Annotated in this window: 50 protein-coding genes; 17 read left to right on the forward strand and 33 right to left on the reverse strand. The window is 68.9% G+C overall.

Going from position 1 to position 55,848, the window contains the following annotated elements; genetic code table 11:
- Positions 1-415: 415 nt before the first annotated feature.
- The 3 genes from P7A99_RS00005 to P7A99_RS00015 form a co-directional block, all read right to left on the reverse strand.
- On the reverse strand, positions 416-1,651 hold the full coding sequence (locus P7A99_RS00005; protein WP_277791909.1) for an FAD-dependent oxidoreductase: 1,236 nt from the start codon (positions 1,649-1,651) through the stop codon (positions 416-418).
- Between the two features lie 120 nt (positions 1,652-1,771).
- The gene (locus P7A99_RS00010; protein WP_277791910.1) at positions 1,772-3,937 is read right to left on the reverse strand and encodes a xanthine dehydrogenase family protein molybdopterin-binding subunit; all 2,166 of its coding nucleotides are present in this window, start codon (positions 3,935-3,937) and stop codon (positions 1,772-1,774) included.
- A 5-nt stretch (positions 3,938-3,942) separates the two neighbouring features.
- On the reverse strand, positions 3,943-4,407 hold the full coding sequence (locus P7A99_RS00015) for a (2Fe-2S)-binding protein (RefSeq protein WP_277791911.1): 465 nt from the start codon (positions 4,405-4,407) through the stop codon (positions 3,943-3,945).
- Between the two features lie 210 nt (positions 4,408-4,617).
- Here P7A99_RS00015 and P7A99_RS00020 point away from each other — a divergent pair, with 210 nt between their 5' ends.
- From P7A99_RS00020 to P7A99_RS00040, 5 genes are all read left to right on the forward strand, one after another.
- On the forward strand, positions 4,618-5,262 hold the full coding sequence (locus tag P7A99_RS00020) for a DUF47 domain-containing protein (protein WP_277791912.1): 645 nt from the start codon (positions 4,618-4,620) through the stop codon (positions 5,260-5,262).
- Positions 5,263-5,274: 12 nt separating this feature from the next.
- A complete protein-coding gene (locus P7A99_RS00025) occupies positions 5,275-6,276 on the forward strand; it encodes an inorganic phosphate transporter (protein ID WP_277791913.1) in 1,002 nt (333 codons plus the stop codon).
- Positions 6,273-6,842, forward strand: coding sequence for an NUDIX hydrolase (locus P7A99_RS00030; RefSeq protein WP_277791914.1), 570 nt, complete (start codon positions 6,273-6,275; stop codon positions 6,840-6,842). The genes P7A99_RS00025 and P7A99_RS00030 overlap by 4 nt, the downstream gene beginning before the upstream one ends.
- A gap of 63 nt (positions 6,843-6,905) precedes the next feature.
- Positions 6,906-7,628 carry an endonuclease III domain-containing protein gene (locus P7A99_RS00035; RefSeq protein WP_277791915.1) on the forward strand — a complete coding sequence of 241 codons (723 nt, stop codon included), beginning with the start codon at positions 6,906-6,908 and terminating at the stop codon, positions 7,626-7,628.
- A gap of 17 nt (positions 7,629-7,645) precedes the next feature.
- On the forward strand, positions 7,646-8,077 hold the full coding sequence (locus P7A99_RS00040; RefSeq protein ID WP_277791916.1) for a hypothetical protein: 432 nt from the start codon (positions 7,646-7,648) through the stop codon (positions 8,075-8,077).
- Between the two features lie 6 nt (positions 8,078-8,083).
- Here P7A99_RS00040 and P7A99_RS00045 read toward each other — a convergent pair whose 3' ends face one another.
- From P7A99_RS00045 to P7A99_RS00065, 5 genes are all read right to left on the reverse strand, one after another.
- A complete protein-coding gene (locus tag P7A99_RS00045) occupies positions 8,084-9,046 on the reverse strand; it encodes a M15 family metallopeptidase (RefSeq protein WP_277791917.1) in 963 nt (320 codons plus the stop codon).
- 16 nt (positions 9,047-9,062) lie between these two features.
- Positions 9,063-10,559, reverse strand: coding sequence for a CoA-acylating methylmalonate-semialdehyde dehydrogenase (locus P7A99_RS00050; protein WP_277791918.1), 1,497 nt, complete (start codon positions 10,557-10,559; stop codon positions 9,063-9,065).
- Between the two features lie 89 nt (positions 10,560-10,648).
- Positions 10,649-11,173: a flavin reductase family protein gene (locus P7A99_RS00055; RefSeq protein WP_277791919.1), complete on the reverse strand. Its 525-nt coding sequence runs from the start codon at positions 11,171-11,173 to the stop codon at positions 10,649-10,651.
- A gap of 127 nt (positions 11,174-11,300) precedes the next feature.
- Positions 11,301-12,014 (reverse strand): DUF2786 domain-containing protein, encoded by a 714-nt coding sequence (locus P7A99_RS00060; RefSeq protein ID WP_277791920.1) that lies wholly within the window; start codon positions 12,012-12,014, stop codon positions 11,301-11,303.
- A gap of 176 nt (positions 12,015-12,190) precedes the next feature.
- Complete coding sequence (locus P7A99_RS00065) at positions 12,191-12,946, reverse strand: SDR family oxidoreductase (RefSeq protein ID WP_277791921.1); 756 nt, start codon at positions 12,944-12,946, stop codon at positions 12,191-12,193.
- A 119-nt stretch (positions 12,947-13,065) separates the two neighbouring features.
- On the opposite strand from P7A99_RS00065, the gene P7A99_RS00070 reads away from it, so the two are divergent.
- Positions 13,066-13,968, forward strand: coding sequence for a LysR family transcriptional regulator (locus tag P7A99_RS00070; protein ID WP_277791922.1), 903 nt, complete (start codon positions 13,066-13,068; stop codon positions 13,966-13,968).
- An 11-nt stretch (positions 13,969-13,979) separates the two neighbouring features.
- On the opposite strand, the gene P7A99_RS00075 is transcribed toward P7A99_RS00070, so the two are convergent.
- The 7 genes from P7A99_RS00075 to P7A99_RS00105 all read right to left on the reverse strand — a co-directional run bounded on the left by P7A99_RS00075 (position 13,980) and on the right by P7A99_RS00105 (position 24,112).
- Positions 13,980-14,897, reverse strand: a complete 918-nt coding sequence (locus tag P7A99_RS00075) for a hypothetical protein (protein WP_277791923.1) — start codon at positions 14,895-14,897, stop codon at positions 13,980-13,982.
- Between the two features lie 10 nt (positions 14,898-14,907).
- Positions 14,908-15,828, reverse strand: a complete 921-nt coding sequence (locus P7A99_RS00080; RefSeq protein ID WP_277791924.1) for a glycosyltransferase family 2 protein — start codon at positions 15,826-15,828, stop codon at positions 14,908-14,910.
- Positions 15,828-16,967: a GNAT family N-acetyltransferase gene (locus P7A99_RS00085; RefSeq protein WP_277791925.1), complete on the reverse strand. Its 1,140-nt coding sequence runs from the start codon at positions 16,965-16,967 to the stop codon at positions 15,828-15,830. Before P7A99_RS00085 ends, P7A99_RS00080 begins: the two co-directional genes overlap by 1 nt.
- A gap of 69 nt (positions 16,968-17,036) precedes the next feature.
- A complete protein-coding gene (locus tag P7A99_RS00090; protein WP_277791926.1) occupies positions 17,037-17,534 on the reverse strand; it encodes a GAF domain-containing protein in 498 nt (165 codons plus the stop codon).
- 53 nt (positions 17,535-17,587) lie between these two features.
- Entirely contained in the window at positions 17,588-19,915 is a 2,328-nt protein-coding gene (locus P7A99_RS00095; protein WP_277791927.1) for a methyl-accepting chemotaxis protein, read from the reverse strand.
- A gap of 282 nt (positions 19,916-20,197) precedes the next feature.
- Positions 20,198-23,662, reverse strand: a complete 3,465-nt coding sequence (gene mfd, locus P7A99_RS00100) for a transcription-repair coupling factor (RefSeq protein ID WP_277791928.1) — start codon at positions 23,660-23,662, stop codon at positions 20,198-20,200.
- 156 nt (positions 23,663-23,818) lie between these two features.
- Positions 23,819-24,112: a succinate dehydrogenase assembly factor 2 gene (locus tag P7A99_RS00105; protein WP_116491251.1), complete on the reverse strand. Its 294-nt coding sequence runs from the start codon at positions 24,110-24,112 to the stop codon at positions 23,819-23,821.
- An 89-nt stretch (positions 24,113-24,201) separates the two neighbouring features.
- On the opposite strand from P7A99_RS00105, the gene P7A99_RS00110 reads away from it, so the two are divergent.
- From P7A99_RS00110 to mazG, 5 genes are all read left to right on the forward strand, one after another.
- Entirely contained in the window at positions 24,202-25,662 is a 1,461-nt protein-coding gene (locus P7A99_RS00110; protein ID WP_277791929.1) for a cobyric acid synthase, read from the forward strand.
- Between the two features lie 71 nt (positions 25,663-25,733).
- On the forward strand, positions 25,734-26,909 hold the full coding sequence (gene nhaA / locus P7A99_RS00115; protein ID WP_277791930.1) for a Na+/H+ antiporter NhaA: 1,176 nt from the start codon (positions 25,734-25,736) through the stop codon (positions 26,907-26,909).
- 29 nt (positions 26,910-26,938) lie between these two features.
- Positions 26,939-27,439 (forward strand): hypothetical protein, encoded by a 501-nt coding sequence (locus P7A99_RS00120; RefSeq protein WP_277791931.1) that lies wholly within the window; start codon positions 26,939-26,941, stop codon positions 27,437-27,439.
- Between the two features lie 87 nt (positions 27,440-27,526).
- Entirely contained in the window at positions 27,527-28,924 is a 1,398-nt protein-coding gene (locus tag P7A99_RS00125) for an MFS transporter (protein ID WP_277791932.1), read from the forward strand.
- Complete coding sequence (gene mazG, locus P7A99_RS00130; protein WP_277791933.1) at positions 28,878-29,708, forward strand: nucleoside triphosphate pyrophosphohydrolase; 831 nt, start codon at positions 28,878-28,880, stop codon at positions 29,706-29,708. The genes P7A99_RS00125 and mazG overlap by 47 nt, the downstream gene beginning before the upstream one ends.
- Positions 29,709-29,711: 3 nt before the next feature.
- Here mazG and P7A99_RS00135 read toward each other — a convergent pair whose 3' ends face one another.
- The 9 genes from P7A99_RS00135 to dusB all read right to left on the reverse strand — a co-directional run bounded on the left by P7A99_RS00135 (position 29,712) and on the right by dusB (position 40,205).
- Complete coding sequence (locus P7A99_RS00135) at positions 29,712-30,263, reverse strand: lysozyme (RefSeq protein WP_277791934.1); 552 nt, start codon at positions 30,261-30,263, stop codon at positions 29,712-29,714.
- Between the two features lie 71 nt (positions 30,264-30,334).
- Positions 30,335-31,687: a GTPase HflX gene (hflX, locus tag P7A99_RS00140; protein WP_277791935.1), complete on the reverse strand. Its 1,353-nt coding sequence runs from the start codon at positions 31,685-31,687 to the stop codon at positions 30,335-30,337.
- 13 nt (positions 31,688-31,700) lie between these two features.
- Positions 31,701-31,949, reverse strand: a complete 249-nt coding sequence (gene hfq, locus P7A99_RS00145; RefSeq protein ID WP_058348899.1) for an RNA chaperone Hfq — start codon at positions 31,947-31,949, stop codon at positions 31,701-31,703.
- 128 nt (positions 31,950-32,077) lie between these two features.
- Positions 32,078-32,941: a D-amino-acid transaminase gene (locus tag P7A99_RS00150; RefSeq protein ID WP_277791936.1), complete on the reverse strand. Its 864-nt coding sequence runs from the start codon at positions 32,939-32,941 to the stop codon at positions 32,078-32,080.
- A gap of 7 nt (positions 32,942-32,948) precedes the next feature.
- The gene (locus P7A99_RS00155) at positions 32,949-34,337 is read right to left on the reverse strand and encodes a sigma-54-dependent transcriptional regulator (protein WP_277791937.1); all 1,389 of its coding nucleotides are present in this window, start codon (positions 34,335-34,337) and stop codon (positions 32,949-32,951) included.
- A complete protein-coding gene (locus P7A99_RS00160) occupies positions 34,334-36,577 on the reverse strand; it encodes a sensor histidine kinase NtrY-like (protein WP_277791938.1) in 2,244 nt (747 codons plus the stop codon). Before P7A99_RS00160 ends, P7A99_RS00155 begins: the two co-directional genes overlap by 4 nt.
- A gap of 82 nt (positions 36,578-36,659) precedes the next feature.
- Complete coding sequence (locus tag P7A99_RS00165) at positions 36,660-38,081, reverse strand: sigma 54-interacting transcriptional regulator (RefSeq protein WP_277791939.1); 1,422 nt, start codon at positions 38,079-38,081, stop codon at positions 36,660-36,662.
- A gap of 4 nt (positions 38,082-38,085) precedes the next feature.
- Entirely contained in the window at positions 38,086-39,201 is a 1,116-nt protein-coding gene (locus P7A99_RS00170; protein ID WP_116565992.1) for a two-component system sensor histidine kinase NtrB, read from the reverse strand.
- A complete protein-coding gene (gene dusB, locus P7A99_RS00175; protein WP_277791940.1) occupies positions 39,198-40,205 on the reverse strand; it encodes a tRNA dihydrouridine synthase DusB in 1,008 nt (335 codons plus the stop codon). The genes P7A99_RS00170 and dusB overlap by 4 nt, the downstream gene beginning before the upstream one ends.
- A gap of 100 nt (positions 40,206-40,305) precedes the next feature.
- Here dusB and P7A99_RS00180 point away from each other — a divergent pair, with 100 nt between their 5' ends.
- Positions 40,306-41,454 (forward strand): bifunctional 2-C-methyl-D-erythritol 4-phosphate cytidylyltransferase/2-C-methyl-D-erythritol 2,4-cyclodiphosphate synthase, encoded by a 1,149-nt coding sequence (locus P7A99_RS00180; RefSeq protein WP_277791941.1) that lies wholly within the window; start codon positions 40,306-40,308, stop codon positions 41,452-41,454.
- Here P7A99_RS00180 and P7A99_RS00185 read toward each other — a convergent pair.
- Positions 41,451-41,810 carry a hypothetical protein gene (locus P7A99_RS00185; RefSeq protein WP_277791942.1) on the reverse strand — a complete coding sequence of 120 codons (360 nt, stop codon included), beginning with the start codon at positions 41,808-41,810 and terminating at the stop codon, positions 41,451-41,453. The genes P7A99_RS00180 and P7A99_RS00185 overlap by 4 nt on opposite strands.
- A gap of 68 nt (positions 41,811-41,878) precedes the next feature.
- Between P7A99_RS00185 and P7A99_RS00190 the strand changes: the two genes are divergently transcribed.
- Complete coding sequence (locus P7A99_RS00190) at positions 41,879-42,373, forward strand: CinA family protein (RefSeq protein WP_277791943.1); 495 nt, start codon at positions 41,879-41,881, stop codon at positions 42,371-42,373.
- Complete coding sequence (locus P7A99_RS00195; RefSeq protein ID WP_277791944.1) at positions 42,373-43,488, forward strand: FUSC family protein; 1,116 nt, start codon at positions 42,373-42,375, stop codon at positions 43,486-43,488. The genes P7A99_RS00190 and P7A99_RS00195 overlap by 1 nt, the downstream gene beginning before the upstream one ends.
- Here P7A99_RS00195 and P7A99_RS00200 read toward each other — a convergent pair.
- Both P7A99_RS00200 and lipA read right to left on the reverse strand, forming a co-directional pair.
- The gene (locus tag P7A99_RS00200) at positions 43,485-43,937 is read right to left on the reverse strand and encodes a type II toxin-antitoxin system RatA family toxin (RefSeq protein WP_277791945.1); all 453 of its coding nucleotides are present in this window, start codon (positions 43,935-43,937) and stop codon (positions 43,485-43,487) included. The two genes, P7A99_RS00195 and P7A99_RS00200, sit on opposite strands and share 4 nt — an antisense overlap.
- Before the next feature lie 4 nt (positions 43,938-43,941).
- Complete coding sequence (lipA, locus tag P7A99_RS00205; protein ID WP_101717885.1) at positions 43,942-44,919, reverse strand: lipoyl synthase; 978 nt, start codon at positions 44,917-44,919, stop codon at positions 43,942-43,944.
- A gap of 83 nt (positions 44,920-45,002) precedes the next feature.
- Between lipA and P7A99_RS00210 the strand changes: the two genes are divergently transcribed.
- The 3 genes from P7A99_RS00210 (at position 45,003) to P7A99_RS00220 (ending at position 48,225) form a co-directional block, all read left to right on the forward strand.
- Positions 45,003-46,046: an alpha/beta fold hydrolase gene (locus P7A99_RS00210; RefSeq protein ID WP_277791946.1), complete on the forward strand. Its 1,044-nt coding sequence runs from the start codon at positions 45,003-45,005 to the stop codon at positions 46,044-46,046.
- A 143-nt stretch (positions 46,047-46,189) separates the two neighbouring features.
- Entirely contained in the window at positions 46,190-47,734 is a 1,545-nt protein-coding gene (locus P7A99_RS00215) for an AMP-binding protein (protein ID WP_277791947.1), read from the forward strand.
- A 95-nt stretch (positions 47,735-47,829) separates the two neighbouring features.
- On the forward strand, positions 47,830-48,225 hold the full coding sequence (locus P7A99_RS00220) for a DoxX family protein (protein WP_277791948.1): 396 nt from the start codon (positions 47,830-47,832) through the stop codon (positions 48,223-48,225).
- Positions 48,226-48,373: 148 nt separating this feature from the next.
- Here the strand turns inward: P7A99_RS00220 and P7A99_RS00225 are convergent, their stop codons facing one another.
- The 6 genes from P7A99_RS00225 to pdhA form a co-directional block, all read right to left on the reverse strand.
- The gene (locus P7A99_RS00225; RefSeq protein WP_347276672.1) at positions 48,374-49,786 is read right to left on the reverse strand and encodes an OprO/OprP family phosphate-selective porin; all 1,413 of its coding nucleotides are present in this window, start codon (positions 49,784-49,786) and stop codon (positions 48,374-48,376) included.
- 116 nt (positions 49,787-49,902) lie between these two features.
- Positions 49,903-51,303, reverse strand: coding sequence for a dihydrolipoyl dehydrogenase (gene lpdA / locus P7A99_RS00230; RefSeq protein ID WP_277791949.1), 1,401 nt, complete (start codon positions 51,301-51,303; stop codon positions 49,903-49,905).
- Between the two features lie 79 nt (positions 51,304-51,382).
- Positions 51,383-51,859 (reverse strand): glutathione peroxidase, encoded by a 477-nt coding sequence (locus P7A99_RS00235; RefSeq protein WP_277791950.1) that lies wholly within the window; start codon positions 51,857-51,859, stop codon positions 51,383-51,385.
- A 117-nt stretch (positions 51,860-51,976) separates the two neighbouring features.
- On the reverse strand, positions 51,977-53,284 hold the full coding sequence (locus P7A99_RS00240) for a pyruvate dehydrogenase complex dihydrolipoamide acetyltransferase (protein ID WP_277791951.1): 1,308 nt from the start codon (positions 53,282-53,284) through the stop codon (positions 51,977-51,979).
- A gap of 138 nt (positions 53,285-53,422) precedes the next feature.
- Positions 53,423-54,778, reverse strand: a complete 1,356-nt coding sequence (locus P7A99_RS00245; RefSeq protein ID WP_277791952.1) for a pyruvate dehydrogenase complex E1 component subunit beta — start codon at positions 54,776-54,778, stop codon at positions 53,423-53,425.
- Complete coding sequence (gene pdhA / locus P7A99_RS00250) at positions 54,775-55,806, reverse strand: pyruvate dehydrogenase (acetyl-transferring) E1 component subunit alpha (RefSeq protein WP_277791953.1); 1,032 nt, start codon at positions 55,804-55,806, stop codon at positions 54,775-54,777. The genes P7A99_RS00245 and pdhA overlap by 4 nt, the downstream gene beginning before the upstream one ends.
- Between the last annotated feature and the right edge of the window lie 42 nt (positions 55,807-55,848).

The raw sequence follows: 55,848 nt of genomic DNA on the forward strand, positions 1-55,848 counted from the left end.
TGCGGTCCTCGCCACGCTTGGGCCGGTACCAAGAGCCCTCCCCATGGCGGGGACGGGTTTGATTATGCGGCGGGTTTGAGCGCGTCTGATTGAATTGGATGAGAAAGTTGTAAGGGGTTGGATTGGTTGAACTCTCTATCGAGTTCACCGGGGATCCACGCTGCTCTATCCCCTTTGCCCCAAACTCACGCCTTCCTCGCCCCTGTGGCGAGGACCCATCGTTCAGCCTGCTCAGACCGTTCGCGTCCGGCCGCTATCTGAGCAACGGCCGGCATGGGCCCTCGCCACAGGGGCGAGGGAGGCGGGAGTGGTGGGCTGGAGATGCGGGAAACCGACCTGGGCAGACACTTCCCCCTCCGGCCCTTCGGGCCACCTCCCCCTTCAGGGGGATGATCTTGAGAGAGCGCCTTCCTTGTTAGGCCGCGATCCGGCTGGTGGCGACCACGCGGCCCAGGACTGCGGCGGCGGCGGCGAAGCCGGTGCGGATGGACTGGTCCTCGGCGCTGTCGCCGTGGGCGCCGGCGCGGCCGGCAAGGTGCAGGCCGGCGAAATGCAGGCGCAGGTCCAGGCCGATCATCTTCAGGTGCTCGTCACAGGCTTCGTCGTGGATCGGGTGAACCTTGCGCTGGCGCACCACCTGGGCGTCGCGGACCGAGCCGGCGGCGATGAGGCCCAGGCGGCGGGCCTCGGCCGAGGCCTGGGCGATCAGGGCCTCGTCGTCGGCGGTCCAGAGGGCGTCGCCCTCGAAGCAGTAGTAGTCGAGGGCCAGGGCCTCGCCCTCCAGCGCCCGGGCGCGGGCGGCCTTGATCGACGCGCCGTGGATCTCGGCCAGCGCTGGTGCGCAGCGGCGGCCGGGGGCGGCGGTGAAGGCCACCGTCACCTGGTCGCGGTACATCAGTTCGCAGGCGTGGAAGAGGCTGATCGGCGTGGGGGTCAGGGCGCCCATAAGCTCGCGCAGCGGCATGGTCGAGATAACCTGATCGGCGGTGAACACGTCTTCGCCGCCGTCGACCGTGACGGTGGAAATGGTCCAGACGCCCCCGGCGCGGTCACGGCGCAAACCGACGACCCGGCGCTCGAGACGGATCTCGCCTCCGGCCTGACGAATCGCCTCGGCGCAGGCCTCCCAAAGCTGTCCGGTTCCCTGGCGCGGCCGCACGCCGGCCTCGGAGCGGAAGCTCGGGCAGGCCGGCTGGGCGGGAGTTTCTTCCGGGCGCAGGGCCCAAAGCTTTTCGGCATAGGCGCTGAGGCGGCGCGCGACCCGGCGGCCGAAGCGTCGGGTCAGCCATTCGCCGAGGGTCTTGGAATTGGCGATCGGGCGCAGGCGGGCGCTGATCAGGGCGCCGAGCGCCGCGCCTCGCTGGCTGCGGGCTCCGCCCTCGCCTTCCAGGCGCAGGGCGCCAGGCGCGATCTCAAGGTCGTCAGGCAGCAGGGCTGTCCAGAAGGCGCGGATGGCCGGATCGGCCGAGGTCAGGCGACGGCCGGAAACGTCGAGCCGGAAGCCGTCGAAGGCCAGGGTGCGAGCCGCGCCGCCGATGCAGCCCTCGGCTTCGAGCACCGTCACCGTGCGGCCCGCGCGAGCCAGGGCGTGAGCCGCCGACAGTCCGGCGGGCCCGGCCCCGATCACCAGCGTCTCGACGTGTTCGCCCATGTTCCGCTCCCCGAATTCAGGCTTCGAGGATCGGCCGACAAGGTTAAGAACGTGGTTCAGAATGGGCCGTCCCAAGGCCAAAGCAGGGCCTTGGGACGCTATGTCGCGGGCCGTCTTCCTTCAGGCCAGCTGGTCGCCGACCGGCAGGCTGCGGATGCGCTTGCCCGTGGCGGCGAAGATGGCGTTGCACAGCGCGGCCGGGGCCGGCGGCAAAACCGGCTCGCCCAAACCCGTGGGCCGGTTGTCGCTGAGCAGGTAGTGCACCTCGATCGGCGGGGCTTCGCTCATCCGCAGCAGCGGGAAGTCGCCGAAATTGCTTTCGACCGCCGCGCCGTTCTCGAAGGTGACCTTCTGATGCAGCGTGCTGCCGATGGCGTCGAGGATCGAGCCCTGCACCTGGTGGTCGGCGCCGGTGGGATTGATGATCTGGCGGCCGACGTCGGCGGCGACCCAGGCCTTCTCGACCTTGACCTTTCCCTTCGTGACCGAGACCTCCATGACCACGGCGACGTAGCCCAGGTGGCTGAAGTGGCAGGCGACCCCGAGCCCTCTGCCCTTGGGCAGCTTGCGGCCCCAGCCCGACTTCTCGGCGACGAGGTCGAGCACGCCGCGCATGCGACCGGTGTGGAAGCTGTCGTTCTGGCCTTCCGGTCCGATCAGGCGCGGCTCGCCCAGCAGCTTGCGGCGGAACTCCACGGGGTCGGTCTTGGCCGCCAGGGCCACCTCGTCGGTAAAGCTCTGGATGACGAAGCCGAAGGCGTTGTTGCCCGGCGCCCGCAGCGGCCCGGTCGGAATGCCCAGCGGCATCACCGAGACCTCGTGCTGATAGTTGGGCACCGCGCCGGCCGGGAACTGGGTGGAGTTCATGCCGCCCGAGCGCACGAAGGTCTCGCCCTCGCCGAAGCTGACGAAGTGGTCGCGCCAGGCGACGACATCGCCCTTGGCGTCGAGGCCGGCGGTGAAGTTGTGCCAGCCGCCGGGACGATAGAAGTCGTGCTGGATGTCGTCCTCGCGGGTCCAGATCAGCTGGACCGGGGCGTCGACCTTGCTGGCGATGAAGGCGGCCTCGACCATGTAGTCGTTGATCAGCCGCCGGCCGAACCCGCCGCCGCAGCGGATCAGGTGGATGGTGACGTTCTCGGGCGGCACATTCAGGGTCTTGGCGACCAGGGCGCGGCCGGGTTCGGGGTTCTGGGTCGGGGCCCAGATCTCGACCTTGCCGTCCTTGACGCGGGCCGTGCAGTTCTGCGGCTCGAGCGGCGCGTGGGCGATGAAGGGATAGTCGTAGGCCGCGCTGACGACCTTGGCCGCGCCCTTCAAGGCGGCGGCGACGTCGCCGTCGGCGCGGGCCACGCGCTGGGGTCCGGCCTTGGCGAACTCGGCGGCCTTCGCCGCCAGGGAAGCGGTGCTCTGGGCGCTGGTCGGGTGATCGGCCCAGACGACCTCCAGCGCGTTTCGGGCCCGGCGGGCGGCCCACCAGCTGTCGGCGACCACGGCGACGCCGGGCAAGAGGCCGTCCAGCGCCGTCCCACCCTCGACCACGAAGGCGTCGCGCACGCCCTTCACGGCCTTGGCGGGGGCCAGGTCGACCGAGCCGACCTTGGCGGCGTAGGTCGGGGCCTTGAGGAAGGTGGCGTAGACCATCCCGGGCAGGCGCACGTCGATGCCGAACAGCGGCTTGCCGGTGACGATGGCGTCGGTGTCGGTCTGGACGTGGCTCTTGCCGATGATGCGGAAGGCCTTGGGGTCCTTCAGCGCCAGGCTCTTGGGATCGGGCGGGGCGATGGCGGCGGCCGCCTGGGCCAGTTCGCCGTAGGCCAGCTTGCGGCCGCTGGCGGCGTGAACCACCTGGCCGGGCTCGGTGGTCAGTTCGGCGGCCGGCGCATTGAGCTTCGCCGCGGCGGCCTGGATCAGCATCCAGCGGCCGGCGGCGCCGACCCGGCGCATGCCGTCCCATTCCAGGGTGGTGGCCATCGAACCGCCGGCGACCTGGCGGCCATAGACCTTGGTGTCGGCCAGGGCCTGCTCGACGACGACGTCTTCCCAGGCGACGTCGAGCTCCTCGGCGATGATCATCGGCAGGGCCGTGCGCATGCCCTGCCCCACTTCCGGTATCTTCGAGGCGATCGTCGCCTTGCCGTCGGACGAGACCTTCAGATAGGCGCTGAGCGTGGCCGGGCCGGCGGCGCGGGCTTCATCTTCAAGACCGAACGACAGCATCAGGCCGCCGCCAGCAGCGGCCGACGAGGCCAGGAACAGGCGGCGCGAGAGGACGGGGGCGTTCATGGCGCTCAAGCCTCCGTCTGGCCCGAGGCCGACTTGATGGCCTTGCGGATCCGCGGATAGGTCGCGCAGCGACAGAGGTTGCCGTCCATCGCTTCGTCGATCTGCGCGTCCGTCGGCTTGGGCGTGGCGGCCAGCAGGGCCGTGGCCGACATGATCTGGCCGGCCTGGCAGTAGCCGCACTGGGGCACGTCGAGGCTCTTCCAGGCTTCCTGCACGCGGGCGCCGACCGGATTGGCGGCGATCCCCTCGATGGTGGTCACCGCCTTGCCCCCCACCCGCGAGACCGGCGTCACGCAGGCCCGCACCGGAACGCCGTCGAGATGCACCGTGCAGGCGCCGCATTGGGCCACGCCGCAGCCGTACTTGGTTCCGACTAGGTCGAGCAGGTCGCGCAGCACCCAGAGCAAGGGCGTGCTGGGCTCGGTGTCGACCGTGTGGGGCGATCCGTTGACCGTCAGGGTGTAGGCCATGCGCGCGACTCCGAAGGTGAAGCGTCATCTTGCCGCAACCTTCGCAACCTGCCGAGCGCCATGCGTCGCAGCCTGATTTTGTCACAAAAGTTTCACGCAGGGCTTGAACGCCCGCCGCTTCCGTGGTTCCGGTCCGCGCAATGCGCGGATGCTCCCGATACGGACGTCCGCGTTTTTCGTTCCGCCGCTTCGAACAGAGGATGAAGCGACATGCTGGGTTTGTTCCGGGCGATCATGCCCAAGGAAGACCGGTTCTTCGATCTTTTCGCCCAGCACGCCGCGACGCTGGTGGCCGGCTCAAAGGCGCTCAGCGATCTGATGAGCGGCGCCGACAGCATCGAGGCGGCCACCGCGCGCGTGAACCAGCACGAGGAAGAGGCCGACGAGGTCACCCGCCAGGTGATGCAGGCCGTCCGCCGCAGCTTCATCACGCCGTTCGACCGTAGCGACATCCAGGACCTGACGACGTCGCTGGACGACGCCATCGACCAGATGCGCAAGACCGCCAAGGTGGTCAGCCTGTTCGAGGTGACGACCTTCGAGCCGCAGATGAAGGCGATGGCCCAGATCATCGTCCAGGCCGCCGACCTGACGGCCGAAGCCGTGTCGCTGCTGCCCAAGATGCGCAACAACGCCCAGCGCCTTTCCGACCTGGCCGTGAAGATCACCCAGATCGAGGAACAGGCCGACCAGATGTACGACATCGGCCGCAAGGAGCTGTTCCTGGCGCACCGCGACAAGGATCCGATGGCCTTCATCGTGGGCATCGACATCTACAGCCACCTGGAGAAGGTGGTCGACCGCTTCGAGGACGTGGCCAACCGCATCAGCGGCATCGTGGTCGAGCAGGTCTAAAGAGCCCGCGCCGTGGACCCCACGCTTCTCATCCTGGTGTTCCTGGTGGTCGTCGCCCTGGCGTTCGACTTCCTGAACGGGCTGCACGACGCGGCCAACTCGATCGCCACCATCGTCTCCACCCGCGTGCTGTCGGCAAAGTGGGCGGTGATCTGGGCGGCCTTCTTCAACTTCATCGCCTTCCTGTTCTTCGGCCTGCACGTTGCCAAGATGGTCGGCTCGGGCATCGTCGACCCGCACATCATCAGCGACCGGCTGATCTTCGCGGCCCTGATGGGCGCGATCAGCTGGAACCTCCTGACCTGGTGGCTGGGCATCCCCTCTTCCAGCTCGCACGCCCTGATCGGCGGCCTGGTCGGCGCGGCCATCGCCAAGGTCGGCGGCCTCGGCGCCATCCAGTGGGCGGGCCTGGGCAAGACGGCGGCCGGCATCGTGGTGTCGCCGACGGTCGGCTTCGTGCTGGCGCTCCTGCTGGTGCTGGTGGTCTCGTGGACCTTCCTGAAGAGCTCGCCGTTCTGGGCCGACAAGGTGTTCCGCAAGCTGCAGTTCGTGTCGGCGGCGATGTACAGCCTCGGCCACGGCGGCAACGACGCCCAGAAGACCATGGGCATCATCGCCGCCCTGCTGTTCGCCCACGGCGCCACCGACCAGCCGGGCCACATCCCGTTCTGGGTGGTCATCGCCTGCCAGACGGCCATGGGCTTGGGGACCCTGTTCGGCGGCTGGCGGATCGTCCACACCATGGGCAGCAAGATCACCCGCCTGACCCCGATGCAGGGCTTCTGCGCGGAAACCGGCGGCGCGATCACCCTGTTCCTGGCGACGCATATCGGTGTTCCGGTATCGACGACTCACACGATCACTGGCGCTATTGTCGGCGTCGGCGCTTCGCGCCGGGTCTCGGCGGTGCGCTGGGGCGTGGCCAAGAACATCGTCGTCGCCTGGGTGATCACCCTCCCGGCGGCGGCGCTGACCGCGGCGGTGTTCTACTATCTCGGGTTCTGGATGCAGTGACGGACGGAACGGTCAAGCAGACCGGCGGGGCCAAGGGCGGCGGAAAGCGTCGCCAGGTCGCCGCCCTGCCCTGGCGCGGCGAAGGGGCCGCGCTGGAGATTCTGCTCGTCTCGTCCCGCGAGACGCGGCGCTGGGTGATCCCCAAGGGCTGGCCGATGAAGGGCCGGCTCGACCATCAGGCGGCCGCCCAGGAAGCCTATGAGGAGGCCGGTCTCGACGGCGTGATCGTCGAGACCTCCTTTGGCGAGTACGAATACCTCAAGCGCCTGAAGAGCGGCGCGGGCCGGCTGGTCAAGGTCGACGTCTTCCCGATGAAGGTCACCGGCGAGCATGCGACCTGGCCCGAGAAGGGCCAGCGGACACTCAAGTGGATGACGCCGGTCGAGGCCGCCCTGGCCGTGCAGGAGCCCCAGCTGCGCGACCTGATCGCCCGGTTCGCCGGGGTGGGCCTGCCGGAAGAGGAACGGCCGGAGCCCGCGCCCGCCCCAACGCCGGTCCGCGTGGCCCTGCAACGCCTTCGCCGCCGCGTGACGGTGCTTTGGGGCCGCGCCCGCCGTCGGGGCTGAGCCCTCTCGACAACCGCCCGCCCGGAACGTAATGTTCTCATTATGTTCACGTGAGGCGAGCGCATGCAGCTGTCCCTACACCTGGCCCGCTCACCGCTGGAAGGCGCGCGCGACGTGCTGCTCGCCGCCTTCGGCCCCCAGCGCCCCAAGGCGCGGATGGACCCGGTTTCGCAGCTGGTGAAGTCCTCGATCAGCCACCGCACGCTGGACGCCGCATCATGGGCGGCCTTCCTGCGATTGCAGGGCGCGTTCCGCACCTGGGAGGACCTGGCGCGAGCCGAGCCTGGCGAGGTCCTGCCCCTGATCGGCGACGTCACCTATCCCGAGGACAAGGCCCGTCGCCTGCCCATGGCTCTGCGCATGATCCAGGAGCGTATCGGCTGGCTGTCGCTGAGCCACCTGCGCAACATGACGGTCGAGCAGGCCAGGCACGAACTGCGCGCCCTGCCCGGCGTGGGCCAGAAGGTCGCCGCCAGCGTCCTCAACTTCAGCAGCCTGGCCATGCGCGACCTGGTGGTCGACAGCCATGTGCACCGCACGGCCCAGCGGCTGGGCCTGGTCGGCCCCGGCGATCCGACCCACAGCTATCACGCCCTGATGGCCCTGGCGCCCGACGCCTGGACGGCGGACGACCTCTTTGAGCTGCACTGCCTGATGAAGCATGGCCTGGGCCAGTTGGTCTGCACCCACGACGCGCCGCAATGCGGAGCCTGTCCGATGAAGGCCCAATGCCGCCGCGTCGGCGTCGAGGGCGCCACCGTGCTGGTCTGGCGGCCGCGCGGCTGAGGCGATAAGCACGGCCCATGACCAAGCCCGTCGCCATCGCCACGCCCGATGCCGCCATGATGGCCGCGCCCGCGGCCCTGGCGCGGTTCCTGGAGACCGCCGACGCGTCCGCGCTCGACGGCGTGTTCTCGGCCGGCGACGTGACGATCCTGGAGAATTTCTCGCCGCACGTGTTCCTGGGCCAGGAGGGCCTCGCCCAATGGCGGGCGATCATGACGGCGCACGTCGGCGCGATCGGCGCGCTTAAGCACGAGTTTGGCGCGCCGCAGGACTTCGGCCTGACGGACCAGACCGTGCACTTCACCCTGCCTACCCGCTGGACCGGCGTGCGCGACGGCCGGCGCTTCACCGAGCTGGGAGGCTGGACCTTCGTGCAGGTGCGTGAAGCCGGCGGCTGGCGGATCCGTTCCTACGGCTGGGCGGTCGTCGGCTTCGACTGGCTGGACTGAGGCGATCTATCCCGCCAGTTGCGTAAAGGTCTGCGTGCCGATCGGATAGCGCCGCCAGTCGCCGTAGTCGAAGTGCCACCACTCCTCGGGATAGACCTCGAAGCCCTGGGCGACCATGGCCTCGCGCAGCATGCCACGCAGCGCACGCTGCCTGGCCGCGCCGCCGGCGAAGTCGGCATAGGAGCGGGTCGACATCTCGTCGTAGCGGCTGGGCATGTCGACGATCGCGCCGGTCGCGAGATCGTGCAGCGTCAGGTCGACCGCGCAGCCGCGGTTGTGGCGCGAGCCCTTGGCCGGGTCGGCGACGAAGGCGCGGCTGGCCGGCGGGGTGGCCTCCCAGAACATCCAGGTGACGAACCAGGGACGATAGGCGTCGTGGATCGTCAGGCCATAGCCCTGGGCGGCCAGGGCCCTGGCGGCGCGCCCCAGGGCTTGCGCCGCCGGGCGCTGGAGCCAGGCGGCGGGGCGCTCATAGAGCTTCAGGCCCATGAAGTTGTCGCGGCCGGCATAACGGATGTCGAGCCGGATGGCGGGATCTACCGAGGTCAGGTCGACTAGGTCCGACGGCAGGAAGTCGCCCGTTTCGATAGGCGGCGTCGCGGCCAGGGCGCGCTCGCGCAGGGCCTTTGGATTGGCGCGGACCGCGCGGCGGATGCCGGCCCGGACCTCGGCCCCGAAATCGCGGCGCGGCAGGACGGCGCCGTCCAGCCGAACGCCTCTAGCAGTCGCCTGAAGCTCGCCGCCGCCTTCGACGGCATAGTGGCCGGTGGAGAGCGGAGAGAGCCGACGCACTGGCCCGCCATGGGCGAAGACCGCCAGGCCGCCGTCGTCGGTCTCGAAGACTGTCACCGGCGTCTCGGGCGCGCCGTATTGGGCGACCAGCGAGAGGTCGGCGGCCGCCAGGGCCGCGCCGGGCGCGAGGCTCGAGGCCAGCATGCCGGCGGCGACGGTTCGACGGGTCTGCCGCATCGTCGCCGCCCCTCGCCTATTTCATGGTCGGGATGACGAAGGCGCTGTCCTCGACATCGCCTTCCGGCCAGCGGGCCGTGACCGTCTTGACCTTGGTGTAGAACTTCACGCCCTCGACGCCGTGCTGGTTGGTGTCGCCGAAGGCGCTGCGCTTCCAGCCGCCGAAGGTGTGATAGGCCACCGGCACCGGGATCGGCACGTTGATGCCGACCATGCCGACATTGACGCGGGCGGCGAACTCGCGCGCGGCGCGGCCGTTGCGGGTGAAGATCGCCACGCCGTTGCCGTACTGATGCTCGGACGGCAGGGCGATCGCCTCCTCGAAGCTTTCGGCGCGCACCATCTGCAGCACGGGGCCGAAGATCTCTTCCTGGTAGGTCTTCATGCCCTTCTTGACGCCGTCGAACAGCGAAGGGCCAATGAAGAAGCCCTTCTCGAAGCCTTGCAGGTGGAAGTCGCGGCCGTCGACCACCAGCTCGGCGCCCTCGTCGACGCCGATCTGGATGTAGTCGGCGATCTTGGCGCGGTGCTGGGCGCTGACCACGGGGCCGTAGTGGGCGGCCGCGTCGGTGGAGATGCCGACCTTCAGGGTGTCGATCTCGGCCACCAGGCGCTCGCGCAGCTCGTCGGCGGTCTTCTTGCCGACCGGCACCACGACCGGCAGGGCCATGCAGCGCTCGCCCGCCGAGCCAAAGGCCGCGCCCGACAGGTCCTTGACCACCTGGTCGAGGTCGGCGTCGGGCAGGACGAGGCCGTGGTTCTTGGCGCCGCCCATGGCCTGGACGCGTTTCCCGTGCGCCGTGCCGGTCTGGTAGACGTAATGGGCGATGTCGGAGCTGCCGACGAAGCTGACGGCGCGGATCAGCGGGTGGGTCAGGATGGCGTCGACGGCGCTCTTGTCGCCGTGGATCACGTTGAGCACGCCTTCCGGCGCGCCCGCCTCCATCATCAATTCGGCCAGCTTGACCGGAACCGTCGGATCCTTCTCCGACGGCTTGAGGATGAAGCTGTTGCCGACCGCGATGGCGATGCCGAACATCCACATCGGGATCATGGCCGGGAAGTTGAACGGGGTGATGCCCGCGCAGACGCCCAGGGGCTGGCGCATCGAATAGACGTCGATGCCGGGGCCGGCGCCCTCGGTATATTCGCCCTTCAGGATGTGCGGAATTCCGCAGGCGAATTCAATGACTTCCAGGCCGCGCTGAATGTCGCCCTTGCTATCGGCGATGACCTTGCCGTGCTCGGACGACAGGATCTCGGCCAGGCTCGCCATGTCGCGCTCGATCAGGCGCTTGAACTCGAACATCACCCGGGCACGGCGCTGCGGGTTGGTCGCGGCCCAACCGAGCTGGGCCTTGGCGGCGGCCTGGACGGCGGCGTCGATCTCGCCGTCGGTGGCGAACTGGACGCGGGCCTGCACCTCGCCGGTGTTGGGATTGAAGACGTCGCCGAAGCGCCCCGAGGCGCCATTGAAGGCTTGGCCGTTCACGAAATGGGCGATGTCTCGCATGATGCGCTCCCTAACGCTGTTTTTCGGCGTCATTAGCATCCGAGAAACGGCGCGTATCGTGGAAAATCTATCCCCGGCCTTTCAGCCGCCTACTCCGCGTCGACATGCACCCGGCGGAACCGGCCTTGCAGGTAGACGAGCGGCTCGTGGTCGGGGTCGTAGCGCAGCTTGACCACCCGCCCGACATAGACCCGGTGATCGCCGGCGTCGAAGACGTGGTGGGTCTCGCATTCGAAATTGGCCATGCAGCCGGGCAGGATCGGCACGCCGGTGCGCCAGGTCTCGGTCTCGACGCCGGCGAAGCGGTCGGTGTCCTTCTGGACGAACTGTTTGGCCAGCGCCTGGTGGTCGGCGTGCAGCACGTTGACGGCGAACCGGCCGGCGGCGTCCAGCGCCGGCAGGCTGGACGACTTAAGGTCGACGCAGACCAGAGCGAGCGGCGGGTCCAGCGACACCGAGGTGAAGGAGTTGGCGGTCAGCCCGACGCGGCGGCCGTCCTGCCCCAACGTCGTGACGACGGTGACCCCCGTGGTGAAGCACCCGAAAGCGTTGCGCAGGGCGCGGGCGTCGTGCGCGCCGCCCTCCCCCAGTTCGATCGTGACAGCCTGACTCATCTTCCCCTAGCAGTGCGACAAAGCCGGGCGGCGGGCAAGGCGGGATGGCGCGCGACGGGACTGGAGGAGCGAGGACGGGAGTCGTAATGAAGTTTTTGATTACTTACTGATCAATGGCGACAGGGCGCTACGCGGTCTTCGGGTGGCCGAGATCGATGGCTAGAGACGCGCCCGCGACGCCCCCGGCCCCATAGGCCTCCGGCGCCACCATGCGGGCCGGCCGGAGCACGGCCCTCAGTTTCAGATCGAGCTTGTCGAGTTCTGCATCAACGACGGCCGACTTGAGAACGACAAGATCACGCCCAGCGTCGCTGTGCACCCGGTCGCGCCCGGCCTTCATCGCTGTCAGCTTGTCTGCGATGGACGCGACCATGCCCAGGGTGAACGAGGCGTTGGCCACATGTCGGTCCTTGTGCCGAAACCGTTGATAGTCGGCGGAGGTCTTGTAGCGGCCAAGCTCGAACCGAACGGCGCCGTCGATCAGTTCGGTCAGGTAGTGCGCGACTTCAATATCCGAAGGCAGCCCGAAGAATACGTACCGAGGCTCTCCGGTCGGGCCCTTCTCGCGCCAAACCCGGCAATCACAAAAACTGGCGATGGCGACGATGCAATCGCCCAGCGGTATCCGCTTATTGTGGTGCGTCTCGTATTCGCGCCGCTCACACAGCGTATCGCGGAGTTCAACGTCGGTGAGGGAAAGGTCGTATCGATCGAGCAGTTCGGCGACCTTCGCGGCGGCCGACATGGCTTCGGCTTTGGTGCAGCCATTGTCCGTGGTCTTGGCTCGGAGCCCCGCGATGCGCGCCCTGAGCTTTTCAAGGTCTGCCAGATGTTCGTTCACGGCCGCGCCCCGAAAGTGTCTCAGCGCCAACCCGCCAAGTTCGCCTGCCCCGCCTTCTAGGCGAAGTCCCAGGCTGATCCCAGCACATCGAAGGGCCCAAGATCGAGCCTCCGCTTATATCAGAGGCCGGCTTCCGCTCATCCGAAGCATGCGAATGAGCGGAAGGCCCTCACCGGCTAGACCTGAGCCACGCCGCCGTCGATGGCGAAGTCGGAGCCGGCCATGAACGAGGAGTCGTCCGAGGCCAGGAAGAGCACGGCCTTGGCGATCTCTTCCGGCGCGCCGACGCGGCCGATCGGGGTCTGGCTGGCCATGTAGTCGAGGAGGCCCTGCTGCTGGGCGGGATCCGAGCCGGCCAGTTCGACCAGGCCGGGCGTCTTGATCGGGCCGGGGCTGACCACGTTGACGCGGATGCCGCGGTCCTTGAGGTCCAGCGTCCAGCTGCGGGCCAGGTTGCGCACCGCGGCCTTCGAGGCGCTGTAGACGCTGAACGCTGCGGTGCCGGTGGTGGCCGTGGTCGATCCCGACAGGATCACGCTGGCCCCGTCGCGCAGCAGCGGCAGCGCCTTCTGCACGGTGAAGATCACGCCCTTCACGTTGCGGCCGAAGATGTCTTCGTAGTGCTCCTCGGTGATCGCGCCCAAGGGCAGCATGTCGCCGCCGCCGGCGTTGGCGAACAGGGCGTCGATCTGGGCGTGGCGCTGCTGCACGGCGTCGTAGAGGCGGTCGATGTCGGCCAGCTTGGACATGTCGGCCTGGACGCCCACCGTCTTGCCGCCGATCGACTTGACCGCCGCGTCCAGCTCGGCCTGGCGGCGGCCGGTGATGAACACGCTCGCGCCTTCGGCCGCGAATGCGCGGGCCGTGGCCAGGCCGATGCCGCTGGTGCCGCCGGTGACCACCACCACCTTGTTGTCGAACTTGCCGCTCATCTGAACTCTCCTTGGCTTGTGCGGCGAACCGTTCGCCGTGGACAAAGAGATGCATCTGGAACGATCTGGCCGGTAGCCGGGCAATGTGGCATTCAGTGTCTCGATTATGAGACGATGACATGCCCGACCTGAACGACTATCTGCTCTATGCCGAGGTGGTGGCCCATGGCGGCTTCGCGCCGGCCGGCCGCGCCCTGCGCCAGCCAAAGTCGACCCTGAGCCGCCGGATCGCCCAGCTGGAGGCCCGCCTTGGCGTGCGGCTGATCGAGCGCACCACGCGCCGGTTTCGGGTGACCGAGGTCGGTCAGGCCTTCTACGAACGCTGCAGGATCGTGGCCCTCGATGTCGAGCAGGCCAATGCCGTCGCCGCCGAGGCCAAGAGCGAGCCGCAAGGCCTGATCCGCTTCAGCTGCCCCACGGGCCTGGTCGAGACCCTGTCGGCGAGTTTGCCACGGTTCCTGGCGCGGTTTCCCAAGGTGCGGTTGCAGGTGATCGCGGTCGATCGCGCGGTGGACCTGATCGAGGAGCGGATCGACGTCGCCCTGCGCGTGCGCACCGTGCTGACGACCGACGCGGCGCTGACCATGCGCACCCTGGGCCGCTCGCGCCGAATTCTGGTGACCGGGCCTCAACTCGCCGCTCGCTGCGCCGATCTGACGATCGACCAATTGGCCGGCCTGCCCACCCTCAGCCCTACCGACCAGTCGGGCGAGCTGACCTGGGACCTGCTGGGGCCGGACGGCGCGACCTGCGCGATCCGCCACGAGCCGCGCATGGCCTGCGGCGACTTCCTGGCGCTGCGCGACGCCGCGGCCGCCAATATCGGCGTCGCCTTCCTGCCCGACCATGTCTGCAAGGCCGACCTCGTGACCGGTCGCCTGGTTCAGGTCTTTCCGGAATGGCGCTCGGAGGACGGGATCGTCCATATCGTCTTCACCACCCGGCGCGGCCTCCCGCCGGCCGTGCGAGCGTTCATCGATCACCTGGCCGCGGTGTTCAGCCAGGATCGGCCGACACAGTAGATCAGGCGCGCCTACGCCCCCTCGACCAGCACCCCCGGCCGCGCCGCGTCCAGGCCGAAGGTCACCGGCAGGTGGCGCACGTGCGGGGTCTGGAGGTTCAGGACCTTGGCGCCGCGGGCGATGGCCAGCTTTCCAAGCGCGGTGGGGCCGAAACCGGCCTGGACCTTGGGGTTGGCGCCCAGCCGACGGCGCAGCACGCCGTTGGCGTAGATGACGTTGGCGCGCATCAGGGCCGGCGGGGTCATGAACTCGATCGAGATCGAGACATTGAGCATCGGCCCGTTCTCGATCCGGTGCGGGGCGTTCTGCTTCCAGGTGACCATGGTCCCGGGCGTCAGCTCGACGGCCTGGGCGCCGGCGTCCCAGGCGGGATCGAAGGCGAACTGCTCGGCGGTCTCGCGCAGCACGATCTTCTCCAGCGCCAGCTCGCCCACATAGGGGTCGGCCACGGGATAGACCCAGACCTTCTTCACGCCGCGCACCTGCCACAGCGACACCAGCGGCACGTCGAGATGGTAGAAGACCTGGGCGTTGGCGCTGCTGATCAGCATGCCAAGATCACGCTTGAAGGTCTTCAGGCCCGGAACCTTGCTTTCCTTCTCGGCGAAGATCTCGTCGCACAGGGCGGCGTATTCGGGAACGTGGTCGTTGGTGTGGCGCAGGTTCAGCCAGATGCGGCCGGCCTTGGCGGCCTCCAGCAGCTGGTCGCCCGACAGATTGCCGGCCGAGCCCTTGCGCCAGGTGGTCCAGGCCTTGGGATCCTCGCCCATGGTGAAGACGCCCAGAAGCTCGCGCGGATAGCGGTCGAGCAACCGCGCCAGGCCCTCGTCGTCGAACATCGGCCGCTCGTGCAGGCCGTGCTTGAAGACCAGGTTCTCCTTGCCGAAGGCCTTGGCCTTTTCGGGGGTCCAGTCGTGGATGATGGTCATGCCGCCAGCCTCACGCCGTGTGTCCGTAGAAATGGATCTTGAAGGGACCCCACCACAGGGTCTTGCCCAGGCCCCGCGCGGCGCGGTCGAGCCATTCGGCCCGGTCGCCGGAGCGGGTCAGCCACTTGAAGCCGGCCACGGCGCCGAACAGCGCGGCCTGGACCACGCCGACGGCCATCCAGCGGGCCACCCCGACCCGATCCGGCGGCACGGCGGCGGCGCAGTGGGCCGAGGGGCCCTGGCCGTAGGCGAAGGCGCGACGGATCGTGTAGTCGAGGGTCAGGCGGTCGGGCACGGGGTCTTCCCAGACCCAGGCGGCCGGCTCCCAGGCGAAGACCGCGCCGGCGGCCCGCATGTGGCCAAACAGCATGTCGTCCTCGCCGCCGATGTGGTTGCGCTCGGCCGCGAAGGGCGCGACCGGGTCGGGCAGGCTCGAGCGTTTCAGCAGGCTGTCGCCGCAGCCGTAATAGTGGTCGATGACGCCGGCCTGCTCAGGACCGATGCGCGAGAAGAACCGCTCGAGATAGTCGCGGTGCTCGGTGACGGCTTCCGGCGCGCGGGCGCGGACCGGGCCGAACACGACGTCGGCGGCGTAACGCTCCTGGGCGGCCAGCAGGGCGGCCAGCCAGCCGGCGGGCGCCTCCTCGTCGTCGTCGAGGAAGGCGACGAAATCGCCCGAGGCCTTGGCCATGCCGGCGTTGCGGGCGTTGGCGACCCCGGCGCGGGGCTCGTGCACGTAGTGGACGGGGAACGGCGCCTCGGCCGCCAGAGCCTGGGCCACATCCTGGGCGGACGGGGCCTGGTCGTTGTCGACGATCACGAGTTCCAGTTCGGAATGATCCACGCCAGCCTGGGCCAGGACCGAGCGAGCCGCGACGGCCAGGCCGCCGAGCCGACGCTGGGTCGGGATCATGATCGTCACGCGGGCCATCAGACCTCCATCGTCGCGTTGCGGCGCTTGCCCTGGGCGGCGACGGCGTCGACCAGTCCCTTAACCCGGCCGCCCATGGTCAGCTCGGTGCTGGCGATGATGTCCATGCGCCTGCGCAGGCGCGCAACCGGTCCTTCGCCATTGGCGCCGGCCAGGGCCCAGACGCCCTCAACCGAGCCCGCCACGCGGCCGGCCATGCTGGCGGCCGTGGCCGCGCCGTCGGCGATGAGGATCTGGGACAGACCGTAGGAGTGCTTGTAGTGGTCGGCGCCGGGCCCCAGGTCGTAGCGGGTCAGGCCTAGCCCCGGCATGGCGGCGATGGCGCGCATGAAGAAGATCTGGCCCGGCGACCAGGCGGCGAAGGCCGGATTGGTCGAGGCGATCCACGGGTGATAGATCGCGCCCTGACGCACGCCGAAGTGGCCCGCCACCAGTTGGTCGCCGGCATAGAGGTTGATCATCAGGCCGCGGAAGTGGCCATAGCGCCGCTCGAAAAGCATCTGGAACAGGTCGCGCGTCCATTGCGGGCGCAGGAAGTCGTGGACGCCGGTGCGCTCGATCTGCTCGCGCTTCCAGGCGATCAGCTGGTCGAAGGCGTCCTGGCTGTCGTCGCCTGCCTTCAGCGTCACCTGGCCCATCTCGCGGCCGAGCTTGTTGTCGAGGCGGCGGTAGTTCTTGATCTTCTTGGGGCTGCCGGCGCGCACGGCCTCGAGATAGGCCTCGGCGTCGCTTTCCGTGTCGATGACATAGGCCGGCGTGGTCGGCTCGGCCTGGAAGGCGCCGGCGGGATCGACCAGGCCGGTATAGCGGAACACAGCCAGGTCGGCGGCCCGCAGCACCCGGCCGGCGTCGATCTCCACGCCCGGCTTGGCGACCAGACCGTGATAGTCCGACAGCGGGGCGCCGATGGGGCGGCCTACGCCGCCGGGGCGACGATGATGGGCCAGGAAACCGATCGTCTCGCCGTCGCGTCGAATCACGGCGACCCGGGCGTCCTCGCGAACCTTACCGACCGCCAGGGCGAAGTCGGGTCCCAGCAGAGGGCCCGCCAGCAAGGGATTCGCCTTGGCGAACGCGCGCCACAGGGCGATGTCCGCGGGGGCGAGTTCGGCGGGGTGCAGGGTCTCGACGTCCAACATGTCCACCTCTGTCCTAAACCGGCTCGGTTAGGGAATGATGGAAATGTCACTGCAATCGAGGGGCCAACCTCAGGAAGAGAACGTCGCGCCCAGGATGCGTTCCAGCCAGGCCTGATCCACCTCATCGAAGGCGGCCGGACGGTCAGAATCAACGTCGAAAACGGCCAGCAGGCGGCCTTCACCATCGAACACCGGCACCACGACCTCGCTGGCCGAACGGCTGTCGCAGGCGATGTGGCCCGGGAAGGCGTGCACATCCGGGACAAGCTGGGTCTGGCCGGTGGCGGCAGCCGCCCCGCAGACGCCGCGGCCGAACGGGATGCGCAGGCAGCCGAGCGTGCCCTGGTACGGGCCGACGACGAGCTCGCGCTCCTTGGCGGGATCGACGACGTAGAAGCCGGTCCAGAAATAGTGGTCGAAGCTGTTGGCCAGCATCGAGGCCACGGTCGCCATGCGGGCGGTCACATTGGCCTCGCCGTCGAGAACGGAGGCGATCTCCTCGGCGACCTCGGCATAGCGGGCGGCCTTGTCGGCGGAGAGGGTCTTGTCGTTGAAAGCTTCAGCCATGAGCGCGGATATAGCGCGCCCATGGCTGAATGCGAGGGGCCGATTGGCAGGTCCTAGAATTCTTCCCAGTCGCCGGGGCGCGACTGCGGGGCGATCTTCAGGGCGTTGGCGCCCTGCACGTAGCGTTCGCGGAAGGCATCGCGACGGGGCGCGGCCGGCTGGCGCGGCGCCTGGCGGGGGTGCAGGTCGCGGATCTCGGCGCCGACCTGGAAACGGCCGATCAGGCGTTCCAGCTCGCCCGCCTCATTGGAGAGCGCGTGGGCGGCGGCGGTCGACTGCTCGACCATGGCCGCGTTCTGCTGGGTCACCTGATCCATCTGGTTGACGGCGGTGTTGACCTCGGCGAGGCCGACCGACTGCTCCTTGGCCGAGGACGCGATCTCGCCGACCAGGGCGTTGATCTCCGACACCTGCTCCATGATCTGCTGCAGGGTTTCGCCGGTCTCGCCGACCAGACGCACGCCCTTGCCGACCTCGTCGGTGGAGGCGCGGATCAGGCCCTTGATCTCCTTGGCGGCGTCGGCGCTGCGCTGGGCCAGGGCCCGCACTTCCTGAGCGACGACGGCAAAGCCCCTGCCCGCGTCGCCGGCCCGAGCCGCTTCGACGCCGGCGTTCAGGGCCAGCAGGTTGGTCTGGAAGGCGATCTCGTCGATGACGCCGATGATCTGGGTGATCGACTGCGACGACTTCTCGATGCCGCCCATGGCCTGGACGGCCTCGGTGACGACCTTGCCGCTCTTTTCGGCGTTGGCCTTGGCGCTCTCGGTCAGCAGGCGGGCGCGCTCGGCGCCTTCCGAGCTCTTCTTCACTGTGGCGGTGATCTGGTCGAGGGCGGCGGCGGTCTGCTCCAGGCCCGCGGCCTGGCGCTCGGTGCGCTGGGCCAGGTCGTCCGAAGCGTGGCTGATCTCGGCGCAGCCGGCGCGGATGCTCTGGGCGGCAGACAGGATGCCGGCCATGGTCTGCTGCAGGCTCTCGACGGCGGCGTTGAAGTCTCGCGGCATCTTGCGGGCCTCGCCCGAGAAGCCGTCCTCGCGCATGCGCCAGATCAGGTCGCCGTCGGCCAGCTTTTCCATGCCCTGTCCCAGGGTGGCGACAGCGGCGGCCTGGGCCTTGGCGAAGGCCTCGGCCTCTTCGGCGTGGCGTTGGCGCTCGATCTCGGCGGCGGCGCGTTCGGCCTCCTGCTCGGCGCGGCGGCGCTGGCCGTCGGCCAGGTCGTGGCGGAAGCCGTCCAGCGCGCGGGCGATGGCGCCGATCTCGTCGCCGCCGGTCACGCCGGGCACGGGCTGGTCGTAGCGACCGGCGCTCAGGGCGTCGACCGACTGGGTCAGGCCCGACAGCGGGCGGCGAACCAGGGTGGCGCTGGCCAGGAACAAGGCCAGCAGCACCGCGCCGGTGATGGCGACGCCGCCGATGAACAGGATCATGGCCAGGCGGTCGGCCGGGCCGGTGATGGCCGAGCGCGGCACGTCCATGACCAGCGCCCAGGTGGTGTTGAGCTCGGGCATGGCGATGGGGCGGACCATCCGCTCCATCTCCTCGTCACCGACCTTGACGCCTTCGAAGATGGCCGGCTCGCCGCCGCTCAGCACAGCCTTGACCTTGTCGGCGCCCGCGTCAGCGTAAGCCGTCGTACGCAGGTCGGCGTTGGGGTGGGCCACCCACTTGCCGGTCGAGGACAGCAGCATCACGCGGCCGCCGCCCAGCGGCTGCATCTTCTCCAGGCGCTGCGAGACGCCGTCCAGCGACAGGTCGACGCCCTCGGCGCCGAGGAACTGGCCGTTCACCAGCACCGGATAGACGACCGAGGTCATCAGCTGGGTCTTGCCGGCGACGGTGTAGGGATAAGGCTCGAGGATCGCCGCCTTACGGGTGTCGCGCGGCACCGTGTAGTAGGGCTGGCCGTATTCGTTGCCTTCGCTGAGCGGCTCGAAGATCACCTTGCCGTCGTTGTGCACCCAGTACGGGGTGAAGTTGCCCTGGGCGGTCGAGCCCATGGCGGTCTGGCCGGCGAACTCGGCGTCCTTGCCGTCCAGCGCATTGGGGGCGGCCATGAACCAGGCGCCCATGACGATCGGCGTGGCGTCGGCCTGCGGGCGGAGCATCTCGATATAGGCGCGGCGGTCGCGCACGCCGGCGGTGTGGGCCGCGGCGATTGAGCCGGCGGTGGCGCGCGAAGTCGCCTCGACCTTGCCGATCTCGGTGCGGATCTGCTCGATGGCGTCGTCGGCCACGGCGTCGGCGTAGTTGTGCGTCAGGCCCGCGACGATGCTGGAGGTGTGCATCGACACCGCCACGGCGGCGGCGATCAGCAGAAGACCGATGGCCAGACCCGCCACCGTCACCAGCTTCCACGCGATGGTCAGCCGACCGAACGCCTTCATAAGAGAATCTCCGCAGCCCGAGCCGTTAACCTCGTTTGTGGCTGGCGATTCCTAATCAGCTGTTAACCGTAGTTAAGCTGCGACAATCTGGCGCCCGCTGGAGCAGACCCCTCTCCCCTTGCGGGAGAGGGTGGCCTCCCGGAGGGAGGTCGGGTGAGGGGTCTCTCAGAACCTCAAGCTGCGCGGCGAGACGACTGGATGAAGTGTCTCCATTTTTGAGAGACCCCTCATCCGTCGGCTATCGCCGACACCTTCTCCCGCAAGGGGAGAAGGACCACGTGATCACCCCTTCGCCAGCTTCACCAGCTGGACCAGGATCTTCTCGGCGGCATCCAACCGCTGGGCGGGCGTGTCCCATTCGCCTTTCACCACCACCTTCTGGTCGGGGCGGGCCTTCCAGATCAGGCTGTTCTTGCCGATGAACTGCATAAGCGGCAGCGGGTTGGCGAATTCGTCGTTGCGGAAGCTGAGCACCGCGCCCTTGGGGCCGACGTCGATCTTGGCGACATTGGCCTCGCGGCACATCCCCTTGATGCCGACGACCTTGAGCAGACTGTCGGTCTCGGGCGGCAGCGGGCCGAAGCGGTCGATCATCTCGGCGGCCAGGGCCTCGCGGTCGGCGGCCTTTTCGGCTTCCGACAGGCGGCGGTAGAGCGACAGGCGCACGTTCAGGTCGGGCACGTAGTCGTCGGGGATCATCACGGCCGCGCCGGTGTTGATCTGCGGCGACCAGGCGCGGTCTTCCAACAGGGCCTCGGCGCCCTGGCGTTCGCGCAGGGCCGCCACGGCGTCTTCGAGCATCTGCTGATAGAGCTCGACGCCGATCTCCTTGATGTGGCCGCTCTGCTCGTCGCCGAGCAGGTTGCCGCCGCCGCGGATATCCAGGTCGTGGCTGGCCAGCTGGAAGCCGGCGCCCAGGCTGTCGAGCGACTGCAGCACCTTCAGGCGCTTCTCGGCCGACAGGGTGATCTGCTTTTCGGCGGGCGTGGTCAGATAGGCGTAGGCGCGGGCCTTGGAGCGACCGACCCGTCCGCGGATCTGGTAGAGCTGGGCCAGGCCGAACATGTCGGCGCGGTGCACCACCAGGGTGTTGGCCGAGGGGATATCGAGCCCACTTTCCACGATAGTGGTCGCTAGGAGCACGTCGTACTGCCCCTCATAGAAGGCGGTCATCACCTCCTCGAGCTGGGTGGCGCTCATCTGGCCGTGGCCGACGACGTATTTGATCTCGGGCACCTGGGTGCGGAGGAACTTCTCGATGTCCTCCAGGTCCTTCAGGCGCGGCACGACGTAATAGGCCTGGCCGCCGCGATACTTCTCGCGCAGCAGGGCCTCGCGCACGGTGACGGCGTCGAAGGGCGTGATGTAGGTGCGCACCGCCAGGCGATCGACCGGCGGGGTGGCGATGATCGACATCTCCCGGATGCCCGACAGCGCCATCTGGAGCGTACGAGGAATGGGCGTGGCGGTCAGGGTCAGCATATGCACGTCGGCGCGAAGCTCTTTCAGCTTCTCCTTGTGCTTGACCCCGAAGTGCTGCTCCTCGTCGACGATCACGAGGCCCAGGTCCTTGAAGGCGACCTGCTTGGACAGCACCGCGTGGGTGCCGACCACGATCTCGAGCTGGCCGTTGGCCAGGCCCTCGCGGGTGTCGGCCGCTTCCTTGCCGGTGACCAGGCGCGACAGGCGGGTGACCTTCACCGGCCAGCCCTGGAAGCGTTCCTTGAAGGTCTTGTAGTGCTGGCGGGCCAGCAGCGTGGTCGGGCAGACGATGGCCACCTGCTTGCCGCTCATCGCCACCACGAAGGCGGCGCGAAGGGCCACTTCCGTCTTGCCGAAACCGACGTCGCCGCAGATCAGGCGGTCCATCGGCTTGCCCGACGACAGGTCTTCCAGCACGTCGTGGATGGCGTTGAGCTGGTCGTCCGTCTCTTCGTACGGGAAGCGGGCGCAGAACTCGTCGAACACGCCCGACGGCGGATCGGTTTCTTCCACCGACTTCAGCGAGCGGGCGGCGGCGATCTGGATCAGGCCTTCGGCCATGACCCGCAGGCGTTCCTTCGCCTTCGCCTTGCGGCCCTGCCAGGCCGCACCGCCCAGCTTGTCGAGCTGCACGTTCTCGCCGTCGGCGCCGTAGCGGGTGAGCAGGTCGATGTTCTCGACCGGCAGGTAGAGCTTGCTCGCGCCGGCGTACATCAGGTCGAGGCAGTCGTGCGGCGCGCCTTGCACGTCGAGGGTCTTGAGGCCCTCGTAGCGGCCGATGCCATGGTCGATGTGGACGACGAGATCGCCCGGGGTCAGGGCCGAAGCCTCGGCCAGGAAGTTGGCCGCGCGGCGCTTCTTGCGCGGGCGCGCCAGGCGGTCGCCGAGGATGTCGGTCTCGGAGATGACGGCCAGGCTGTCGGTCTCGAAACCGGCGTCCAGCGGCAGGACGACGCGCTGGGGAACCTTGGGGTCATTGGCCTTGGCGGCTTGCCAGTAGCCGGCGAACGGCACCTTCTTGAGGCCGTGGTCGGCCAGCATGGTCCCGAGGCGCTCGGACGAGCCTTCCGACCACGAGGCGAAGAGAACGCGTTTCCCCTCCCCGGCCAGCTTCTTGGCGTGGTCGGCGGTGGCCTCGAACAGGTTGACGCTGTCCTGGGCGCGCTCGGCGGCGAAGGTTCGGCCAAGCTTTGCGCCCAGGTCGACGACGTCGAGGCCCTGGGGCTGGAACGGCGTGAACTGGCGGTGCGGGCGGTCCGACAGCGCCTCGTCCCATTCCTGGGCGGTCAGGTAGAGGGCCTTGGGCTCCAGCGGCCGATAGGCCGACTTGCGGTCGGCGGCGGCGCGGGCGTCGTAGGCGTCGGCGATCATCGACAGCCGCTCGTCGCGGGCCTCGGCGGCCTGGTGGTCGACGCCGACCAGCGATCCGGCGGGCAGGTAGTCGAAGATCGTCGCCATCCGCTCGTAGAACAGCGGCAGCCAGTGCTCCATGCCGGCGCGGCGACCGCCGTCGCTGACCGCGGCGTAGAGGGCGTCATCGCCCGGCGCGCCGAACAGGCGCACGTAAGAGGCGCGGAAGCGCGAGACCGCGTCGGAGTCCAGCAAGGCCTCGCTGACCGGCAAAAGCTCGATTGAGGTCAGCTGCTTGGTGGAGCGCTGGGTCTCCGGATCGAAGGCGCGGATACTCTCCAGCGTGTCGCCGAACAAATCCAGGCGCACCGGCTCTTCCGACGCCGGCGGATAGACGTCGATGACGCCGCCACGGATGGCGAACTCGCCGCGCTCGGAGACGGTGGAGGCGCGAACATAGCCGTTGACGGCGAAATAGCGCTCCAGGTCCTTGATATCGACGCTCTGGCCGACCTTGGCGCTGTAGCTGGCGCGCAGCAGCACCTCTTTGGTCGGCACGCGCTGCAACAGGGCCGGAGCTGCGACGACCAGCATGGCCGGCTTGGCCTGGCCAAGGCCGTTCGCGAGCCGGTGCAGGGTGCACATCCGCGTGGCCGCCACCCCGGCCGAGGGGCCGATGCGGTCATAGGGCAGGCAGTCCCACGAGGGCAGCAGCACCGCCTCGATCTCGGGGGCGAAGAACTTCAGGGCGTCGATGAAGGCGCTGGCCCGGGCGGTGTCGCGGGCGACGAAGGCGGTCAGCCCGCCCCGGGCGCGGGCGACGTCGGCCATCACCAGCGCGTCGAAGCCTTCCGGCGCGCCGGCCAGGGTCAGGCCGCCGGCGGCCTTGGCGATCTGTTTGGCGTCGTAGGCCATGCTGCTCTTCGGATGCTTGGCGACCGATAAGCCGCCGGGACGCTATTGGTTCAGATTCTCGTACCGAAACCTCGCCCTTCGACAGGCTCAGGGTGAGGTTTGGCCCTGCTTTGGTCCTCATGCTGAGCTTGTCGAAGCACGAGGACCACGCACGATCTACGCCCCGTCGCCAGGCGGTCGAGAAAGATGCGCTTCGAAGCGGAACTTGCGGATCATCGCCATGATCTCGGTCTCGAACGCCTCGGGCGTCGGCTCCTGGCCGACGATCCAGGCGTAGATCTCGCGATCGGACTGTTCGAGCAGGGTTTCCAGCACGTCGAGCTGGTCGGGGGTCAGGCTCGGGCCATGCGTTTCCGCGAACGGCCCCAGAATGAGGTCCGCTTCACGAAAGCCGCGGTGCCAGGCCCGAAACTTCAGCCGCCGGAGGCGGGCGTCGTGATCGATGGTCATGCGGCCGCCGATATAGAGCGCGCCGACGCCTCGCGCCAGCGTCGCGGCATCGATTGACCGAACCTGCTGACGCCTTTAGGCGCGGGTGCATGGCTTCCTTGATGATCCAGGGCTGCGGCTCCGACGTCGGCAAATCGACCCTGGTGGCGGGGCTGTGCCGCCTGTTTTCCAACCGCGGCCTGGTCGTGCGGCCCTTCAAGCCGCAGAACATGTCCAACAACGCGGCCGTCACCGCCGACGGCGGCGAGATCGGCCGGGCCCAGGCGCTGCAGGCCGTGGCCTGCCGAACGCCGGCCAGCGTGCACATGAACCCCGTGCTGCTGAAGCCGCAGAGCGATGTCGGCGCCCAGGTCGTGGTCCAGGGCCGCGTGATCGGCAACTACAAGGCTCGCGCCTTCCAGGGGCTGAAGCCCGATCTCCTGGCCACGACCCTGGACAGCTATCGCCGCCTCGCGGCCGAGGCCGACCTCGTGCTGGTCGAAGGGGCCGGCAGCCCGGCCGAGACCAACCTGCGCGCCGGCGACATCGCCAATATGGGCTTCGCCCACGCCGCCGGTCTGCCGGTGGCGCTGGTCGGCGACATCGACCGGGGGCACGTGATCGCCGCGCTGGCGGGGGCGCACCTGGTGCTGGACGACGCCGACCGGTCGCGGATCAAGGGCTTCATCATCAACAAGTTCCGAGGCGATCCGGCGCTGTTCGACGACGGCCGGACCGAGGTCGTGAAACGGACCGGCTGGCCCGATCTCGGCATGGCGCCCTGGTTGCCGCCGGTGCGGTTCCTGCCGGCCGAGGACGCCGTGGTGCTGGAACGCCCGGCCGGAACATCGGACGGTCGCCGCGCCAAGGTGGTTGTGCCGATGCTGTCGCGGATCGCCAATTTCGACGACTTCGATCCCTTGCGGAACGATCCGGCGATCGATCTTGCCTTCCTGCCGCCGGGCGCGGTGCTGCCTGCCGACGCCGACCTCGTGATCCTGCCGGGCACCAAGGCGACCCTGGCGGACCTGGCCTTCCTGCGCGCCCAGGGCTGGGACGTCGACATCCTGGCCCATGCTCGCCGTGGCGGGCGGGTGTTCGGCGTTTGCGGCGGCTATCAGATGCTGGGCCGGACGGTCAGCGATCCGGACGGCGTCGAGGGGGCTCCGGGCTCGGCGTCCGGCCTTGGCCTGCTGGACGTCGAGACCGTGCTGGCCGGCGACAAGACGGTACGGCCGGTCGCCGGACGCCTCGCCGACGGCGCGGCGTTCGAGGGCTACGAGATCCACGTCGGCCGCACTTCCGGCGCAGGAACCGAGCGGCCGCTGCTGGCCATCGACGGCCACGGACCAGACGGCGCGGTGTCGGCCGACGGCAGGATCGCCGGCGCCTATGTCCACGGGCTGTTCGACAGGGCCTCGGCGCGGACCGCCCTCCTCGCCCCGCTCGGCGTCGCGGCCGACGGCCAGGACCAGTCGGCGCGGGTGGACGCGGCCCTGGACGAAATCGCCCAGATCCTGGAGCGCTCGCTCGACATCGCCGCCATCGCCCGCATCGCCGGCCTGCCATAGTCCGGTTTTCCTGGCTCGCGGCGTCGAGGGCGGCCAAAATCACCTCCGACGAATCCGAGTTGGGAGCCTTCATGCCGGCACGCGCCGTATCCGCCCTGCGCGATTTCCTGCGCAGCGAATCCGCCGGCGGCGTGCTGCTGATGATCGCCGCGGCCGCGGCTCTGGTCGTGGCCAACTCGCCGCTGGCGGCCGGCTACTTCCACGCCCTGCACGGCTATCTGGGCCCGCTGTCTGTCGAGCACTGGGTCAATGACGGCCTGATGGCCGTTTTCTTCCTGCTGGTCGGGCTGGAGATCAAGCGCGAGGTCGTCGATGGGGAACTGTCGACCTGGCCGCGCCGCGCCCTGCCCGGCTTCGCGGCGCTGGGCGGGATGATCGCGCCGGCGCTGGTCTATCTCTTCATCGCCCGTCACGCGCCGGACGTGCGCGCCGGCTGGGCCATCCCGGCCGCCACCGACATCGCCTTCGCTCTGGGCGTGCTGTCGCTGCTGGGGCCGCGCGTGCCGGGGGCGCTGAAGATCTTCCTGGCCGCGCTAGCGATCATCGACGACCTGGGAGCCATCCTGATCATCGCCTTCTTCTACACCGACCACCTGACGCTCTGGGCGCTGGGCGGGGCCGCCGCCGTCCTGGTGGCGCTGATCGCGCTGAACCGCCTGAAGGTCGTCGCCCTGTGGCCCTATCTGCTGCTGGGGGCCCTGCTCTGGTTCCTGTTCCTGAAGTCCGGGGTGCACGCCACCCTGGCCGGCGTGCTGCTGGCCATGACCATTCCCCTGACCTCGAGCCGTGGCGAACACTCGCCGCTGCACCGGCTGGAGCACGGGCTCAATCCCTGGGTCGCCTATCTGATCGTGCCGGTGTTCGGCTTCGCCAACGCCGGCGTGGCGCTCGGCGGGCTCGACGCCTCGGCCCTGACGGCGCCGGCCACTCTGGGCGCGGCGCTGGGTCTTTTCATCGGCAAGCAGACGGGAGTCATGGCCTTCAGCGGCGCGGCCATCGCCCTCGGCCTCGCGCGCAAGCCGACCGGTGTGAGCTGGAGCCAGCTCTATGGCGTAGCGGCCCTTTGCGGCGTGGGCTTCACCATGAGCCTGTTCATCAACAACCTGGCCTTCGAGGCCGCCTTGCTGCGCGAGGAGACCAAGATCGGCGTCCTGGCCGGATCGGTGGCTTCGGCCCTGCTGGCCTGGCTGATCTTCGCCCTGCCGCGTGGCCGCACTGGCGCGGGAGCCGGCGCAGGTTCAAACTAGAACCGTCAGTTCAACGAGGAGCGTCGGCCATGCTGCGTTTCATCCTCATCGCCGCCGCCACGGCGGCCTTCCCGCCCGTCGCCGCCCTGGCCGACACCCCGGCCGTGGCCCAGGTCGAGGTCAGCATCGGTCCCGATCTGGCCGCCAAGGCCGACAAGCTGGGCGCGCGCGAGTTCGATTACCTGGCGCGGGATCTCAAGCGCACGGTCGAGCGCCGCCTGACCCGCAGCGGCGGCCTGACCGCCTCGGGCGGCCGCCTTAACCTCGTCATCGACGATGCGACGCCCAACCGGCCCACGCCAGCCCAACTGACCAGCAAGCCGGGGCTGTCGATGGAAAGCTTCGGCAACGGCGGCGCACGAATCTCCGGCGAGTACGTCACGGCCGACGGCGTCAGCACGCCCATCCGCTATCACTGGTACGAGCAGGATATCTGGCAGGCCCAGTACAGGGCGACCTGGACCGACGCGAACATCGCCTTCGACCAGCTGGCCCGCCGCATCGAGGACGGCCGGTTCGTGAAGGACTGAACGCGGGTCGCTTGCCAGAACTCTCGACGCAGCGTCTGATCGCCGTTCAGTAAAAAGGAGCGGCAGACGCTCCCCGGGGAGTGAAACATGACCGCCGAGCCGCGACGATCAAACGCCGTCCTGGCGGCCTACGCCTCGCCGACCCTGCCCCTCGCCGGCCTTGGCCTGCCCCTCGTGGTCTATCTGCCCGAATACTATGTCAGCGAGCTTGGCCTTTCGCTGTCGGTGGTGGGTACGGCCTTCCTGCTGGTGCGGCTGGCCGACATCATCCTGGATCCGATCCTGGGCGGCCTCATGGATCGCACCCGCAGCCGCTGGGGCCGCTTCCGTCCCTGGCTGGCGGCCAGCGTGCCGCTGCTGATGGCCGCCTCCTACGCCCTGTTCATGGCCAAGCCGGGAATAGGCCCGATCTTCCTCTGGGCGTGGCTGATCGTCGTCTATGTCGGCTTCTCGATGGCGGTGCTGGCCCAGACGGCCTGGGGCGCGGTGCTGTCGTCGGACTATCAGCAGCGCTCGCGAATCTACGGCTTCTGGAGCGCCGGCAACGTGGTCGGCATGATCCTCGTGCTGCTGCTGCCGCCGCTGGTGGCCTTCGCCTTCAAGGGCGACCACGCCGCGGGCGTGCAGGCCATGGGCTGGTTCATCATCGTGCTGATGCCGCTGACGGCTCTGCTGGCCGGCGTCGTCGTGGGCGAGCCGGCCGCGCCGGCCCAGAAGCACGAGGCGGGCCTGAAGCAGTATCTGGGCCTTCTCAAGCGCCCGACGGTGCAGAAGCTGCTGGCGGCCGACCTCCTGATGGGCCTGGCGCCCGGCATCGGCGGCGCGCTGTTCTTCTTCTTCTTCGAGCGCATCAAGGGCATTCCCAAGGATCAGGCCGGCATCCTGCTGCTGGTCTATTTCGTCGCCGCCCTGGCCGGCGCGCCGCTGTGGCCCTGGATCGCCAAGACCATGGGCAAGCACGTCTCGCTGGCGATCGCCGGGATCATGTACGCCGTGTTCCAGGTCGCCGCGGTGATCACCCCCAACGGCGTCAACGCCTTCGGCATCGCGGTGCTGGTGCTGGCCGGCCTGCCCTATTCGGCGGCCCCGCTGCTGGTGCGCTCGATGATGGCCGACATCGGCGACGAGGAGCGGCTAAACACCGGCGTCGACCGCACCGGCCTGCTTTACGCCATCGTCAACGGCACGGTGAAGCTGGGCTTCGCCCTGGCCATCGGCGTCTTCCTGGTGCTGGAGAAGCTGGGTTTCGACCCCAAGATTCCGAGCGCCCAGGGCGATACCGCCCTGATCGTGCTCTACACGGTGGTTCCGGCGGCGCTGGGCGTGCTGGTCTCGGTCATCATCGTGCGCTATCCGCTGGACGCCAAGCGCCACGCCGAGATCCGCGCCCAGCTGGATGCGCGAGACGCGGCGCAAGCCCACGCCCAAGCGAGCCCCGATGACCGCCTCCCCGCCCCCAGCCCCGCGCCCTCTGCCGCCCAGTGAGGAGCACCCGCTCTTCACGCTCGTCGAGATCATGGCCCGTCTGCGCGACCCGCAGGGCGGCTGCCCGTGGGACATCGAGCAGACCTTCGCGACGATCGCCCCATACACGATCGAGGAGGCCTACGAGGTCGCCGACGCCATCGAGCGGAACGACCTGCCGGACCTGAAGGAGGAGCTGGGCGACCTGCTGCTGCAGGTGGTGTTCCATTCGCGCATGGCCGAGGAGCAAGGCGTCTTCAGCTTCGAGGACGTGGCCCGTTCGATCTCCGACAAGATGATCCGCCGACACCCCCACGTGTTCGGCGACCACGCCTATGACGACCTGGCCGACCAGAAGGCCGGCTGGGAGGAGCTGAAGGCCCAGGAGCGCAAGGCCAAGAAGAAGGGCGGCGTACTGGACGACGTGCCGGCCGGCCTGCCCGCCCTGACCCGCGCCGTGAAGCTGACCAAGCGCGCCGCCCGCGTGGGCTTCGACTGGCCTTCGACCGACGAGGTGCTGGCCAAGCTGGCCGAGGAAGTGGCCGAGCTGCAGGTCGAGATCGACGCCGGCGACCAGGCCAAGGCCCGCGAGGAGCTGGGCGACATCCTGTTCGTCTGCGCCAACCTGGCCCGCAAGCTCGACGTGGAGCCAGAAGACGCCTTGCGCGCCACCAACGCCAAGTTCGCGCGGCGCTTCGCCTTCATCGAGGCGGAACTGGCCAAGAAGGGACGCACGCCCGATCAGTCGGACCTGGCCGAGATGGATGCGTTGTGGGACGCGGCCAAGGCGGCCGAGCGAAAGTAGCCTTCAGGAAAACGGCGGCCAGTCGGTCAGGGTATCAATCTCGCGCCAGGCGCGGACGACGGCGTTGGTCGGGTCCATGCCGATGAAGATCGCCGCCTCGGCCCAGCGCCGCCGCAGAAGGCCCAGGACCGGCTTGCCCTCCTGGTTGATCCACTTGCGCATTTCGCTGGGCACGGCCGCCTTGTCGCCGGCGTTGATCTTGCGCAGCATGGTCGAGCTGGCCAGGGCCCCGCCGCCGAGATTGTAGGTCCACGAGATCAACGCGGCGGCCTCGTATTCCAGCAGCGCGCCCTGGACGCGCAGGCGCACGTCCTTGGCCGCGCCGAGCATGTCGCGCAGCAGCAGGTCGACCGCCTGGGCCTCGGTTATCGCCGGACTGCTGGGCGTGATCGGCTGGTTGCTGGCGTCGCGGATCGAGCCGTAGCCGATGGTCCACGTCCCGCCGGGCTGGGCGCCATTGTCATCGTAGGGCTTGGCCTGAAAACCTTCGAGCCGCTTGACCACGACCGTGGCCGCGTCGGGCACCGTCACCCCGTCCCAAGTCTGTGCGGCCATGCCTCGCCTCCCGATTGCACGATCGGGAAGATCGCCTAATGCGGGAGGCGAGGCAATATGCAGCCGGGCAGCTAGTCGCCGATCGGCATCACCCACACGCCGGGGAACTGGCGTTCGAACCGCCCCAGGGCCTGCGGATCCATGCGGGCGACCAGGCGGACCTCGCCGTCCTCCATGTCCTCGCGCTCGACCACGCGGCCATTGCGGTAGATCCAGGCCAGGGCCTCGCCGTCGGCGGGGCCGAGGCGCAGCGCCATTGGCGGGGTGTCGTCGATCAGGCCGCCGACGCGCCTGAGCAGCTCGCCGCAGCCCTCGCCGGTGACGGCCGAAACCGCCGAGGCGTCGGCCCGCTTCGCCCGCCCTTCGAGGATCTCGCGTTCCTCGCCGTCGACCAGGTCGATCTTGTTCCACACCTCGACGACGGTCTTGCCGTCGTCGGCGGTGACCTTCAGTTCCCTCAGCACCGCCTGGACATCTCGCGCCTGGGCGTCGGTGTCGGGGTTGGCGACGTCGCGCACGTGCAGCACCACGTCGGCCTCCTGCACCTCCTCGAGGGTGGCGCGGAAGGCCTCGACGAGTTCGTGCGGCAGGTCGGAGATGAAGCCCACCGTGTCCGACAGAATGGCCGGGCGGCCGTCAGGCAGCTTCACCGTCCGCAGGGTCGGATCGAGGGTCGCGAACAGCATGTCCTGGGCCACGACCTCGGCGTTGGTCAGGCGGTTGAACAGCGTCGACTTGCCGGCGTTGGTATAGCCCACCAGCGCTACGGTCGGGTACGGTACCTTCTTGCGGGCGCTGCGGTGCAGGGTGCGGGTGCGCCGCACCTCCTCCAGCTCGCGCTTGAGCTTGCCGATCGTGCCGGCGATCAGACGCCGGTCGAGTTCGATCTGGGTTTCGCCGGGGCCGCCGGTCGAACCGGTGCCGCCGCGCTGGCGCTCAAGGTGGGTCCAGGTGCGTACGAGGCGCGAGCGCTCGTAGTCGAGCCTGGCGAGCTCGACCTGCAGCTTGCCTTCGCGGGTGCGGGCGCGGCGGGCGAAGATCTCGAGGATCAGGCCCGTGCGGTCCACCACCTTGACGCCCAGGCCGCGCTCGAGATTGCGCTGCTGGACGGGGGTGAGCTGGTCGTCGAACACGGCGACGTCGATATGCTCGACCTCGCAGATCACCTTGAATTCCTGGATCTTGCCGCTGCCGAACAGGGTGGCGGGCGTGACGGTGCGAAGCGGCGCGATGGCCGTTTCGACGACGTCGAGATCTAGGGCGATGGCGAGGCCGACGGCCTCTTCGAGGCGCGCCTTGGGATCGCGCGCCTCCAGAGCGGCCTGCCCGCGAGCAGGCCGCACCGGATGGATCACGAAGGCCCGAAGGATCGGGTCGGCGTGATCGATAAGTCCATCGGGGGACTTAGAAGTAGATTTTGACAAAAGAGCCTTGGACTTAGTCGTCTTGATCGGCGCTCGGCTCGTACAGCTGAACGGGCTGAGCCGGCATGATCGTCGAGATGGCGTGCTTGTAGACCAGTTGCGACTGGCCGTCGCGGCGCAGCAGGACGCAGAAGTTGTCGAACCAGCTGACCACGCCCTGCAGCTTGACGCCGTTGACCAGGAAGATGGTGAGCGGCGTCTTGGACTTGCGCACGCTGTTCAGGAAGGTGTCCTGAAGGTTCTGTTTCTTGTCGGCGGACATTGGGGATTCCCCTCTCGTTGAAATCGGAAGGCAGAACGCCCTCCACACAAACAAGCTCATGCTAGAGCATTTTTCGCCGTTTGATATGACTTTCCGGCGAGAAAATGCACGCAGGGCGGAGAGAAACCCTAGATCGCTCCCGCCCGCGCCCTCTCGATATAGAGCGCCCGCAGGCGGCTCGCCACCGGTCCGACCGTTCCATCCCCGATCTTCACGCCGTCCACGCTGGTTATGGGCGTGACCAGACTGCCGGCGCCGGTGATGAAGGCTTCCCTGGCGGCCTTGGCCTCCTCGACCGTGAAGGGCTGCTCGGCGACCGGCAGGCCGGCCTCCGCGATCACGTCCAGCAGGGTCAGGCGGGTGACGCCGCGCAGGATGTTGGCCTGGGTGTCGCGGGTGCGCAGGCGGCCGTCGGCGTCGACGATCCAGGCGTTGGACGAGGCGCCTTCGGTGACCAGGCCCAGGTCGTCGACGAACCAGGCCTCGATCGCGCCGCGTTCGCGGGCGGCCTGCTTGGCCAGGGCGTTCGGCAGCAGGCCGATGGTCTTGATGTCGCAGCGCCCCCAGCGGTTCTCGGGCACGGTGATCACCGCCGAGCCCTTCGCCGCCTTGGCCTCGATGGCGACGCGGTCGACCGATCGGGCGGTGATGACCACGGCTGGCGGCACGGCCGGATTAGGGAAGGCGTGATCGCGCTTGGCCACGCCGCGCGTGACCTGCAGATAGACGAGGCCCTCGCGCACGTGGTTGCGGCGGATGGCTTCACGCAGCACGACGGTCAGGGCCGCCTCGCTCATCGGATGGGCGATGCGCAGTTCGTCGAGGCTGCGCCACAGCCGGGCGAAGTGGCCTTGCGCGTCGGCCAGCTTGCCGTCGAACACGGCCCAGACCTCGTAGACCCCGTCGGCCAGCTGGTAGCCGCGGTCCTCGATGTGCACGGCGGCCTGGCCGTGACGTACGAAGCGGCCGTTGACGTAAGCGAAACGCGACATGGGGTCCTTACTCTTCTTCCTCGCCGCGGCCGCCGGCCACGCCCAGGGACTTCAGCTTGCGGTGCAGGGCCGAGCGCTCCATGCCGATGAAGTTGGCCGTGCGCGAGATGTTGCCGCCGAACCGCAGGATCTGGGCGTTCAGGTACTCGCGCTCGAACAGCTCGCGGGCCTCGCGCAGAGGCAGGGCGATGATCCGCTCGGCGCCGATCGCGCCCGAACCGCCGCTGGCCGGCTGTTCGGAGGCGTTCAGCATCTCGGCGGTGATCAGGTCGCCAGGCTCGCCGGCGGCCAGGATCAGCATCCGCTCGACGTTGTTGCGCAGCTGGCGGACGTTGCCCGGCCAGGCCTGGACCTGAAGCGTCGCCAGGGCGTCCTCGCCCAGGCGGCGGCGCTGCATGCCGGTGGCCTCGCAGATCCGCTCGATGAAGTAGCTGATCAGCTCGGGGATGTCCTCGCGCCGCTCGGCCAGGCCTGGCACGCGCACCGGCACGACGTTGAGGCGGTGGAACAGGTCCTCGCGGAAGCGTCCGGCGGCGATCTCCTCGCGCAGGTCGCGCGAGGTGGACGAGATCACCCGCACGTCGACCTGCACGTCGCTGTCGCCGCCCACGCGGCGGAAGCGCTGCTCGACCAGCACCCGCAGGATGCGGCTCTGGGTCTCGCGCGGCATGTCGGCCACTTCGTCGAGATAGAGCGTGCCGCCGTGGGCGCGCTCGAACACGCCGATTTTGCGCGGACGACCGCCCTCGCCTTCCTCGCCGAACAGTTCGACGTCCAGACGCTCGGGCGCCATGCCGGCCGAACTGACGGCCACGAACTCGGCGCGAGTGCGGGCGCTGGCGCTATGGATCAGGCGCGCGACCAGCTCCTTGCCAGAGCCGGGCGGGCCGGCGACCAGCACGCGGCTGTTGGCCGGCGCGACCTTGGCGATCATCTGGCGCAGGGCCTGGGCGGCCTGCGACTTGCCCATCAGGCCGTCGGAGGCGAAGCTCTGGGCCCGCAGGCGGCGGTTCTCGCGCTTGAGGTTGGCGGCCTCTAGGGCCCGCTCGACCACCAGCAGCAGCCGGTCGGACTTGAACGGCTTCTCCAGGAACTCGTAGGCGCCGCGCTTGATGGCGCTGACGGCCGTCTCGATGTTGCCGTGGCCCGAGATCATGATCACCGGCAGGTCGGCGTCGAGCGTCTTGACCATGTCGAGCAGCTCCAGCCCGTCCATGCCACCGCCCTGCATCCAGATGTCGAGGACCAGCAGGGCCGGCTTGCGGGCGCGCAGGGCCGCCAGGGCCTGGTCTGCGTCGGCCGCCGTACGCACGGCGTAGCCTTCGTCCTCCAGGATGCCGGCCACCAGATCGCGGATGTCGACCTCGTCGTCGACCACCAGCACGTCGGCGCTCATGTCATCTCCTCTACGCCGTGGGTCGTCGGCGCCGCGGCGAGCCGCGCCGACACCGGGAACTTCAGGACGACGCGCGCGCCGGGATGGCCGTGCGCGTCGGTGAGGACCAGCTCGCCGCCGTGGTCCTCCATGATCCGCTTGACGATGGCCAGGCCCAAGCCCGTGCCCTTCTCGCGGGTGGTCACATAGGGTTCGGCCAGCCGGTCGCGATCCTTCGCGGGCAGGCCGACGCCGTTGTCCTCGACGACGATGCAAAGCGACTCGTCGTCGGCGACCAGGGTCGCGTCGATGTGGCCGCGCGGCTCGGGCGTCACGTGCCGCCGCGCACCGACCGCCTCTCCGGCGTTCTTCAGGATGTTGGTCAGGGCCTGTCCGATCATCCGCGCGTCGCAGTTGACCCAGACCGCGCCGCCGGGCTCGTCGCTGACGACGTCGGTGTCGGCGTCCACGACGCGCTGGGCGAAGACACCAGCGCGCAGAAGCTCGGCCAGGTCAGCCGGCGCGAAGCGCGGCGCGGGCATGCGCGCGAAGGCCGAGAATTCGTCGACCATCCGGCCGATGTCGCCGACCTGGCGGATGATGGTGTCAGTGCAGCGGTCGAAGGTCTCGAGATCGCCGGTGATGTCCTTGCGGTACTTGCGCCGGATGCGCTCGGCCGACAGCTGGATCGGGGTCAGCGGGTTCTTGATCTCGTGAGCGATGCGGCGGGCGACGTCCTTCCAGGCGGCGTTGCGCTGGGCGGCCATCAGGCGGGTGACGTCGTCGAAGGTCAGCACCTGGCCCTCGGCGGCGTGGCCGGCGGCGCGGACGCGCAGCCGCAAGGTCTCGCCGCCGCGCACCACGTCGATTTCGACCTCGGCGTTCGGACGGCCCTGGCCGATCTCTTCCAGGACCTGGGTGAATTCCGGCACGGCTTCGACGAGATCCTGCCCCTCGGCCGCCTCGTTCAGCGCCAGCAATTCGCCGGCCCGGCGGTTGAGCGCCGAGATACGGCCGTCGCCGTCGAGGCTGATGACCCCGGCGCTGACGCCCGAGAGCACGGTCTCGATGAACTGGCGGCGCAGCTCGGCTTCGAGGCTGGCGTCCTTCAGGGCCGCCTGCTGAGTCTGAAGATCCGCCGTCATCATGTTGAAAGCATTGGACAAGGCGCGGATTTCCTCGGGGCCCGCCTCGGCGTCGACCCGGGCGTCGAGGTCGCCGGCCGACACGCGCCCCGCCGCCTGGACGAGGCCGGACACCGGCGCGGCGATCGAGTTGGCTGCGGCGATGCCCACCCAGACGGCGGCGACCAGCACCAGGAGCGCGGTCTCGACATAGCTGAGGCCGAAGATCGCCTGGATGCGGGCCCGGTTCACGGCGGCGTCGCGATAGGAGATCAGCGACTCTTCCGACTCGATCAGGTGGGCGAGGATGCCCTTGTCGATCGGCCGGGCGATGTAGAGGTAGCCGTCGGGAAAGCCCTTGAGCTTGTAGAGCGCCCGGAACAGGTCTTCCGACACGAAGCGCTGCGAGGTGATCTCGCCGGTGTCGGTCCAGCGGAAGCTGGAAGGCGGCGGGGCCAGGAACGGCGGCGCGCCGTCGAGTTCGGCGCGCGCCAGGATCCGGCCGTCGCGATCAAGCACGTAGGCGGAGGAAAAACCGTTCTCCTCGGCCAGATTGCGCAGGAAGTGCCCGAAGACGACCGGCGTCTCAGCCATGGCGGGCGCGGCGGTGTTCAGGTCCGCGGCCATCGGGCCCATGTGCTGGCTGATATAGCTGGTCTGCTCAGCGACGTAGGACCGCGCCACGGTGGCCGAGTTCTCGACCACGGTCGTCACCCGCTTGCTGAACCAGCCGTCGACGCCGCGGTTGACCAGCACGCCGAAGAACAGGGCCACGATCACCGCCGGGGCCACGGCCGCCACGGAGAACAGGCCCACGAAGCGCAGGTGCAGGCGAGCGCCGGCGTCGCTGGAGCGGGCGTCGATCAGGTCGAGCAACCGCCAGCCGACAATCGCGGCGACGCAGAGAATCAGGGCGAGGTTGAAGCCGAGCACCACGAGGATGGCGGTGCTGGCCGGACCGATGGGCCCCGTCGAGGGCGGAGACGAGGCAAGGCCAACGCCCGTCGCGGTCAGGATCGCGGCCAGAACATAGCCGCCGCCCAGGACGTAGCGTGATCTCAAGAGTTCGCGCCACCACGACCGGCTGAAGCGGCGCGGGCGGTCTTCCGATTCCGAGACTGACGGGACCGAACTCATCGGCGCGAGTTTAGGGCGGGGTGTGCCCTAAACTCAACACCGATGTGCTGAAAAAGCGTCAGCAATGGACCCGGCTGATCGACTAGCGACGGCCGCGGCTCATCTCCACGCCCAGGTCCTGGATCTTCTTGCGCAGGGTGTTGCGGTTCAGGCCGAGGATCTCGGCGGCCCTGACCTGGTTGCCGCGCGTGGCCGACAGGGTCAGCTGGATCAGCGGGCGCTCGACTTCCTGCAGCACGCGGTCATAGAGGCCGGCCGCCGGCACGCCGTCCGGCTGTTCGGCGAAGTGCGAGGACAGGTGGCGCTCGACCAGGGCGGCTAGGGTCACGGGCCCCTCGTCGGCGCGCGGCGCGGGCGCATGGTCCTGCAGCTCGCGATCGACGATGCGGGCGGTGATCAGCTCCTCGGCATAGAGGGCGCACATCCGCCGGATCAGGTTTTCCAGTTCGCGCACGTTGCCCGGCCAGGAGTGGCTCTTCATGCGATCGAGCGCGCTCTGGTCGATGGTCTTGGCCGGCAGGCCTTCGCGGTTGGCGCGCAGCAGGAAGGTGCGGGCCAGATCCGGAATATCCTCGGCGCGGTCGCGCAGCGGCGGCAGGCGCACGGGCGCGACGTTGAGGCGGAAGAACAGGTCCTCGCGGAACAGGCCTTGCTGGATCAGGCCGCGCAGGTCGCGGTTGGTGGCGGCGATGATCCGCACGTTCGGGCGGCGGCCGGTCTTGGGGTTGATGACCGGTTCGGTGCCGTCGATCACCCGCAGCAGGCGGGTCTGGGCGTCGAGCGGCATGTCGCCGATCTCGTCCAGGAACAGGGTTCCGCCGTCGGCCTCGACGAGGCGGCCGTTGTCGCCCTCCCCGCGCCCGAACAGCTCGGCCTCGACCCGCTCGCGCGGCACGGCGGCCAGGTTGATGACCACGAACTTGCCGTCGCGACGGCGACCCAGGTCGTGCAGGGCCCGTGCGACCAGTTCCTTGCCCGTGCCGCTCTCGCCCAGGATCAGGACGGTGAGATCCGCGCCGACCAGGCGGGCGATGGTGCGGTAGACCTCCTGCATCGGCGCCGAGCGACCGATCAGCGGCAGGCGCTCGTCCCGCATGGCGCGCGCCTGGGCCTTGGAGGCCTCGGCGTCGGCCGGACGCGACAGGGCGCGGCGGGCCGCGGCGGTGACGTCGTCCAGATCGAAGGGCTTGGAGACGTATTCGAAGGCCCCGGCGTCGGCGGCGTTGACCGCCGTCAGCAGGGTGTTCTGCGCGCTCATCACGATGATCGGCAGCTTGGGGCGCTCCTTTCGGATGCGCGGCAGCACGTCGAACACGTTCTCGTCGGGCATCATCACGTCGGTGACGACCAGATCGCCCTCCCCGTCGCTGACCCACTTCAGCAGCGTCGTGGCGTTACCCGTAGCCCTGACCTGATAGCCGAGACGGGTGAAGGCCTGGCTGAGCACCAGACGCACCGAGGAGTCGTCGTCAGCGATCAGAATCTTCTTGTTTGCGGCGTTCATGTACTCACGCGTCTCCCAAGGAAGGCTCAGGCGCCACAGGCAGCAACACGCGGAACACGGTGCGGCCGGGCTCGGATTCGAAATCGATCAGGCCCCCGTGGGCCGTCACGAGCTTGGTGACCAGCGCCAGGCCAAGGCCGGTGCCGTTGGCCTTGGTGGTCACGAAGGGCTGGAACAGGTGCTCGCGCAGGCTCTGCGGAACGCCGGGACCGTTGTCCTGCACCCGGATCTCGATCGGGGCGCTGGAAGCCGACTTGCCGTCGGCGCCGCGCACACGGACGCCCGGGCGCCAGGCCGTATGGATGGTCAGCTCGCCTTGGCCGTCGCCGCGCATGTGGGCGGCCTCGGAGGCGTTCTTCACCAGGTTCAGGAAGATCTGGATCAGTTGGTCCTCATCGCCCCAGACCGGCGGCAGCGAGGGGTCGTAGTGGTCGCGCAGGCGCAGGCCGTCGGCGACGCCATTGGCGACCAGGGCCCGCACGCGGTCCAGAACCTGGTGGATGTTGACCGCCTCGCGCGGGGTCGGGGCCTGGTCGGAGAAGGCTTCCATGCGATCGACGAGACGGCGGATGCGGTCGGTTTCATCGACGATCAGCTGAGCCAGCGGCTGGTCGGCGGCGCTGGCGCCGGTCTTCAGCAACTGGGCCGCGCCGCGAATGCCGGCCAGCGGGTTCTTGATCTCGTGGGCCAGCATGCGGCCAAGGCCGACGACCGAGCGCAGTCCGGCCTGGTCGGCGGCGCGCTCGACGCCCAGGGCGCCCTTGACGTGCAGGGTCAGCAGCACCGAGCCGTCGCCCAGGGGCACGGCGGCGCCGTCGGCCTCAAACGGCGGCTGACCGAACAGATTGACCTCGACCCCATGCTCGCGGACGAGCGCGCCCTCGAACACCGCGCGGTCCATCAGCGAGACCAGCACCGAACCCGGCGGCAGGGCGGCGCGGAAGCGGCCGCGGGCCAGCAGCGACAGACCGTGGCCGAACAGAGCCTCGGCGGCTTCGTTCACCGCCACCAGGCCGCCCTCGCGGTCGACCACCAGGGCCGGCTCGGGGCTGAGCTCGAAGGCGGCGGCCTTCAGGGCGTCCAGCGCAGGGCCGGACAGGACGCGGGCGCGGTCGGTCATGCGGCGATCCTCCCGCCGGCCAGCCAAAGGTCGGCCAGGGCGATCTCGAGAGCGGCGGGGTCTTCGATGCGGCAAAGGCTGGCGCGCGCGGCGCGGCGGTCCTCGGCGCTTTCCGGCCAGGGCGCGGCCTCGATGTACGAGGCCAGGTGCTTGCGGAACATCTTCAGCCCCAGGCGCTCGCCATAGAAGGCCAGGCTGCGGCGGAAATGGGTGAGCGCGATAGCCAGGCGTTCCTCGGCCTGCGGCTCGAGGAAATCGCGGCCGTCCAGCGCGGCCTCGATGGCCTGGGCGATCCACGGGCGGCCGTAGACGCCGCGACCGATCATGACGCCGTCGGCGCCGGACTGCTCCAGCGCCCTGCGAGCGCTGTCTGCGTCGACGATGTCGCCATTGACCAGCACCGGCACCGAGACGGCCTGCTTGACCGGCGCGACGGCGGCCCAGTCGGCCTCGCCCTTGTAGAACTGACAGCGGGTGCGGCCGTGTACGGTGATGGCGCGGGCCCCGACGGCCTCGGCCCGGGCGGCGATCTCGGGCGCGTTGCGGCTGGCGTCGTCCCAGCCCAGGCGCATCTTGACGGTTACCGGCACGTCGACGGCCTCGACGGCGGCAGCCACCAGGGCCTCGGCCAGGTCGGGCTCGCGCATCAGGGCCGAGCCCGAGGCGGCGCCGGCGGTGACTTCCTTGGCCGGGCAGCCGAAGTTGAGATCGATGATCTCGGCCCCGGCTTCAGCCGCCAGGCGGGCGCCGTGCGCCATGAACTCCGGATCGCGGCCGACGAGCTGTACGACCATAAGCGGCAGGCCTTCTCCGACGGCCGCGCGGCGGACGACGTCGGGCCGGCCCTTCGCGAATTCCGCGCAGGCGACCATTTCGGTGGCCACGTATGAAGCGCCGAGGCGCGTGGCCGTTTCTCTGAACGGGAGGTCGGATACGCCGGTCATAGGCGCAATCCATACCCGCCCGGGCACCGTGACGGCGCCGACTGCGAGCTGCTTGCTCATTTTATGATCATCCCCACCGCTGTGTTTTTAGGCACATTGTGCAGCGCAGTAAAGCCCTCCGTTCACTGGACATGCGCGACGACAACGTTAGACACGGGCCATGACCTTCTCAGCCATCGTCGTCGCCGCAGGCAGCGGTACCAGGGCCGGATCCGGCCAGGCCAAGCAGTGGCGGGATCTGGCTGGAAAACCGGTCCTGCGCTGGTCGGTCGAGGCCCTTCTGGCGTCCGGCGCCGCTGATCTCGCAATCGTGACCGACCCGAGCATGCAGGACATGCTGGGCGAAACCTTGGCCGGCCTGGAAGGCTGGCGGTTCGCGCCCGGCGGCGCCACCCGCGCCCTGTCGGTGCAGTCGGGCCTGGCCGCCCTCGCCCACCGTCCCGCGGACGAGCCCGTGCTGGTCCACGACGCGGCCCGCCCCTTCCTGACCAAGACCGTGGTCGACGGCGTGCTGGCCGCGCTGGACGACGCGGACGGCGTCGTCCCGGCCCTGCCGGTGGCCGACACCCTCAAGCGCGCCGGCGACTCGGGTGCGACCACGACCTCACGCGACGGCCTCTGGCGGGCCCAGACCCCACAGGCCTTCCGCCGCGACCGCCTGCTGGCCGCCTACGCCGCCTGGACCGGTCAGGCCGAACCGACCGACGACGCCCAGGTGGTCGAGGCCGACGGCGGCAAGGTCGCCATCGCGCCCGGCGATCCGCTGCTGACCAAACTGACCTATCCGGAGGACTTCGCCATGGCCGAACGGCTGGCGGGCGCGGCCCGCATCACCCGCATCGGCCAGGGTTTCGACGCCCACCGCTGGGGCCCCGGCGAGTCGGTCTGGCTGTGCGGCGTCGAGATCGCCCACGACGAGACCCTGATCGGCCACTCGGACGCCGACGCCGGGCTGCACGCCCTGACCGACGCCGTGCTGGGCGCCATCGGCGACGGCGACATCGGCGACCATTTCCCGCCGACCGATCCGCAATGGAAGGGCGCGGCCTCGGACAAGTTCCTGATCCACGCCGTCGACCTGGTGCGCCGGCGCGGCGGCCGCCTGATCAACGTGGACGTGACGCTGATCTGCGAGCGCCCCAAGATCAAGCCGCACCGCGAGGCCATGCGCGCCCGCCTGGCCGAGATCCTCGACCTGCCGCTGGACCGCGTCAGCGTGAAGGCGACCACGACCGAGAAGATGGGCTTCACCGGCCGAGGCGAGGGCCTGGCCGCCCAGGCGGTGGCGACGGTGGAAACGCCGCTCTAGACGCCCTTCACTGGCGCACAGCGGATCGAGCGACCGTCCGAGGAGATGCGCAGCTTGACCAGCGGCGGCGCGCTGTAGGTCTTGCGCTCGCCGCCGGTCGTCACCCGGAAGCTGCCAGGGTCCGTCAGCAGGCACGACATCCGGCCGCCTTCGCCGCTGCACTGGCTGACGCCGCGCTGGCGCTCAAGCTTGAAACCGTCGGTGGCGTAGCGCGCGCCGAGCGGCGAAAACCGCGCCGGATCGCGGTCGGCGATTTCGGCGCAGGCCGGCTCATTGACCAGCGCGACCCCGGCATAGACGCCGGCGGCGGCGATGGCGGCGATCGCCAGCATGGCGTGGACGCGACTCACAGTCATAATCACCTCGACGGCTGAACGACTCATCTTCGCTTGAAGACCACGACAATCGCAACTGGAAGTAGGCGATGTTTCCCATCGAGATCCAGACACTCGCCCGGCTGCTCATCGATGAGGCGCGCGAGAAGAAGCTGCGCCTGGCCACGGTCGAAAGCTGCACCGGCGGACTGGTGGCCGGATCGATCTGCGCGATCTCAGGAGCCTCGGACGTCTTCGAGCGTGGCTTCGTCACCTACACCAACCGGGCCAAGACCGAGCAGGTAGGCGTGCCGGGCGACCTGATCGCCGACAACGGCGCGGTCTCTGAGCCGGTCGCGCGAATGATGGCCGAAGGCGGCCTGGCCGCCAGCAACGCCCATGTGGCCGTGGCGATTACCGGCGTCGCCGGTCCGGGCGGCGGCACGCCTATGAAGCCCGTCGGCACGGTCCACTTCGCCGTGGCGCGGGCCAATCGCTCGGTCGCCCACCGGCACGAACGGTTCGATGGCCAGACCCGCGAGGCCGTGCAACTGGCGGCGATCCAGGTAGCCCTGGAAATGCTGCGCGAGGCGGTGGCCGACTGATGCCCGACAGCGCGCCTTCCGACTGGCGGCGGTTCGTCGGCGCGGGCTTCTCGCGTTCGGCCCTGGCGGCGGCCGCCCGGCGGCAGAGCGAGCTTCGGCATGCCGTGCGGGTCTCGGCGGCGGTCGTGGCGGCCTACGCCCTGGCGACGCTTCTGCGGCTGCCGCAGGGCTATTGGGCGGTGTTCACGGCGGTGATCGTCGTCCAGTCGAGCCTGGGCGCGACCATCACCGCCTCGATCGAACGGTTCATGGGCACGGTGGTCGGGGCGGCTGTGGGCGCCGGCGCGGCCTGGCTGCACACGCGACACCCCGAATGGGGGGGCGTGATCCTGGCGGCTTGCGCGGCTTCCCTCGCTTTCCTCGCGGCGGTGCGGCCAGCCTTCAAGGTGGCGCCGGTGACCGCGGTGATCATGCTGATCGGCACCACGACGCACATGGACCCGCTGACGGCGGCCTTCCTGCGCGTGGCCGAGATCACCGTGGGCAGCCTGGTGGGCGTGGCCGCCACCCTGCTGATCTTCCCCGCCCGCGCCCACGAGTCGGTGGTGCAGAGCAGCCAGAAGGCCGCCGGCCTGCTGGCCGACCTGCTGTCGCACTACGCCGCCAAGCTCGAGAGCAAGCCCAGCACGCTGGATCCCCGCGAGCACTACGACGAGACCCTGAAAGCCCTGGCCAAGCTGCAGACGGCGATCACCGAGGCCGACCGCGAGACGGCCAGCAAGCTGTCGGACCGCTCGGTGTCGGACGCCCTGCCCCGCACGCTGTGGAGGCTGCGCAACGACTGCGTGATGATCGGCCGGGCGCTGCGCGAGCCCCTGCCCGCTCCGGTCCTGGCGCCGCCGAGCGCGGCCATGCTGGCGGCGTCTTCAGCCTATCTGCGGGCGGCCGCCCAGAGCCTTTCGGGCGCGGCCAGGCCGGACCGCCTGGCCTTCGCCGAGAGCCACAAGGCCTTCCAGGACGCCATCGAGGGCATGCGCGACGTCGGGGCGACCCGAGAGCTGGCCTTCGACGACGCCGCGCGGACTTTCGGCCTGGTGTTCGCGGTCGAGAACCTGTTCGCCAACCTCGGGGACTTCGCAGACCGCGTCGAGGAAGCCGCCAGCAAGCGCGACTAGGCTTTGGCGCCGTAAAGCTGGGCCGCGCGGGCCTCGAAGCAGGCGATCAGCTTGTCGACCGCTCGGTCCATGTTGGCCGCCAGCATGGCGTCGAGCAGCTTTGCCTTGAAGGCGAAGTCGATGACGAAATCGATGGTCGTCCCGTCCGGGTGCTCGGAGAACCGCCACTGGTTCGACAGCCGCTTGAACGGGCCATAGAGCAGGCTGACGGTGACGCTGAGGTCCGAGCGGTCGCGGCGAACGCGGGTGGCGAACTTCTCGCGCAGGAACGAGAAGCCCACCTGCGCCTCGGCGTCGAGGCTGCTGACCTCGCCGCTCTCGTGGGCGTTCCAGGTCCGCATGCCGGTGATCCACGGCACGAACGACGGATAGGCCTCGACGTCGCCGACGAGCGTGAAGAGTTGCTCGGGCGCGTAGGGCAGCACCCGGGTGACGACGTGGCGGTGCAAGGTGTCAGCCGGCCTTGGCGTCCAGGGCCCGGCGAGCCGCCTGCAGCTTGGCGAAGTCTTCACCCGCGTGGTGCGACGAGCGCGTCAGCGGGCTGGACGACACCATCAGGAAGCCCTTGGCCCGGGCGATCGCCTCATAGGCCTTGAACTCTTCCGGAGTCACGAAGCGGTCGATGGCCGCGTGTTTGCGGGTCGGCTGCAGGTACTGACCGATGGTGATGAAGTCGACGCCGGCCGAACGCATGTCGTCCATGACCTGCATGACCTCTTCCTTGGTCTCGCCCAGGCCGACCATCAGGCCGGACTTGGTGAACTGGGAAGGATCGCGCTCCTTCACCCGCTCCAGCAGGCGCAGCGAGTTGTAGTAGCGGGCGCCAGGGCGGATCTTCAGATAGAGCCGCGGCACGGTCTCGAGGTTGTGGTTGAAGACGTCCGGACGGGCGTCGATGACCACGTTCTCGGCCCGGTCCTTGCGCAGGAAGTCGGGGGTGAGGATCTCGATGGTGGTCTTGGGGGCCGCCGCGCGGATGGCCGTGACCACCTCAGCGAAGTGACGGGCGCCGCCGTCGATCAGGTCGTCGCGGTCCACCGAGGTGATGACCACGTGGTTCAGGCCCATCTTGGCGACGGCCTCGGCCACGCGGCGCGGTTCGTCGGGGTCGAGCTGGGTCGGCAGGCCGGTGGTGACGTTGCAGAAGGCGCAGGCGCGGGTGCAGATCTCGCCCATGATCATCATGGTCGCGTGCTTCTGGCTCCAGCACTCGCCGATGTTCGGGCAGGCCGCCTCTTCGCAGACCGTTGTCAGCTTGTGCTCGCGCACGATGCCCTTGGTCTCGTTGTACTGGCCCGAACCAGGGGCGCGAACGCGCAGCCACTCGGGTTTGCGCAGGACCGGCGTGTCCGGGCGATTCTGCTTTTCGGGGTGGCGAACGGCGCGATCCTCGGGACCGCGGGCCTTCAGCGTGTCGATCAACGTGACCATGTGGGCCTAGATCGGCCTTCTTGGCCTCCGGATCAAGCTCTCGATCTTGCATGCGGCGCAAAGGCGCGAAATGAGTGGCGTATATGCGTCGCTTCGCTCTCGTTCTGCTGCTCGCCCTGCCTCTTTTCGCCTGCGGCGAGCAAGGATCGCGCGCGCCTTTCGCCGACACCCGCACGCCGCCGGGCCTGGAGCGCCGCTTCCTGCCGCCGCCCGGCTGGGCCTGGGGCTACGTGCAGGTCGGAGACGACAAGGTGCAGCGCTACGGCGTCTCGGGGCCGAGCGGCGCGGCGACCGGCCAGGTGCTGATCCTGGCCGACTATGGCGAAAGCGCCGAAACCTGGTTCGAGACCGTTCGCGACCTCAACGCCAAGGGCGTCGTCGTCTGGATCCTGGAGCGCCAGGGCCAGGGCGGCTCCGAGCGCCTGGCCGACAGGCGCGATCGCGGCCATGTCGAAAGCTATGCGCCCGACGTCACCGCGACCAAGGCCATGGTCAAGGTGGTGATCCGCCCCGACGGCCGCCTGCCGCTGACGGCGCTGGGCCAGGGCCAGGGCGGCCTTGTGGCCCTGCGCGCGGTCGAGGAAGGCCTGATGCTCGACTCGCTGGTCCTGTCGGCCCCGGTCTTCGAGCTGTCGTCCCTGCCCCGTCCCAAGGGCCAGTTGATCGAGGCGGCTCAGTGGGCGCGGCGGCTTCGGCTGTCTTCGCAGGCCTGGCCGGGCGCCGGTGATTGGCGACGCGATGGTCCGGACGATCGGGCGCAGGGCCTCACCAGCGACCCGGTCCGCGGCGCGGTGAACCACGCCTGGCAGACCGCCAATCCCGACCTGCGGATGGGCGCGCCGAGCCTTGGCCAGTACGCGGCCTTCTACGACGTGCTGGACGTGACGGCCCGCGACCTTTCCCGCGTGAAGGCGCCGGTGGTCCTGCTGGCCGGCGACGCCGACACGATCACGCCGGCCTTCGCCCAGGACAGCGTCTGCAAGGCGCTGGCCGACTGCCGGCCGACCCGGCTGCCGGGCGGACGTCACGCACTGCACCTGGAGCGAGATTCGGTCCGGCAAGCTTGGTTGGAAGCCGTTCTGACGGCCGTCCAGACCGCAGGGCGCTCAAAGCCCGCCACGCCTTGAGCCACAAGGCCCGGCGCACCATCTGAAGAACGCGGTTCGCTCACGAAACGTGACCGATCTTTGCAAACCGCGCCAGGGCCGCTAGGGTCCCGTCTCAATCGAACGAGGGCGGAACCACCGTCTTTGTGGGAGGTTTCGCCGGCATGCCGGTTGTTTACAAAGCGGAAGACGGCCAGAAGGCGCTCTTCGACGCCCTTATCGACGCCAAGGACAAGTTCGGAGCGAAGAAGCCGATCCTGGAGGACCAGGACCGCAACCCGCTCAGCTATACCGACCTGATCCGAGCGAGCTTCGCGCTGGGCCGCAAGGTCGCGGCCATGACCAAGCCCGGCGAGCACGTCGGCGTGCTGCTGCCGTCGGGCGTCGGCGCGGTTGTGGTGTTCTTCGCCCTGCACGCCTTCGGCCGCGTGCCCACCATGCTGAACTTCACGGCGGGCCTGCGGAACATCAAGGCCGCGGTGAAGCTGGCCAACGTCAAGCACGTGCTGACCGCCCACAAGTTCATCGAACTGGGCAAGCTGCACGACGTGGTCGACGCGATCGACGACCTGGCCAAGGTGGTCTACCTGGAGGACGTGCGAAAGACGATCGGCCTGGCCGACAAGCTGTTCGCCGCCGCCGCCGGGGCCTTCCCGCGCCAGTTCCGCGCCCCCGCCAAACCCTCGGACAAGGGTGTGGTGCTGTTCACCTCGGGCAGCTTCGGCGCGCCGCGCGGCGTGGTGCTCTCCCAGGCCAACCTCGTTTCCAACGCCGCCCAGATCGCCGCGCACATTCCGCTGGATCCCAACTGGGTGATGTTCAACCCGCTACCGGTGTTCCACTGCTTCGGCCTGACCGGCGGGGTGATCCTGCCGCTGCTGCAAGGCATGAAGGCGTTCGAGTACCCCTCGCCGCTGCATACCAAGCAGATCCCGCCGCTGATCAAGGACGCCAAGGCCTCGCTGCTCTTGGCCACCGACACCTTCGTCAACCAGTACGCCCGGGCCTCGGAAACCGACGAGCTGGGCGGCCTGCAGTTCATCGTCTGCGGCGCCGAGAAGGTCCGCGACGAGACCCACGCCCTGATCAAGGAGCGTTTCGGCGACGTGCCGGTCCTGGAGGGCTACGGCGCCACCGAGGCCTCGCCGGTGATCGCGGTCAACAAGCCGACCGACAACCGCCCTGGCACGGTGGGCGGTCTGCTGCCCGGCATGGAGACCCGCATCGAGCCCGTCGAGGGCATTGTCGAGGGCGGACGCTTCTTCGTGCGCGGTCCCAACATCATGTCAGGCTACCTGCGTGAGGACGGCGGCGTCGACGCCCCGGAGGACGGCTGGCACGACACCGGCGACGTGGTCACCATGACCGACGACCAGTGGATCACCATCAAGGGCCGGGTGAAGCGCTTCGCCAAGATCGGCGGCGAGATGGTGTCTCTGACCGCTGCGGAAGACCTGGCCGTGGCGGTATGGCCGACCGCCCGCCACGCCGTCATCTCGATGCCCGACAAGAAGAAGGGCGAGCGCCTGGTGCTGGTCACCGACTGCCAGAGCGCAGACGCCGCGCCGCTGGTGGCCCACGCCCAGTCGATCGGCGCGCCCGAGCTGGCCGTGCCGCGCAAGATCCTCAAGGTCACCCAGGTGCCCGTGCTGGGCAGCGGCAAGACCGACTATGTCGCCATCCAGCGCATGGCCGAGGCCGCCGCCTGACGAACCAGGGCCCGCGCGCCGCGTTTCAGTAGAGCTTACGGTCGCCGCCTCGTGCGGCGTCCGGTTCTTCGGACGACAGCGAACGGGAGACGCGCTTGGAACGACTTTACGTGTGGACGCCGCGGGTGCTGAGCCTGCTGCGGGTGATCGCCGCTCTGCTCTTCATGGAGCATGGCCTGATGAAGCTGTTCCACTTCCCCGCCCCGCAGCCCGGCGCGCCCGATCCGCTGCCGCCCATGCTGCTGGCGGCCGCCTGGCTCGAGGTGGTCGGCGGCGGCCTTCTGGTGCTGGGTCTCTTCACCCGGCCCGTGGCCTTCATCCTGTCGGGCCAGATGGCCGTGGCCTATTTCATCGCCCACGCCAGCCAGGGTTTCTGGCCGGCGCTGAACGGCGGCGAGGCGGCGATCCTGTTCTGCTTCGTGTTCCTCTACCTGGTGTTTGCCGGGCCCGGGGAATGGAGCGTGGATGCGCAGGTAAGGAAGCGGCCGTGACGTCCAGATCCTCCCCCTGAAGGGGGATGTGTCGGCGAAGCCGACGGAGGGGGACGTGACTGCGACGTTCCAAGAGGCGCCGGAGGCTGAAGTTCCTTCCCCCTCCGGCCCTTCGGGCCACCTCCCCCTTCAGGGGGAGGATCTTGGCTCAAAAATCCAGCTCCATCCGCGCGCCCGTCACGTGCACGCCGTAGTCGCGGTCGCCGTCGGCCAGGGGCGTAGCGTCCTGGTACGAGAGGTAGGCGTAGTTGACGTTGAAGCGCAGGAACTCGACCGGCTGCCAGATCAGGGCGGCGATCCAGGCGTCCTGGCGGCCGCCTACGATCGGGCCGTCGTTGAGGTCGAGATAGTCGTAGCGGGCGTTGACCTGCACCGCGCCGAGACCGCCGCCGCCCAAAGGCTTCCTGGGCTTGGCGCGATCGAAGATGCCGCCCTTGTAGCCGCGAGTGTCGTCGGTCAGGAACCAGCCCAGCTCGGCATAGCCGCCGAAGAACTCCGCATCGGGACCGGTGGCGATGTCGCTGCGCAGCCAGTGGGTCTCGGCCGCGCCGTGCAGCCGTCCGCGCACGAAGGCGGCTTCCAGCCCGTAGTGGGCCTCGTCCTGGACGTCGAGGGTGGAAGTCCCGATCAGGCGGGTGTTGCTGGTGTGCACGAAGGGGCGCTGGCGATAGCGCGTGCCGGCGTCGCCGACTCGCTTGAGGTCCCGCCAGTGCGCCGAGCCGCCGAAGTGCAGCTGGGCCTCGCCGAGCTTCGGCGCATAGACCAGACGCCCGTCGAGGCCGTAGCTGTTGTTCTCGTCGCCGCCGGTCTCGCCGTCGCTGTCGTTTGAGAGCGCGGTGATGTCGTCGGCGAACAGGCCCGCCTGAAGCAGCCAGGCGGCCTTCTCGTACTGGGCGGCGATCCCGAGACGGCGCTCGAAATTGAAGGCGTCGGTGAAGGCCGCGCGCTCCATGACCGAGCCGGAGGTGTCGCCGGTCAGCTCGTCCAGCGACTGGAACTGGTTCTGGTTGCCGATCGACAGCAGCAGGCCGCCGTTCTTGTAGGTGACGAAGGTGTCGACCAGGTCGACGCTGTTGTCGGACAGCTCCAGCTCCAGCTTGTAGCCGATGCCGGCGCCCAGCCCCCCTTCCCCGCCCAGGCGGATACGGCGCATCTCGGCGGCGTAGCCCAGGCCGCGATCGGTCGAGCCGTCGGGTCGCCCGACGTAGCCGATATCGGACTGGATCCGCCCCTTGGCCTTAAAGCTGCGGCCGCCGCTGCTGGTGAACTGGGGCGAGCCCTTCCAGGCGATCTCTGTCGGCGGCGGGGCCTTGGACTGTGCAGGCGCCGCGATCGTCGCCGGCTGGGGCGCGGCCGCCACGGCTGGAGCCGCCGTGCGCTGGGGCGCGCCGGTGGCGGCGTCCAGCTTCTGTTCCATCAGCTGGATCTGGGCCTTCAGGGCCGAGATCTGGGCGCGCATGGCGGCGGCCTCGTCGGCGCCGATGGCGCCGTCCTGGGCGAAGGCCGGGGTGGCGAGGCCCAGGGCGCTGGTGGCCAGCAGGGGCAGGACGGATCGGCGCATGGCGTTGCTCCGGACGTGAAAAGGCCCGTCCGGAGGGTGCTCCGAACGGGCCTTCCTAATGCGACACTTCGACGACAGTTTCGCGACAATCGCCGCGAAAATCGTTCGATGACGGATTAAATGTGCAGGACGCGGCCGTAGGCGTCGAGCGAGGCTTCGTGCATGGCTTCCGACATGGTCGGGTGCGCATAGACGATGCCGTGCAGGTCTTCCTCGGTCGCCTCAAGGGTGATCGCGGTGACGAAGCCCTGGATCATCTCAGTCACTTCGTGGCCGATCATGTGGGCGCCGATCAGTGCGCCGGTCTTGCCGTCGAACACGGTCTTGACGAAGCCCTCGGTCTCGCCCGCGGCCACGGCCTTGCCGTTGACCTTGAACGGGAAGCGGCCGGCCTTGACCTCGATGCCGGCGGCCTTGGCGGCGGCTTCGGTGTAGCCCACCGAGGCGACCTGCGGGTTGGCGTAGGTGCAACCCGGGATCGGCGAGTGGACGTTCGGGGTCTTGTAGCCGGCGATGTGCTCGGCCGCGTGGATGCCTTCGTGGCTGGCCTTGTGGGCGAGCCAGGGAGCGCCGGCGACGTCGCCGATGGCGTAGAGGCCGGGCACGTTGGTCTCGCCGTGCTTGCCGGTGACCACGTGGCCGCGATCGAGCGTCAGGCCGACGGCTTCCGTGCCTTCGGTGTTCGGAACGATGCCGATGGCGACGATGCACTTCTCGGCGGTCAGTTGCTCGGCCTTGCCGCCGACCTCGACCGAGACCGACACGCCCGTGGCGGTCTTGTCGATCTTGGTGACCTTGGCGCCGATGCGGAACTTGATGCCGCGCTTCTCGAAGGCCTTCTGGGCGGCCTTGGAGACCTCGGCGTCCTCGACCGGCATGATGCGGTCGACGGCTTCGACGACGGTCACTTCGGCGCCGAGAGCGCGGTAGAAGCTGGCGAACTCGATGCCGATGGCGCCCGAGCCGATCACGACCAGCGACTTGGGCATGGACTTCGGCGCCAGGGCGTCGCGGTAGGTCCAGACCTTGTCGCCGTCGGAAACGGCGCCGATGGCCGGGATGTTGCGGGCGCGGGCGCCGCTGGCCAGGATGACGTTCTTGGCCTGGACCGTGCGGCTGCCGCCGGCCTTCAGCGCGATCACGACCTTCGGAGCGGGCGCGCCCTTCTCGAGCTTGGCCTCGCCCTCGATGACCTCGATCTTGTGCTTCTTCATCAGGAAGGCGATGCCGCCCGACATCTGCTTGGCGACGCCGCGCGAGCGCTCGATGATCTTGGTGAAGTCGAACGAGGGCTTCTCGACGGCCAGGCCGTAGCTGTCGAGGTGCGACAGCTGCTCGAAGATCTCGCCGGACTTCAGCAGCGCCTTGGTGGGGATGCAGCCCCAGTTCAGGCAGATGCCGCCCAGGTTCTCACGCTCGACGATCGCCGTCTTCAGGCCCAGCTGGCTGGCGCGGATGGCGGCGACGTAGCCGCCCGGACCGGCGCCGATGACGACGACATCGAATTCCGTGGACATAGTGTCTTACCCTAGCTTGGACGCCAGCCGGGGGAGCAGCGGCGTCGAACGACCGGTCTTTGGGGCCGGCCTGGGAAATCTATAACAGCGCCTCGACGGCGACCTGGAGGTCTTCAGGCTTGGTGGTCGGGGCGAAACGCTCGACGACGTTGCCGTCGCGGTCGATCAGGAACTTGGTGAAGTTCCACTTGATCCCCTCGGTGCCCAGGACGCCCTTCTGCTGCTTCTTCAGCCAGGCGTAGAGCGGATGGGTCGAGGGGCCGTTGACGTCGATCTTGGCCATCATCGGGAAGGTCACGTCGTAGGTCAGCGAGCAGAAGCTGCCGATCTCTTCCGCCGTGCCCGGCTCCTGCGCGCCGAACTGGTTGCAGGGAAAGCCAAGGATGGTCAGGCCGCGGTCCTTGTGCGCCTTGTAGAGCGCTTCGAGACCTTCGTACTGCGGGGTCAGGCCGCACTTGCTGGCGGTGTTGACGATCAGCAGCACCTGGCCGCGATAGTCAGCCAGGCTGACGTCCTTGCCTTCGAGCGTCTTGGCCGAGAATTCGTAGACCGACATCGCGTGTTCTCCTCGGGGCCGTCCCCGTCCTGAAAGATCCAGGATGGGGCCTCGCCGAGCCGCTTTCGAAATCCCCGCCCCGCGTTTGACCGAGAGGCGAGGATTTCGATGGCTTTGTTAGACGATCAGGGTCAGCGGTTCCTCGATCAGCGGCTTGAAGGCCGCCAGGAACTTGGCGCCGACCGCGCCGTCGACCACGCGGTGATCGCAGGTCAGGGTCACGGTCATGACCGTGGCAACGGCCAGCTGGCCGTTCTTGACCACCGGACGCTGCTCGCCGGCGCCGACGCTCATGATCGCGCCTTGCGGCTCGTTGATGATCGACGAGAAGGCCTTGATCCCGAACATGCCCAGGTTCGAGACCGAGAAGGTGCCGCCCTGGAATTCCTCGGGCTTCAGCTTCTTGGCCTTGGCGCGGGCGGCCAGGTCCTTCATCTCGGCCGAGATCTGGGCCAGGCCCTTGGTCTCGGCGGCGCGGATGATCGGGGTGATCAGGCCGCCGTCGATGGCCACGGCCACGGCGATGTCGGCATGCTTGTGCATGGCGATGCCTTCCGGCGTGTAGGAGGCGTTGGCCTCCGGCACGCGCTTCAGCGCCACGGCGGCGGCCTTGATGACGATGTCGTTGACCGACACCTTCACGCCCTGGCCTTCCAGCAGGCTGTTGATCTTCGCACGGGCGGCCAGCAGGCCGTCCAGCTCGATGTCGATCGTCAGCGGGAAGTGCGGCACGTCGCGGAAGCTTTCCGTCAGGCGGCGCGCGATGGTCTTGCGCATGCCGTCCAGCGGGACGAGGTCGTAGGAGCCGGCGGGGATGCCCATCTGCTCCAGCGACTGAACCTTGCGCGGCTCGGCGGCCGGGGCCGAAGCAGCGGCGGCGGCAGCCGGCGCGGCCTTGGCGGCCGGGGCGCCGCCCGACTTGCCAGAACCTTGGGCGGCTTCCACGTCCGACTTGACGACGCGGCCGTGCGGACCCGAGCCCTTGATGGACTTCAGGTCGAGATTGGCGGCGGCGGCCAGGCGGCGGGCCAGCGGCGAGGCGAAGACGCGCGAGCCGTCAGCGGCGACCGGAGCAGCCGGAGCCGGCGCGGCCGGCGCAGCAGCCGGGGCCGGAGCGGCGGCCTTCGGGGCCTCGGCGACAGCGGCGGCGGGCGCGGCGACCGGAGCCGGCGCGGGGCTTTCGCCCTCGCCCGCCAGCTTGGCGATCAGCGCGTTGACCTTGACGTTCTCGGTCCCGGCGTCGACCAGGATGGCTTCGATCACGCCTTCATCGACGGCTTCGACTTCCATCGTGGCCTTGTCGGTCTCGATCTCGGCGATGACGTCGCCGGCCTTGACGGTGTCGCCGACCTTGACGTGCCACTTGGCGAGGGTGCCCTCTTCCATGGTGGGCGACAGGGCGGGCATCAGGATGTCGATCGACATTTGAGCTCTTTCCTCAAGCGTTCGGGACGTCTTCGACCTAGTTGGCCGGCGTCCACGATACCCCGCCCTGGGGCGGGATGAATTCGTTGGCCAAGACGATGCGGCCCCCGCCCATCAGGAGCGGGGGCCGCGCCGATCTTAGCGGTAGCAGACCGCCTTGGCCGCTTTCACGATCTTGTCGACCGACGGCAGCGACAGGGCTTCCAGGTTGGCCGCATAGGGCAGCGGCACGTCTTCCTGGTGGACCCGCAGCGGCGGGGCGTCCAGGTAGTCGAAGCCGAACTCCGTGATGCGGGCGACGATCTCGGAGCCGACGCCCATCGGGCCCCAGCCTTCCTCGACCGTGACCAGACGGTTGGTCTTCTTGACGCTTTCCAGGATCGTCGCGTGGTCCATCGGGCGGATGGTCCGCAGGTCGACGACCTCGGCCGAGATGCCTTCGGCGGCCAGCGCTTCAGCGGCTTGCAGGGCGAAGCCCACCATGCGGCTGTAGGCGACCAGGGTCACGTCCGTGCCCTGACGGCGAACCTTGGCCTTGCCGATCGGCACGACGTAGTCCTCGACGTCCGGGATGTCGAACTCGTGGCCGTACATCATCTCGTGTTCGAGGAAGACGATCGGGTTCGGGTCGCGGATGGCGGCCTTCAGCAGGCCCTTGGCGTCGGCCGCGTCGTACGGCGCGATGACCTTCAGGCCAGGGATGTTGCCGTACCAGGCCGCGTAGTCCTGGCTGTGCTGGGCGCCGACGCGCGAAGCCGCGCCGTTCGGACCGCGGAACACGATCGACGACTTGATCTGACCGCCCGACATGTAAAGCGTCTTGGCGGCCGAGTTGATGATGTGGTCGATCGCCTGCATGGCGAAGTTCCAGGTCATGAACTCGACGATCGGCTTCAGGCCGGCCATCGCCGCACCGACGCCCATGCCGGCGAAGCCGTGCTCGGTGATCGGGGTGTCGATGACGCGCTTGTCGCCGAACTCCTGCAGGAGTTCGCGGCTGACCTTGTAGGCGCCCTGGTACTGAGCGACTTCCTCGCCCATCAGGAACACGCGGTCGTCGCGGCGCATCTCTTCGGCCATGGCGTCGCGCAGGGCGTCGCGCACGGTGATCTTCTTGGTCGGCGTGCCTTCCGGCAGTTCCGGATCCGCGAAGTTCGAGGCGGCGGCGATCGGGGCCGGAACCGCGGCGACCGGAGCCGGAGCGGCTTCGGCGACGACCGGGGCGGCGGCCGGAGCCGCCGACGCCGAAGCGCCGTCTTCACCCGCCAGCTTGGCGATGATCGTGTTGACCTTGACGTTTTCCGAGCCGGCCGGAACGAGGATGGCCTCGACCACGCCTTCGTCGACGGCTTCGACTTCCATCGTCGCCTTGTCGGTTTCGATCTCGGCGATCACATCGCCGGCCTTGATGGTGTCGCCTTCCTTGACGAGCCACTTGGCCAGGGTGCCTTCCTCCATCGTGGGTGAAAGCGCGGGCATCAGGATGTCCGTCACTCGGCGGCCTCCAGGTATACGTCGGTGTAGAGTTCGGAGGGATCCGGCTCGGGGCTGGTGCGGGCGAACTCGGCCGCTTCGGCCACGATACGCTTCACTTCGCCGTCCACGACCTTCAGATCGTCCTCGGTGACGCCGGCCGCGGCCAGGCGTTCCTTGATGTGATCGATCGGATCGCGGGTCGTCTTGACCTCGTCGACTTCTTCCTTGGTGCGGTACTTGGCCGGGTCGGACATCGAGTGGCCGCGATAGCGGTAGGTCTTCATCTCGAGGATGTAGGGACCCTGGCCGCTACGGGCGTGCTCGCTGGCGCGGGCGCCGGCTTCACGCACGGCCACCACGTCCATGCCGTCGACTTCCTCGCCCGGGATCCGGAACGAGACGCCGCGCTTGTGGAAGGCGGTTTCCGACGCCGAACGCTCGACGCTGGTGCCCATGGCGTACTGGTTGTTCTCGATCACGTACACGACCGGCAGCTTCCACAGCTGGGCCATGTTGAAGCTCTCGTAGACCTGACCCTGGTTGGCCGCGCCGTCGCCGAAGTAGGCGTACGAGACGTTGCCGTTACCCTGGTAGTGGTTGGCCAGCGCCAAACCGGTGCCGAGCGCCACCTGGGCGCCGACGATGCCGTGGCCGCCGTAGAAGCCGGTGGCGATGTCGAACATGTGCATCGAGCCGCCCTTGCCGCGCGACGAACCGCCAGCGCGACCGGTGAGCTCGGCCATGACTTCCTTCGGGTCCATGCCGGCGGCCAGCATGTGGCCGTGGTCACGGTAACCGGTGATGATCTGGTCGCCCTTGTGCGAGATCGACTGCATGCCGACCGCAATGGCTTCCTGACCAATATAGAGGTGGCAGAACCCGCCGATCAGGCCCATGCCGTAAAGCTGGCCGGCGCGCTCCTCGAAGCGGCGGATCAGCAGCATGTCCTGATAGAATTTGAGAAGCTCTTCCTTGCCGACGAAGGCGTTGACACCGGTGTCGGTGACCTTCTCCGCCGGGGCTTCACCCTTGCGCGTTCGCGCCATTAAACTCTCCCTGGCCAATCATCATAACGGCCTTCATCTCAG

The organism is Caulobacter endophyticus, from assembly GCF_029543245.1.
GTDB lineage: Bacteria > Pseudomonadota > Alphaproteobacteria > Caulobacterales > Caulobacteraceae > Caulobacter > Caulobacter endophyticus_A.

Coding starts and splice junctions, on each gene's coding strand:
- P7A99_RS00170 (WP_116565992.1), bottom strand. CDS start 39,201: ATGACCGACCGCGCCCGCGTCCTGTCCGGCCCTGCGCTGGACGCCCTG.
- P7A99_RS00080 (WP_277791924.1), bottom strand. CDS start 15,828: ATGGCCCGCGTGACGATCATGATCCCGACCCAGCGTCGGCTCGGCGGC.
- mazG (WP_277791933.1), top strand. CDS start 28,878: ATGACCGCCTCCCCGCCCCCAGCCCCGCGCCCTCTGCCGCCCAGTGAG.
- P7A99_RS00150 (WP_277791936.1), bottom strand. CDS start 32,941: ATGTCGCGTTTCGCTTACGTCAACGGCCGCTTCGTACGTCACGGCCAG.
- P7A99_RS00160 (WP_277791938.1), bottom strand. CDS start 36,577: ATGAGTTCGGTCCCGTCAGTCTCGGAATCGGAAGACCGCCCGCGCCGC.
- P7A99_RS00240 (WP_277791951.1), bottom strand. CDS start 53,284: ATGTCGATCGACATCCTGATGCCCGCCCTGTCGCCCACCATGGAAGAG.
- P7A99_RS00105 (WP_116491251.1), bottom strand. CDS start 24,112: ATGACCATCGATCACGACGCCCGCCTCCGGCGGCTGAAGTTTCGGGCC.
- P7A99_RS00195 (WP_277791944.1), top strand. CDS start 42,373: ATGCCCGACAGCGCGCCTTCCGACTGGCGGCGGTTCGTCGGCGCGGGC.
- mfd (WP_277791928.1), bottom strand. CDS start 23,662: ATGGCCTACGACGCCAAACAGATCGCCAAGGCCGCCGGCGGCCTGACC.
- P7A99_RS00235 (WP_277791950.1), bottom strand. CDS start 51,859: ATGTCGGTCTACGAATTCTCGGCCAAGACGCTCGAAGGCAAGGACGTC.
- P7A99_RS00075 (WP_277791923.1), bottom strand. CDS start 14,897: ATGACCATCATCCACGACTGGACCCCCGAAAAGGCCAAGGCCTTCGGC.
- P7A99_RS00165 (WP_277791939.1), bottom strand. CDS start 38,081: ATGAACGCCGCAAACAAGAAGATTCTGATCGCTGACGACGACTCCTCG.
- P7A99_RS00070 (WP_277791922.1), top strand. CDS start 13,066: ATGCCCGACCTGAACGACTATCTGCTCTATGCCGAGGTGGTGGCCCAT.
- dusB (WP_277791940.1), bottom strand. CDS start 40,205: ATGAGCAAGCAGCTCGCAGTCGGCGCCGTCACGGTGCCCGGGCGGGTA.
- pdhA (WP_277791953.1), bottom strand. CDS start 55,806: ATGGCGCGAACGCGCAAGGGTGAAGCCCCGGCGGAGAAGGTCACCGAC.
- P7A99_RS00005 (WP_277791909.1), bottom strand. CDS start 1,651: ATGGGCGAACACGTCGAGACGCTGGTGATCGGGGCCGGGCCCGCCGGA.
- P7A99_RS00125 (WP_277791932.1), top strand. CDS start 27,527: ATGACCGCCGAGCCGCGACGATCAAACGCCGTCCTGGCGGCCTACGCC.
- P7A99_RS00155 (WP_277791937.1), bottom strand. CDS start 34,337: ATGAGCGCCGACGTGCTGGTGGTCGACGACGAGGTCGACATCCGCGAT.
- P7A99_RS00110 (WP_277791929.1), top strand. CDS start 24,202: ATGGCTTCCTTGATGATCCAGGGCTGCGGCTCCGACGTCGGCAAATCG.
- P7A99_RS00055 (WP_277791919.1), bottom strand. CDS start 11,173: ATGAGTCAGGCTGTCACGATCGAACTGGGGGAGGGCGGCGCGCACGAC.
- P7A99_RS00190 (WP_277791943.1), top strand. CDS start 41,879: ATGTTTCCCATCGAGATCCAGACACTCGCCCGGCTGCTCATCGATGAG.
- P7A99_RS00090 (WP_277791926.1), bottom strand. CDS start 17,534: ATGGCTGAAGCTTTCAACGACAAGACCCTCTCCGCCGACAAGGCCGCC.
- hfq (WP_058348899.1), bottom strand. CDS start 31,949: ATGTCCGCCGACAAGAAACAGAACCTTCAGGACACCTTCCTGAACAGC.
- P7A99_RS00015 (WP_277791911.1), bottom strand. CDS start 4,407: ATGGCCTACACCCTGACGGTCAACGGATCGCCCCACACGGTCGACACC.
- P7A99_RS00210 (WP_277791946.1), top strand. CDS start 45,003: ATGCGTCGCTTCGCTCTCGTTCTGCTGCTCGCCCTGCCTCTTTTCGCC.
- P7A99_RS00225 (WP_347276672.1), bottom strand. CDS start 49,786: ATGCGCCGATCCGTCCTGCCCCTGCTGGCCACCAGCGCCCTGGGCCTC.
- P7A99_RS00040 (WP_277791916.1), top strand. CDS start 7,646: ATGACCAAGCCCGTCGCCATCGCCACGCCCGATGCCGCCATGATGGCC.
- P7A99_RS00045 (WP_277791917.1), bottom strand. CDS start 9,046: ATGCGGCAGACCCGTCGAACCGTCGCCGCCGGCATGCTGGCCTCGAGC.
- P7A99_RS00185 (WP_277791942.1), bottom strand. CDS start 41,810: ATGACTGTGAGTCGCGTCCACGCCATGCTGGCGATCGCCGCCATCGCC.
- lipA (WP_101717885.1), bottom strand. CDS start 44,919: ATGGTCACGTTGATCGACACGCTGAAGGCCCGCGGTCCCGAGGATCGC.
- nhaA (WP_277791930.1), top strand. CDS start 25,734: ATGCCGGCACGCGCCGTATCCGCCCTGCGCGATTTCCTGCGCAGCGAA.
- P7A99_RS00215 (WP_277791947.1), top strand. CDS start 46,190: ATGCCGGTTGTTTACAAAGCGGAAGACGGCCAGAAGGCGCTCTTCGAC.
- P7A99_RS00135 (WP_277791934.1), bottom strand. CDS start 30,263: ATGGCCGCACAGACTTGGGACGGGGTGACGGTGCCCGACGCGGCCACG.
- lpdA (WP_277791949.1), bottom strand. CDS start 51,303: ATGTCCACGGAATTCGATGTCGTCGTCATCGGCGCCGGTCCGGGCGGC.
- P7A99_RS00010 (WP_277791910.1), bottom strand. CDS start 3,937: ATGAACGCCCCCGTCCTCTCGCGCCGCCTGTTCCTGGCCTCGTCGGCC.
- P7A99_RS00020 (WP_277791912.1), top strand. CDS start 4,618: ATGCTGGGTTTGTTCCGGGCGATCATGCCCAAGGAAGACCGGTTCTTC.
- P7A99_RS00120 (WP_277791931.1), top strand. CDS start 26,939: ATGCTGCGTTTCATCCTCATCGCCGCCGCCACGGCGGCCTTCCCGCCC.
- P7A99_RS00095 (WP_277791927.1), bottom strand. CDS start 19,915: ATGAAGGCGTTCGGTCGGCTGACCATCGCGTGGAAGCTGGTGACGGTG.
- P7A99_RS00035 (WP_277791915.1), top strand. CDS start 6,906: ATGCAGCTGTCCCTACACCTGGCCCGCTCACCGCTGGAAGGCGCGCGC.
- P7A99_RS00085 (WP_277791925.1), bottom strand. CDS start 16,967: ATGTTGGACGTCGAGACCCTGCACCCCGCCGAACTCGCCCCCGCGGAC.
- P7A99_RS00050 (WP_277791918.1), bottom strand. CDS start 10,559: ATGCGAGACATCGCCCATTTCGTGAACGGCCAAGCCTTCAATGGCGCC.
- P7A99_RS00180 (WP_277791941.1), top strand. CDS start 40,306: ATGACCTTCTCAGCCATCGTCGTCGCCGCAGGCAGCGGTACCAGGGCC.
- P7A99_RS00065 (WP_277791921.1), bottom strand. CDS start 12,946: ATGAGCGGCAAGTTCGACAACAAGGTGGTGGTGGTCACCGGCGGCACC.